The 57,671-nt window shown below is 66.9% G+C and carries 52 protein-coding genes (1 of these 52 only partly in view); 30 read left to right on the top strand and 22 right to left on the bottom strand.

Features of this window, described 5'->3' with window-relative positions; genetic code table 11:
- Positions 1-91: the 5' end (the start) of a superoxide dismutase gene (locus OG405_RS25370; RefSeq protein ID WP_327148924.1), read on the bottom strand. It extends 533 nt beyond the left edge of the window; 91 of the gene's 624 nt are visible here — the first part of the coding sequence; the start codon lies at positions 89-91; its stop codon lies off the left edge, out of view.
- Positions 92-394: 303 nt separating this feature from the next.
- Positions 395-1,033 (bottom strand): hypothetical protein, encoded by a 639-nt coding sequence (locus OG405_RS25365; RefSeq protein WP_327148923.1) that lies wholly within the window; start codon positions 1,031-1,033, stop codon positions 395-397.
- A 490-nt stretch (positions 1,034-1,523) separates the two neighbouring features.
- Here OG405_RS25365 and OG405_RS25360 point away from each other — a divergent pair, with 490 nt between their 5' ends.
- Genes OG405_RS25360 through OG405_RS25345 form a run of 4 tightly spaced genes read left to right on the top strand, consistent with a single transcriptional unit; the run spans position 1,524 to position 4,714 of the window.
- Positions 1,524-1,886 (top strand): rhodanese-like domain-containing protein, encoded by a 363-nt coding sequence (locus OG405_RS25360; protein WP_327148922.1) that lies wholly within the window; start codon positions 1,524-1,526, stop codon positions 1,884-1,886.
- Positions 1,887-1,904: 18 nt separating this feature from the next.
- A complete protein-coding gene (locus OG405_RS25355; RefSeq protein WP_327148921.1) occupies positions 1,905-2,960 on the top strand; it encodes a DUF4328 domain-containing protein in 1,056 nt (351 codons plus the stop codon).
- Positions 2,957-3,742: a glycerophosphodiester phosphodiesterase gene (locus OG405_RS25350; RefSeq protein WP_327148920.1), complete on the top strand. Its 786-nt coding sequence runs from the start codon at positions 2,957-2,959 to the stop codon at positions 3,740-3,742. The genes OG405_RS25355 and OG405_RS25350 overlap by 4 nt, the downstream gene beginning before the upstream one ends.
- A 51-nt stretch (positions 3,743-3,793) precedes the next feature.
- Entirely contained in the window at positions 3,794-4,714 is a 921-nt protein-coding gene (locus OG405_RS25345) for a DUF5926 family protein (protein ID WP_327148919.1), read from the top strand.
- A gap of 272 nt (positions 4,715-4,986) precedes the next feature.
- Here the strand turns inward: OG405_RS25345 and OG405_RS25340 are convergent, their stop codons facing one another.
- From OG405_RS25340 to OG405_RS25320, 5 genes are all read right to left on the bottom strand, one after another.
- Complete coding sequence (locus OG405_RS25340; RefSeq protein ID WP_327148918.1) at positions 4,987-5,538, bottom strand: ferritin; 552 nt, start codon at positions 5,536-5,538, stop codon at positions 4,987-4,989.
- Positions 5,539-5,630: 92 nt separating this feature from the next.
- Positions 5,631-6,185, bottom strand: coding sequence for a ferritin (locus OG405_RS25335; RefSeq protein WP_327148917.1), 555 nt, complete (start codon positions 6,183-6,185; stop codon positions 5,631-5,633).
- 407 nt (positions 6,186-6,592) lie between these two features.
- Complete coding sequence (locus OG405_RS25330) at positions 6,593-7,837, bottom strand: LCP family glycopolymer transferase (RefSeq protein ID WP_442790791.1); 1,245 nt, start codon at positions 7,835-7,837, stop codon at positions 6,593-6,595.
- Positions 7,838-8,071: 234 nt separating this feature from the next.
- Positions 8,072-8,848: a CPBP family intramembrane glutamic endopeptidase gene (locus OG405_RS25325; RefSeq protein WP_327148916.1), complete on the bottom strand. Its 777-nt coding sequence runs from the start codon at positions 8,846-8,848 to the stop codon at positions 8,072-8,074.
- 408 nt (positions 8,849-9,256) lie between these two features.
- Entirely contained in the window at positions 9,257-10,015 is a 759-nt protein-coding gene (locus OG405_RS25320) for a DUF2470 domain-containing protein (RefSeq protein ID WP_327148915.1), read from the bottom strand.
- A gap of 192 nt (positions 10,016-10,207) precedes the next feature.
- Here OG405_RS25320 and OG405_RS25315 point away from each other — a divergent pair, with 192 nt between their 5' ends.
- From OG405_RS25315 to OG405_RS25305, 3 genes are all read left to right on the top strand, one after another.
- Positions 10,208-10,621, top strand: coding sequence for a hypothetical protein (locus tag OG405_RS25315; protein WP_327148914.1), 414 nt, complete (start codon positions 10,208-10,210; stop codon positions 10,619-10,621).
- Between the two features lie 152 nt (positions 10,622-10,773).
- Positions 10,774-11,691 carry a prephenate dehydratase gene (gene pheA / locus OG405_RS25310; RefSeq protein ID WP_327148913.1) on the top strand — a complete coding sequence of 306 codons (918 nt, stop codon included), beginning with the start codon at positions 10,774-10,776 and terminating at the stop codon, positions 11,689-11,691.
- Positions 11,692-11,755: 64 nt separating this feature from the next.
- Positions 11,756-12,418 carry a histidine phosphatase family protein gene (locus OG405_RS25305; protein ID WP_327148912.1) on the top strand — a complete coding sequence of 221 codons (663 nt, stop codon included), beginning with the start codon at positions 11,756-11,758 and terminating at the stop codon, positions 12,416-12,418.
- A gap of 7 nt (positions 12,419-12,425) precedes the next feature.
- Here the strand turns inward: OG405_RS25305 and OG405_RS25300 are convergent, their stop codons facing one another.
- From OG405_RS25300 to OG405_RS25280, 5 genes are all read right to left on the bottom strand, one after another.
- Complete coding sequence (locus OG405_RS25300) at positions 12,426-13,256, bottom strand: ESX secretion-associated protein EspG (protein ID WP_327148911.1); 831 nt, start codon at positions 13,254-13,256, stop codon at positions 12,426-12,428.
- Positions 13,253-14,416, bottom strand: coding sequence for a PPE domain-containing protein (locus OG405_RS25295; RefSeq protein ID WP_327148910.1), 1,164 nt, complete (start codon positions 14,414-14,416; stop codon positions 13,253-13,255). Before OG405_RS25295 ends, OG405_RS25300 begins: the two co-directional genes overlap by 4 nt.
- Before the next feature lie 103 nt (positions 14,417-14,519).
- The gene (locus OG405_RS25290; RefSeq protein ID WP_327148909.1) at positions 14,520-14,852 is read right to left on the bottom strand and encodes a PE family protein; all 333 of its coding nucleotides are present in this window, start codon (positions 14,850-14,852) and stop codon (positions 14,520-14,522) included.
- Positions 14,853-15,025: 173 nt separating this feature from the next.
- Entirely contained in the window at positions 15,026-15,376 is a 351-nt protein-coding gene (locus OG405_RS25285; RefSeq protein WP_327148908.1) for a metallopeptidase family protein, read from the bottom strand.
- Between the two features lie 13 nt (positions 15,377-15,389).
- Positions 15,390-16,640 carry a septum formation family protein gene (locus tag OG405_RS25280; RefSeq protein WP_327148907.1) on the bottom strand — a complete coding sequence of 417 codons (1,251 nt, stop codon included), beginning with the start codon at positions 16,638-16,640 and terminating at the stop codon, positions 15,390-15,392.
- A 144-nt stretch (positions 16,641-16,784) separates the two neighbouring features.
- On the opposite strand from OG405_RS25280, the gene serS reads away from it, so the two are divergent.
- The 4 genes from serS to OG405_RS25260 all read left to right on the top strand — a co-directional run bounded on the left by serS (position 16,785) and on the right by OG405_RS25260 (position 22,506).
- Positions 16,785-18,047 (top strand): serine--tRNA ligase, encoded by a 1,263-nt coding sequence (gene serS, locus OG405_RS25275; protein ID WP_327148906.1) that lies wholly within the window; start codon positions 16,785-16,787, stop codon positions 18,045-18,047.
- A gap of 159 nt (positions 18,048-18,206) precedes the next feature.
- Positions 18,207-19,982 carry a putative bifunctional diguanylate cyclase/phosphodiesterase gene (locus tag OG405_RS25270; protein WP_327148905.1) on the top strand — a complete coding sequence of 592 codons (1,776 nt, stop codon included), beginning with the start codon at positions 18,207-18,209 and terminating at the stop codon, positions 19,980-19,982.
- Positions 19,983-20,138: 156 nt separating this feature from the next.
- Positions 20,139-21,461: an MFS transporter gene (locus OG405_RS25265; RefSeq protein WP_327148904.1), complete on the top strand. Its 1,323-nt coding sequence runs from the start codon at positions 20,139-20,141 to the stop codon at positions 21,459-21,461.
- Between the two features lie 73 nt (positions 21,462-21,534).
- On the top strand, positions 21,535-22,506 hold the full coding sequence (locus OG405_RS25260; protein WP_327148903.1) for a DMT family transporter: 972 nt from the start codon (positions 21,535-21,537) through the stop codon (positions 22,504-22,506).
- Between the two features lie 53 nt (positions 22,507-22,559).
- On the opposite strand, the gene OG405_RS25255 is transcribed toward OG405_RS25260, so the two are convergent.
- From OG405_RS25255 to OG405_RS25240, 4 genes are all read right to left on the bottom strand, one after another.
- Complete coding sequence (locus OG405_RS25255) at positions 22,560-24,839, bottom strand: heavy metal translocating P-type ATPase (protein WP_327148902.1); 2,280 nt, start codon at positions 24,837-24,839, stop codon at positions 22,560-22,562.
- Positions 24,840-24,861: 22 nt separating this feature from the next.
- A complete protein-coding gene (locus OG405_RS25250; RefSeq protein WP_327148901.1) occupies positions 24,862-25,788 on the bottom strand; it encodes a hypothetical protein in 927 nt (308 codons plus the stop codon).
- Positions 25,789-26,297: 509 nt separating this feature from the next.
- Positions 26,298-27,038: a lysophospholipid acyltransferase family protein gene (locus OG405_RS25245; protein WP_327148900.1), complete on the bottom strand. Its 741-nt coding sequence runs from the start codon at positions 27,036-27,038 to the stop codon at positions 26,298-26,300.
- A gap of 91 nt (positions 27,039-27,129) precedes the next feature.
- On the bottom strand, positions 27,130-27,900 hold the full coding sequence (locus tag OG405_RS25240) for a lysophospholipid acyltransferase family protein (RefSeq protein ID WP_327148899.1): 771 nt from the start codon (positions 27,898-27,900) through the stop codon (positions 27,130-27,132).
- A 140-nt stretch (positions 27,901-28,040) separates the two neighbouring features.
- Here OG405_RS25240 and OG405_RS25235 point away from each other — a divergent pair, with 140 nt between their 5' ends.
- The 8 genes from OG405_RS25235 to hemC all read left to right on the top strand — a co-directional run bounded on the left by OG405_RS25235 (position 28,041) and on the right by hemC (position 34,863).
- Positions 28,041-28,973, top strand: a complete 933-nt coding sequence (locus tag OG405_RS25235) for a hypothetical protein (protein ID WP_327148898.1) — start codon at positions 28,041-28,043, stop codon at positions 28,971-28,973.
- Positions 28,974-29,017: 44 nt separating this feature from the next.
- The gene (locus OG405_RS25230) at positions 29,018-30,595 is read left to right on the top strand and encodes a Rieske 2Fe-2S domain-containing protein (protein ID WP_327148897.1); all 1,578 of its coding nucleotides are present in this window, start codon (positions 29,018-29,020) and stop codon (positions 30,593-30,595) included.
- 312 nt (positions 30,596-30,907) lie between these two features.
- Positions 30,908-31,486, top strand: a complete 579-nt coding sequence (locus tag OG405_RS25225; protein WP_327148896.1) for a DUF3558 domain-containing protein — start codon at positions 30,908-30,910, stop codon at positions 31,484-31,486.
- 37 nt (positions 31,487-31,523) lie between these two features.
- Entirely contained in the window at positions 31,524-31,997 is a 474-nt protein-coding gene (locus tag OG405_RS25220; protein ID WP_327148895.1) for a hypothetical protein, read from the top strand.
- A gap of 439 nt (positions 31,998-32,436) precedes the next feature.
- Positions 32,437-33,243, top strand: coding sequence for a helix-turn-helix domain-containing protein (locus OG405_RS25215; RefSeq protein WP_327148894.1), 807 nt, complete (start codon positions 32,437-32,439; stop codon positions 33,241-33,243).
- Entirely contained in the window at positions 33,240-33,431 is a 192-nt protein-coding gene (locus OG405_RS25210) for a DUF397 domain-containing protein (protein ID WP_327148893.1), read from the top strand. The genes OG405_RS25215 and OG405_RS25210 overlap by 4 nt, the downstream gene beginning before the upstream one ends.
- Positions 33,432-33,611: 180 nt before the next feature.
- On the top strand, positions 33,612-33,866 hold the full coding sequence (locus tag OG405_RS25205) for a Txe/YoeB family addiction module toxin (protein WP_327148892.1): 255 nt from the start codon (positions 33,612-33,614) through the stop codon (positions 33,864-33,866).
- Positions 33,867-33,936: 70 nt separating this feature from the next.
- Entirely contained in the window at positions 33,937-34,863 is a 927-nt protein-coding gene (gene hemC, locus OG405_RS25200; protein WP_327148891.1) for a hydroxymethylbilane synthase, read from the top strand.
- Positions 34,864-35,203: 340 nt separating this feature from the next.
- On the opposite strand, the gene OG405_RS25195 is transcribed toward hemC, so the two are convergent.
- The 5 genes from OG405_RS25195 to OG405_RS25175 form a co-directional block, all read right to left on the bottom strand.
- Positions 35,204-35,902 (bottom strand): hypothetical protein, encoded by a 699-nt coding sequence (locus OG405_RS25195; RefSeq protein WP_327148890.1) that lies wholly within the window; start codon positions 35,900-35,902, stop codon positions 35,204-35,206.
- The gene (locus OG405_RS25190; RefSeq protein WP_327148889.1) at positions 35,899-37,575 is read right to left on the bottom strand and encodes an ABC transporter family substrate-binding protein; all 1,677 of its coding nucleotides are present in this window, start codon (positions 37,573-37,575) and stop codon (positions 35,899-35,901) included. The genes OG405_RS25195 and OG405_RS25190 overlap by 4 nt, the downstream gene beginning before the upstream one ends.
- A 43-nt stretch (positions 37,576-37,618) precedes the next feature.
- Entirely contained in the window at positions 37,619-39,526 is a 1,908-nt protein-coding gene (locus tag OG405_RS25185) for an ABC transporter ATP-binding protein (RefSeq protein ID WP_327148888.1), read from the bottom strand.
- Positions 39,523-40,488, bottom strand: a complete 966-nt coding sequence (locus OG405_RS25180; protein WP_327152514.1) for an ABC transporter permease — start codon at positions 40,486-40,488, stop codon at positions 39,523-39,525. The genes OG405_RS25185 and OG405_RS25180 overlap by 4 nt, the downstream gene beginning before the upstream one ends.
- A 94-nt stretch (positions 40,489-40,582) precedes the next feature.
- A complete protein-coding gene (locus tag OG405_RS25175) occupies positions 40,583-41,560 on the bottom strand; it encodes an ABC transporter permease (RefSeq protein WP_327148887.1) in 978 nt (325 codons plus the stop codon).
- Positions 41,561-41,702: 142 nt separating this feature from the next.
- On the opposite strand from OG405_RS25175, the gene OG405_RS25170 reads away from it, so the two are divergent.
- Positions 41,703-42,560 (top strand): HAD family hydrolase, encoded by an 858-nt coding sequence (locus OG405_RS25170; RefSeq protein WP_442790608.1) that lies wholly within the window; start codon positions 41,703-41,705, stop codon positions 42,558-42,560.
- An 81-nt stretch (positions 42,561-42,641) separates the two neighbouring features.
- Here OG405_RS25170 and OG405_RS25165 read toward each other — a convergent pair whose 3' ends face one another.
- Positions 42,642-44,684, bottom strand: a complete 2,043-nt coding sequence (locus OG405_RS25165) for an N-acetylmuramoyl-L-alanine amidase (RefSeq protein WP_327148886.1) — start codon at positions 44,682-44,684, stop codon at positions 42,642-42,644.
- Between the two features lie 409 nt (positions 44,685-45,093).
- On the opposite strand from OG405_RS25165, the gene OG405_RS25160 reads away from it, so the two are divergent.
- The 10 genes from OG405_RS25160 to OG405_RS25115 all read left to right on the top strand — a co-directional run bounded on the left by OG405_RS25160 (position 45,094) and on the right by OG405_RS25115 (position 57,642).
- Complete coding sequence (locus OG405_RS25160) at positions 45,094-46,560, top strand: SpoIID/LytB domain-containing protein (protein ID WP_327148885.1); 1,467 nt, start codon at positions 45,094-45,096, stop codon at positions 46,558-46,560.
- Positions 46,561-46,644: 84 nt separating this feature from the next.
- Positions 46,645-47,418, top strand: coding sequence for a MerR family transcriptional regulator (locus OG405_RS25155; RefSeq protein ID WP_327148884.1), 774 nt, complete (start codon positions 46,645-46,647; stop codon positions 47,416-47,418).
- A gap of 140 nt (positions 47,419-47,558) precedes the next feature.
- A complete protein-coding gene (locus OG405_RS25150) occupies positions 47,559-48,236 on the top strand; it encodes a hypothetical protein (protein WP_327148883.1) in 678 nt (225 codons plus the stop codon).
- Between the two features lie 178 nt (positions 48,237-48,414).
- A complete protein-coding gene (glf, locus tag OG405_RS25145; protein ID WP_327148882.1) occupies positions 48,415-49,644 on the top strand; it encodes a UDP-galactopyranose mutase in 1,230 nt (409 codons plus the stop codon).
- Positions 49,641-51,575, top strand: coding sequence for a glycosyltransferase (locus OG405_RS25140; protein WP_327148881.1), 1,935 nt, complete (start codon positions 49,641-49,643; stop codon positions 51,573-51,575). Before glf ends, OG405_RS25140 begins: the two co-directional genes overlap by 4 nt.
- 5 nt (positions 51,576-51,580) lie before the next feature.
- Positions 51,581-52,174: a phosphatase PAP2 family protein gene (locus OG405_RS25135; protein WP_327152512.1), complete on the top strand. Its 594-nt coding sequence runs from the start codon at positions 51,581-51,583 to the stop codon at positions 52,172-52,174.
- A complete protein-coding gene (locus tag OG405_RS25130; protein ID WP_327148880.1) occupies positions 52,167-53,093 on the top strand; it encodes a decaprenyl-phosphate phosphoribosyltransferase in 927 nt (308 codons plus the stop codon). Before OG405_RS25135 ends, OG405_RS25130 begins: the two co-directional genes overlap by 8 nt.
- A gap of 4 nt (positions 53,094-53,097) precedes the next feature.
- Entirely contained in the window at positions 53,098-55,029 is a 1,932-nt protein-coding gene (gene zomB / locus OG405_RS25125; protein ID WP_442790790.1) for a flagellar motor control protein ZomB, read from the top strand.
- A 171-nt stretch (positions 55,030-55,200) separates the two neighbouring features.
- Complete coding sequence (locus OG405_RS25120) at positions 55,201-56,289, top strand: alpha/beta hydrolase (RefSeq protein WP_327148878.1); 1,089 nt, start codon at positions 55,201-55,203, stop codon at positions 56,287-56,289.
- A gap of 303 nt (positions 56,290-56,592) precedes the next feature.
- Positions 56,593-57,642, top strand: a complete 1,050-nt coding sequence (locus OG405_RS25115) for an alpha/beta hydrolase (RefSeq protein ID WP_327148877.1) — start codon at positions 56,593-56,595, stop codon at positions 57,640-57,642.
- Positions 57,643-57,671: the final 29 nt, after the last annotated feature.

Below are 57,671 nucleotides of genomic sequence, written 5' to 3'. Positions count from 1 at the left end.
TCGAGTGGTGAATCTCGTTGATCTGCCCGGAGATATGCGGCTCCAGGGCGCTGTAGTCATAGTCCAGATCTGGCAGCGTGTACTCAGCCACGAATGTCCCTTCCTTGTCGGGTCGAGTGCGTCCTGTGCGGGATGCTCCCGACCATTCGTACACCCGATCGGTCCAACTCGTCCCGACGCCCCACCATTCCACATCGGGCAGAAACCGACCATCCGGGATCTCATCGGCGCTCGTCACGGGCGCCGGGGAGATCTGGCCCTGACCGGGACGACGTCCGATTTTCACAGCGCTGCCCGGCCGCTCGCCCCGCCAACTGTTATCCCGGCGCCGCCGCGGTGGTATCCGGCCGACACCTCGGCGCGGACACCACCGGATGCTTCCGCAGCGGAGCGCTTACAGCGGCGGCGCGATACCGGGGTGGGTGGTCCGGGGGTCGCCCTTGTCGTGCGCGTCCCACCAGCGTTCGGATCCGGAGACCAGATCCGGCAGCGGGATGGGCTCGCCTCCGGTGGTGTGTGCCGTGACCGTGTCGAACCAGACCCGGATATCGAGTTCCCGGGGATCGACGCCCTCCTCCTGGGAGAACTCCAGCACGTGCCGGGCGATCCGAGTGTCGATGGTGGTATCGAAACTGAGCAATTCGCTCCACAATGCCCAGCCACTGTCGTCCAGGTCGACGAATTCCCAGCCGTGCAGGCGGCTACCGCCGAAGCTCGCGACAGCGGCGGGTAGTCCCGGCAGGTCCAGCGGCAGGATCCGTGGTTCCAGATCGTCCCATCGCTGAATCCGCAACGATGCGGCAATCCGAGTGACTCCCTGGAAGGTCAGCCGCACCCGCCTACAACTGCTCCCCGCTTCGTGTTCGTTTTCTGCTGTGCCGGATATTTGCTCCGGCAGGCTCAGGACCTCGAGTTCGAGGTCTAGTCGTCCGGCCTCGGAATCGACTTCCAATCCTAGACACCCGGCCTCCGACAGAGCCTTGTCGAGGCCGGCCGCGTCCAATTCGTCGAGTAACCCCCTGGTCGATGTCATGGCGCCAGATTACCGAGGTCAGTGCCCAGATCAGGGGATTTTGCCGATTTTCGATTCCGGTGGAACCGATTCGGTGGGTGCCGCGTCCAACTCGATATCGGGTCACGCAACGGCGCGTGACCCGATCGAGTGGCCGGACGGCCGCTCCGGGATTTTTGGAGGGGAGTACCGGATCGGTCGTACGGTTATCCATTACCGCAGGTCAACCCGCTCGTGGGCGGATATCTGGGACAATGGTGCGCTGAATGATAGCTGATACCAGCGGGTTACGTAGTGGGTTATGCGTATAACTCATGAAACATCGCCGGAATCGTCAACGTATCGGGGAGGACTGTGTGTGTGGGTCGCGCCCGGCGAATCCGCCGCATCGTCCGGCGTGTCGGCGTCGGCGGCGCCGATCACATGGGGCCCGGGCCGGGATTTCGCGCGTGATCGCCCGCACCCGCGAGAGCCGGGCAGCCGCCGAGGTGGTTATGGCAGGATCAATGAGGTGACGAGCTCCGGAGTCCCGTCGGTACCGGTCGAGGCCGTACCCACCGAATTCGACCATCCGCCCGGGGAGGCGGCTACCACCGTCCTACTCGATGTGCGCGAAGACGACGAATGGCAGCTCGGCCACGCACCCGGCGCGGTGCACATTCCGCTCGCCGATGTGCCCGCCCGCTACGGCGAACTGGACCCGGACGCCGAGCTCTACGTGGTGTGCCGGCAGGGCGGCCGTTCGCTCGAGGCCGTGAAGTTCCTCGCGAACGTGGGTTATGAAGCGGTGAACGTGGTAGGCGGGATGGTGGCGTGGCAACAGACCGGCCGTCCACTGGCCGCCGACGGTGGCGAGCCCGCGAAGATCTACTGACGAAAAGCGAGGTGCGCGGTGAGTACGGTGGTGCAGCCATGTGCCCGCTGCGGTACGCGCTGGGCGGTGCAGGGTCCGCCGATGCACTGGTGCCCGCGGTGCCGCGGCGTACTGCTCTCGCCGGGGCCGATCGATGCCCCACCCGAACGCCGTAATTACCGCTGGGTCGCCCGCCGGCCCGGTCGGCTCGACCGATCCGCCCGCGGATCGGAGAACGGGCGCCGTGCCGCCGGGACGCCCCGATACTCGGAGATCCCGCGCTGGGGTCTGCGCGATCGGCCCGCTTCGGAACGCGAATCGGAGCGGCATCGGGCCCGTCCGCTGAGCACACTGACCCGCTGGACCCACTCCGCCCTCTTCGCTGCCGCGGTTCTCTTCGGGGTGGCCGCGCTCGCCGAAGCGGCTCGCTACCTGATCCTGTTGCGCAACCGCACCCACCTCATCGAACCACCGCTGTTGTGGTTCTCCGACGCGCTGGTGAACACCGCCGCGCTGTTCGCACTGATCATGGCGCTTGTTGCCGCTGTCGCCACGCTCGGCTGGCTGATCGAAGTACGACGGGTGGTCTTCGCGGCGGCGGGTCGCAGCGACCCCCGCTCGCCGCGCACGCTCGCGCTGGGCTGCTTGATCCCGATGGTCAACCTGATCTGGCCTGGGGTTTTCCTCACCGAGGTGGTGTCCGGCCGGACCGATCCGCGGGCCCGCGTGGCGGTTCGCAGCTGGTGGGCGGCCTGGGTGTTCGGCGGACTGGTCACCGGGGCGGCGCTGTACTGGCGGACAGCGGATTCGCTGCAGGCGAAGGCCGACGGTGTGCTCTTCACCGCATTCGCCGATGCGGTGGCGGCCGGTGTCGCGCTGCTGACCCTCTGGGTCGTGCGCACGATCGAGGGTCGGGACCTGCGCGGTCGTAGCCGGCTCGCGCGGCGCTGGGTGATCGCCGTCGATCCGGCGACACCGTTGATCGAACCGGTGCATCCCGGTCCGACCGCTACGGTGAGCACCGCGGCGGACGCCGACCGCGCCGATTCCCCCGACGGCGCCGATCGAGCACCACAGGAGGTTGTGGCCAAGTGAGCGAGGGCAGTGACCAGTCGGTTCAGAACAGCCGTGCGCCGTTCGTGGTCGCGCATCGGGGCGCTTCGGCGGCGCGTCCCGAACACACCCTGGCAGCGTACGAACTGGCCCTGGAAGAGGGCGCCGACGGGGTGGAATGCGATGTCCGCCTTACCCGGGACGGCCACCTGGTGTGTGTACACGACCGGACGGTGGATCGGACCTCGTCCGGCAGCGGCCTGGTCAGCGAGCTGACGCTGGCCGAGTTGAAGGATCTCGATTTCGGCGACGGCGCGCCGTCCGGGGTACTCACGCTGAGTGAGCTGATCGGCCTCGTACTCGATTGGCGCAGTCGCCCGACCAAACTGTTCATCGAAACCAAACATCCCGTCCGATACGGCTCGCTGGTAGAGAACAAGGTGCTGGCCGAATTGCAGCGCTTCGGGATCGCCACACCGGCCTCGGCGGCCCACTCCAGGGCGGTGGTGATGTCGTTCGCCGCCACCGCGGTCTGGCGGATCCGCCGCGCCGCACCCCTGTTGCCCACAGTGCTCCTGGGCGAATCATCGCGCTATCTGGGTGGTGGCGCGGCCACGACCGTCGGGGCGACAGCGGTCGGCCCCTCGGTGAAAACGCTGCGCGAACATCCCGATCTGGTCGACAAGGCTGCCGCGGCCGGCCGGGCGACCTATTGCTGGACGGTCGACGAACCCGACGATATGCAGTTGTGCGCGGATCTCGGCGTGAGCTGGGTGGCTACCAATCATCCGGGCCGTGCGAAAGCTGTGCTGGCCAACAGCTGAAATGTGTGGCCTGCGGCTGATCCGGTGCTTTGCCGTGTAGTTTGACCAGCCGTGGGTAAGAGCAAACGCAATAGTCCGAAACCCGGCGGCAACCGGGCTCAGCGTCTGGCCGAACGGCGGGCGGCGTTGCAGGAGGCCGAGCAGACAGTCGCCCGGCCCTTCCGGGGCCTGGCCGCCGAATGCGATCTGGTCGCGCTGCGCGAGTTCGTGCCGTCGGCCACCGCCGAGCTGAAGCTCGCCGAAGGTGTCGCCGCCGAGCGGACGGTGGTGCTGGCAACCGTGCTGCCCGGCGCGGTTTCCGCGCTGGTGCGGGCCGGGGATTCGCCCACCGGATATGTCGGTGTGCAGGTGCAGGCACCGAGTTCGGATCCGGCCGCGGATATCGCCGCGTCCGTCCTGTGGACCCAGTCGGCCGAGCCCGGCGATTCGCTGGCCGTCGCGCATGCCGCGCCCGGCAGCCCGACCCTGGCCGATGTGCTGGTGGCCGATGCCGCACTCGAGCTGACCGTGCATCAGGATTTCGATTGGTGGGTTCCCGAAGGAGTGCAGCCGGATCCACAGATCGCGGCCACCATCGAACAGGCGAAACAGGCCATCATGCCTTCGGATCGGCTGGACCTCGGGAAGGACGCGATCGGGGCCGCCTGGTGGGTCGATGCCGGAGACAAGGCGCATCTGCGCTGGGTTCGGCCCGAGTCGGAAGACGATCTGATGCTGGCGCTGGCGCGACTGCACGCCGCCGGCGGGCTGAATCTCGGCGAGGGTTCGCGTTTCGCCGGTTCGTTCCGCACCCACGGGCTCCTGGTTCCGGTGTTCGATCTCGACCCGGAACGGCATGTCAGCGAATGGCATTCTCCGGCAGCGGAGTTCGGGACCAGGTTGGCCGAGGCGCTGGCAGTGGATACCCCCCTGACCCCGGAGCAGCGGCGCTCCCGGGACGGCCTCCGGTCAAGGCAGGTCACCCTCCGCTGAATAAACCGGAATATTTTTAGAAAAACTCTTCTTTCCGGCGGCGATCTCGACTAGGTTTCAGAGGTCGCCGTTTCTGGAACCCCCCGGCGACACTCACGTCAGCCGACACAACGACCCGGCGCCGGCTGACGTACGGAGCATCGGCCGCCCGACCTCGGCGCAGTGGGCCGGGCCGGCCGATGCTCCAATCAATCATCACCCGGGACCGACGTCACCCCGCCCGGTTCCGTGCTCACGGAACTCATCGGCGGACGGACGCGGCCTGTTACCGATCAGACATGGCCTCCGGCAGCCGACGGCGCGCCCGAAACCTTCGACGGGTCATCGCTCATCTCACGGGCGATGAACTCTTCGAGATCGAACAGGTTCGAGCCCGCCCGGTCGGCGACAGTGAGCAGAGTGTTCATCTTCGCGACTTCCTCCACCTGCTCCTTGAGGAACCACTGCATGAACTGCTCACCCAGGTAGTCGCCCTCCTCGCGAGCGGTGCTGGCCAGCTGGACGATCTGGTCGGTGACCGTCTTCTCCTGATCGAACGCCATAGAGATCGGCTCCCGGGCGTTCTCGAAATGCGACTTAGCCGCATCGATACCGGAAAGATCGACGCTGATGTCCCGATCCAGGAAGTACTGGACGATCATCATCGCGTGATTGCGTTCCTCCACGGCCTGCGCGTAGAAGCGCTTGGCCAGCTGCGGAAGGTCGGCATTGTCGTACCACACCGCGATGGCGATGTACTGGTGCTCGGCATTGAACTCGTGCCGAATTTGATCGTGCAGCAATCCGTGGAATTTGCTGCGGGGACTCTCCGGATGATTGGACATGCCTTGACATTAACGCCGAAAAGTGACGCTGTCATGCAAGTGCAGCCTTAATCAGGTTAGTGTTGCCTTATTGAATTGAGGATAGTGTTGCCTTATTGATTACGGCCCGCTCCAGCCATTTTCGGGACGGAGTAGTTCGCCGCAGGCACCGCCGAACGCAGTTCCCGCGCCACGAACTCCTCGACGTCGAAAAGGTTCCCGGCCGACCGATCCGTCACCGCCAGGAGCGTAGACATACCGGCCACATCCTGCTGCTGGCATTCGAGCAGCCAGCTCATGAATTGCTCCCCCAAGAAATCGGGCCATTCCCGCGCCAACCGTGCCAGCTCGGTCACCTGGTCGGTGAGCGTCTCCTCCCTGGCCAGCAGGAAAGCTATTGCCGCACGCGGAGATTCGAAGGTCTGCCGAACCTCCCCCAAACCCCCGATGGTGATTTCCAGATCCCGGTCGATCAGATACTGCACAATTCGCAGCGCATGCCCCCGATGCTGTTCGGAACGCAGATAACAATGACCGGACAATTGCGGTAACCGTTGAATATCGAAGTACACCGCAGCCGCCAGATACTGCTGCGAAGCGGTGAGCCCGTGCCGCACCTGCGCGCGCAGCTGGACGATGAAGGGCTGGGCCAGTTCGCTGTCGTGCATGTGATCGACGTTACTGTGTCTATTTGCCCCGCCTGCGGCGGGGCGGTCGGGGCCCTATTAACCCCGGTTCTTCACTCCTACGCTCAGTCGCTGCGCTCCTTCGCTTCGTCGCTCCAGAACCGGGGCGGGCCCCGACTGTGTTTGTTTGCCCCGCCTGCGGCGGGGCGGTCGGGGCCCTCGTGACCCCGGTTCTTCACTCCGGCGCTCAGTCGCTGCGCTCCATCGCTCTGTCGCTCCAGAACCGGGGCGGGCCCCGACCACGAAGGTGGACCATCCGAGGTAGGGGTGGGGTGCTGATTTTGAACGCGGGAGACTGGCCGGATTACACGGGCACCTCGGCGAGCCGAGCCCGCGTCCTCACCGCGGCGAGTGAGCCGGCGCCCGCTCTCGTGACCGGGCGCCGGCGCTCATTCCCCGGCGAGGCCTGCGGGAATCGGGTCGCCGTTGGCCAAGGCCTCGAAAAAGCTGTCGGCGTCGGGGTCGGCCCACAGCAGCACATTGCCACTGTCGGTGTCGGTGAAACCGCCGACCGGGACCGTGGTGGCCAGAGTGTCGCCGCGTAAAGCCCAGGCGAGACGGGCCAGGTCCCAGATGTGGTCTCCCTTGTCGACAGTCAGGGAGCCGGCGGTACCGCTGAGCATGGGCCACAGGGCGAACGGGTTGGCGAGCGTGGTCGGGCTGGTCGCTTTCTCGAGCAAGGCCGACAGGAACAGGCGCTGGTTGTTCATCCGGTCGATATCGGCCAGGGCGGTGGCACGGCTGCGCACGAAACCCAAGGCTTGGGGGCCGCTCAATTCCTGGCAGCCGGCCGGCAGGTCGATACCGGCCAACGGGTCGTTGATGGCCTGCGGTACGCATACATCGATGCCGCCGAGTGCGTCCACGACGCTCGCGAAACCGGCGAACCCGATCTCACCGTAATGGTCGATCCGCAGTCCGGTCGCGGTCTCGACCGTCTGAGTGAGCAGCGGGGCACCACCGAAGGCGAAGGCGGCGTTCAATTTGTCCTTGCCGTAGCCCGGGATATCGACGTAGGAATCACGCGGCAGACTCACCAGGGTGGTACGGCCCGATGGTGGGATGTGCACCAGGATGATTGTGTCGGTGCGCGGGTCGCCGACCTCGCCACCGGTGGCCAGACCGCTGGTCTGCTCCTCGGAGAGTCCGGCCCGGCTATCCGATCCGACCAGCAGCCAGTTGGTGCCGGCGGTACCGCCGACCCTGTCTTCGTAGTCGGAGAGCGCATCGATCCGGGTGAGTGAACCGTCGAGTTCGACGACCCCGTAAACCAGCAGGATCACCAGCGCCGACAGGACGGCCACGAACCAGCGGCCGATATGACGTTTGCGGCGGGGGCGACGGGGTCGGGGAGCCGCGGCCCGACGCCCCGGCGGGTTCCCTGTCGGCGGTGGCCGGCGGCGACCGTCGTGATAGGGGACGGGACGCTGTGTGGGTGCGTACTCGCCTTCGCGGTGCGGCGCCGGACGTCGCGGGGGTGCGTGCGTGGGCGGAACCGGTTTGCCGCCCCGGCCCGGCACGGGCGGCCGGGCCGGGGGAGCGTTCCGGCCCTGCGGTGGCTGCGACCAAGCCCGCGGTGGCTCGTAGCGCTCGGTGGGACGGGCGGGCTGCCCGGGACCGGGGTTACGGCGCATGACCTGCGGGGGTTCGGCCGGTGGCCGGCCACCCTGTGGCGGCGGTGGTGGGGGACGGCGTGCGCCGGACCGTCCGGGCCCCCCGTTCTGCGGCGGCACCCGGCGCATACGTGGGTCGTCGCCGTTCATCATCATCAGACTCTACTTATCGATCGGGGCCTGCTTTGTTATCACCGGGTCGCGTTCGCTCGACCGCAGGTGAGCGAACGCCACCGGTATAGGTGGCTTACCCCGCTACGGCAGCCAGGACACCCGGCCGTGCAGCAACCCATATCCGAGGTAGGCCACGATATCGATCACAGCGTGCGCGACGATCAGCGGCCACAACCGCCCGGTACGCTGCCAGTACCGGCCGAACACCAGCCCCATCACCACATTGCCGAGCCCGCCGCCGAGCCCCTGATACAGGTGATAGCTCCCGCGCAACAGGGCAGATGCGGCCAGCGCGGAATTGTCCGACCAGCCCAGTGCGCGCAACCGCGTCAGCAGATAAGCCACCACCACGATCTCCTCGGCCGCCGAATTCGCGCAGGCCGACAGCACCAGGGCGGGAATACGCCACCAGTGGTCACTGAGCGCGTCCGGCACGATTGTCACGTTCACGCCGAGCGCCTGAGCGAGGAGATACAACGCGAGTCCCGGCAGCCCGATCACCGCAGCGAGAGCCAGGGCGTGCAACCCGTCGGGCCGGAAGCGGGCGCGGGCCAGCCCGATCGCACGCGAACCGATACCGCTGCGCCACAGCAGATACAGCGCCAGACCCGCCCACGCCGCCAGCCGCAACACCCCGAGCAGCTGGAAGAGTAGATCGATGAACGACTGGGTAGCACGCGAAGAGTTCAGCGCGACAGTCTGCTCACCGACCCCACCGGGCGCCAGAGCGCTCTCCAGCAACGACAGTGCCGCGTTCATGCCGCTGAGACCGAAGGTCACGCAGAGGACGACCAAGATTTCGAGCCGAATCCCGCGCTGCTCCCGGATCCGGTCCTCGACCGAGCTGCTCTCATGCATGCTGTGTATATTGCCCCGCCTTCGGCGGGGCGGGTCGGGGCCCTATTAACCCCGGTTCTTCACTCCTGCGCTCAGTCGCTGCGCTCCATCGCTTCGTCGCTCCAGAACCGGGGCGGGCCCCGACTGTGTTGTTTGCCCCGCCTTCGGCGGGGCGGTCGGGGCCCTCGTGACCCCGGTTCTTCACTCCGGCGCTCAGTCGCTGCGCTCCATCGCTCTGTCGCTCCAGAACCGGGGCGGGCCCGACTGTGTTGTTTGCCCCGCCTTCGGCGTCGCGTCGGGCCCTTGAGACCCGGTTCTTCACTCCGGCGCTCCAGACCGGGGCGGGTCCCGACAACGGAGGGTGACTGTGCGGAGTGGGCGGGGAAGTGCGGGTCGATCGGTGTGGGCAGGTCGATGACCAACCGCAGCTCAGCCGCGGCGTAGGCCGTTGAGGAACGGGCACCCGGCCAGAGTGCGGACCGCGCGTCCCAAGGCCTCGACGTCTTCGGCCGGGGTCGCGAAGGGGAGCCGGAAGTCGTGGTCGCCGTCTATGCCCTCGATGCGCAGGGTGAGGCCGTAGCGGTCGATGGCCAGGGGGTGGATGCGGCCGTGGCGCAGTTTCGCCGGTAGGTGCCGGGCGAGCTGGGCAACGACATCGGCGTGGTCGGCGTCGAGGTGCTGTAGCCACGCCGATTCCATATCGCAGAAGGGGTCGGGTGTGGCCAGTCGCAGTTCGTCGACACAGACCGATTCGGCGCCGGAGGAATCGGCCACGACGGCCGAGTTCAGGACCAGGCGCAGCAGGGTGGTGGTGTGGCCGATATCGAGGAGGCTGGGGTGCGGATGTTCCGCTGCGACGGCGGTGACCAGGGTGCGCTGGGCGCGGGCGGGGACGCCGCGGACCCAACCGCGTAACCAGACCAGGGAGCGGACGGGTTCGCGTAGGGGGAGTGGGGCGTGGTCGGTGAGTTCGAGGACGGCGGGGGCGCCCGCGATCGCCGTGCCGGCCGCGTACACCGCCGCGCTGTCGTTCGGTACCGCGATCAACACATCCCCGCACTGGCGCAGGAAGTGCACCGACACCGGGCTGGGGTCGGCGCCGGGAACGGCGAGCACCGCCTGTTCGGCGTGCGCGCAGGCGCTGCGGACTCGTTCGGCGGTGGACGGGGCGGGGGCGGTCGGCGCCATCGGTACCTCCATTGCGGGCGTGCCCGACTTCACAAAGCGTTAATTAGGTTAACCTAAGCTAAGTTAAAGTCGAGTGCGGCGCAAGAGCATCGACACCGGCCCTCGCCGAATCGGATCCGCCACCGTGCTCGTCGCGAGGCGGCGGTCGCGGGCGTGAGCCGGCCGGAATCGGTCTGCGCTTACGATCGAGCAGTGGTAGCTGGTGAATCGCAGCCGGTACTTGTCGAGCTGACCGTGCCGAAGCGCGTAACCGAACATGGACTGGTCGACGGCCTGGTGGTGCCGACCGGAACATTCACCGGTAAACGCATTGTCGACCCGGCTCTTTCCGACGAGCGCGTCGCCGATCTGCTGGCCGCGGCCGCACACAGCCCGGACGGTTTCACCGCCCGCTGCGATACCGTCGACCGCGCGCTCTCGGTCGTCGCCGGTACTGCGGCGGCACTGTGCGGAGAGGATATTCGCGCTGCCTTGAGCAAACCGGATACCGAATTCCTGAACGGACTCTCCGGCGGCGCGATCGACGCGGTCCGTGCGGTGCTGCTCGGGATCGAAAGCGATGACCCCGCTGAACTGGAAAGGGCGCTGCGCGCGGCGTTGGGCTGATCGGCGAGCGGCGGACGGGTCCACCGGCCCGGCCGCGGCGATAGCCGAGGATCGCGTCGGCAGCCCGACCGAGGGGCGGCGCAACGGTCCGCCCGGATCGCCCGGATCCGGTGACCGACGGGCCCGGTGTGCGCACCAGTAGTCTCGTAGACGTGCCGCGTATCGCCTATTTCGGTCCGTCCGGAACTTTCACCGAGATGGCCCTCGCCGAATTCGAGACCTCGGGGTCCTTCGACGGGCCGGTCGAGCGGATCGCCGCGCCCAGCCAATCTGCTGCCTTGGAGCTGGTCCGGGCGGGCGAGGTGGTCGCGGCAGTGGTGCCGATCGAGAGTTCGGTAGAGGGCTCGATCTCGTCGACCCTGGATTCGCTGGCGCTCGGCCCGAGATTGCAGATCATCGCCGAGGTCGAACTGGAGGTGAGCTTCACCATTGTCGCGCGGCCGGGCACGCTGATCGAGGCTGTGGGGACACTCGCGGCCTATCCGGTCGCGCTCGCGCAGGTCCGGCAGTGGGTGCAGCACACCTGGGGCGAGGTCGCGCTGCACACCTCGAACTCCAATGCCGCTGCCGCCGATGACGTAGCGGCCGGACTGGCCGATGCCGGGGTCTCCACCACACTCGCCGGGGACCGGCTCGGACTGATCGCGCTCGCCACCGGGGTGGCCGACCATGATCAGGCGATCACTCGGTTCGTCCTGGTCACCGCCCCACGGGTAGCGCCCGCCCCGACCGGATCCGACCGGACCTCGATCGTGCTCGAGGAACTACCGAATATGCCCGGTTCGCTGATGCGCGCTTTCGCCGAATTCGCGACCCGCGGTATCGATCTGACTCGGATCGAATCACGGCCGACCCGTACCGGTATGGGCACCTACCGCTTCTATCTGGATTGCGTCGGCCATATCGAAGACGCTGCGGTGGCCGAGGCGCTCAAGGCGCTCCACCGCACCGCGCGGATCCGGTTCCTCGGATCCTGGCCCGCTACCTCGGCGACCGGCACCCCGCCGCCCTCGGACGAGGATGCCGCGCTCTGGTTGACACAGCTACGCAAGGGGGTGGCCGACCTGTGATGCGATACCTCCGCCTTCGCCGCGGTCTCCGCGCACCGCATGTACCAGCTTCGAAGGAGGTGCCATGATGGCGAAGTTGATCCTGGTGCGACACGGTGAAACCGAAGGAAATGTCGCCAAGATCCTGGATACGAAACTCCCCGGCCTCCCGCTGACCGAACGCGGCGCGGCCCAGGCCAAGGCTTTCGGTTCGGCCCTGCTCACCCCGCCGCGCGCCCTGTTCCACTCTCGGGCACTGCGTGCAAGGCAGACGGCCGGCTATATCGAGGCCGCTACCGGAGTAGTCGCCTCGCCGCGTGACGGCGTGCACGAAGTGCAACTCGGTGATCTGGACGGCCTCGGTAGCCAGGAAGCCCACGACCGTTTCCAAGCGATCTACCGCTCATGGCACGAGGGTCGGCTCGACGAGCGAGTCGACGGCGGGGAATCGGCCCGCGATGTGCTGGACCGCTTCATCCCGGCTGTCACCGCGCTGCGGACCGAGTTCCTGGACGGTGGCGCCGACGGGGATGTCCTGGTGGTCACCCACGGTGCCGCCATGCGGTTGGTCGGTAGGTTCCTGGCCGGGGTGGCGCCCCCGTTCAGCACCAACAATCACCTGGACAACACCGAGACGATCGAGCTCGTCCCCCTGCCCGGTGGCGGCTGGGAATGTGCCCGCTGGGGCCATTTCACCCCGCCGTTCGGTGTGCAGGCCGAGGCCGGCGCCGACGATCCGATGGGCTGACTCGCGGTCAGGCGAGTTTCGGGTTCCGAGGGAATGCGGCGCGTTCGGGCAGCGACTGGATCAGGTCCTGCAGCGCGAGTCGCAGCCGGGCGGTGGTTCCGCTGCTGAACGAGGTCCATTTGGTGCCGTCGTCGGCCCGGCTGGCCGTCGCGATGAAGCGGCCCGCGCGAGTACCGAATACGGCGATATGGTTTTCCGCGATATCGCGGCTCGCGTCGCCGTACACCACCCCGGCGATCTCCGCGTGTGACTCGCAGTGCGCCATCGCCGAAGCGATCGCCTGCGCATCTCTCGGGGGATTGCCGACCTCGGCGAGCCGAGCCGCGGTGGCCGCCGGATCATTCGCGTCGTCGAAGATCGGGACCAACCGTTCGGTGGGTGCGTTCATCCCGGTGAGTTCCAGAGCCTCGGCCGGGCCGAGCGCCATGATGACCGGACCGGGCAGGTCGTCGCCGGCCTCGTCTATCACATAGGACTCCGGCCCCCGGAGAGCGACGGCCACGAGGTCGTCGCCCTTCGCCAGGCACATCCGGCTCACCTGCCCCGCGACGATCAGTCGCAGCGCCACCACCCAATGCGGCCGGTACAGGCCACGCAGGCGATCCTCGAGCTCGGGATGAATTCGTTCACCCTCCAGCAGATCCCGGTCGGCGAGCGACCGGGCGGCTGCCTCCATCGCGGCGTCGTGGTCGACCTGGTTGTCGTAACGACCCCGCGCGTCGAGCACCACGGGTACCTCATCGATGTCCAGTGCCTCCAGGAGGTACTGCATTTCGTCGAGGGACAGCGTGACCGCCGCGAGTGTCGACGGCCCGCGCCCTGCACCGAGCACTGTCACTTGTCCGCTCGTGGCGGTTCGCCGCCGATCACACCGTCGGCGATGTAGCGACCGTCGGCGAAATGGTCACCGCGCAGGAATTCGGCACCGTCGTGTTCCTGGTCGTCCTCGCCGGTGGTGCCGCGCGAGTTACCCAGCAGCGGGCTGGAGGGCGAGCCGGTGCCGGCCGGGCGAACCGGTGCGGCTTCGCCGCGTGTCATCGCGACTGTCTCGGCCGCCGGCGCGGTGCCGTTCGCCGGAGCGCCCCAGCCCTCGGGTACTTTCAGCCCGCCGTTGTTCAGGCCGAGCGCCGAACCGCTGGGCGAACCGCCTGTCCGGGTCGTCGCCGCGGTGGTGGCGGCGACGGCACCGGTCACCATGGGCGCCAGCGATGCCACGCCGGCCGGTGCCGGAGCGGCGGAACTGGTGGCCGCGACAAGGGCGTTCGCCCCGAGGTTTCCGACCGTGGTCACACCGGTGCTCGCCACCGAACCGGCCACATTCGCCGCCTGCGTTGCGGCGCTGGCCAATCCGGGGTTCTGCGCCAGCGCGCTTCCGGCCGCGGCCAGCATCTTCACCGGATCGCCGTTCGCTTCCTTCATGGCGTCGTCCGCGGAGGAGGAATCGACCCGGCCGGCGCCGTTGGCGATCGGTGGCGGCGTGAAGAACTCGCCGGGGGTGAGCACGGTGGCCGTGATGGCCGCCTCGTAGGTCTCCATGGTGAGCGCGGCCCGCAGATCCATTGCGGCCTTGGCGGCTTCGGCGATCTCGGAGGTGCCGTTCAGGACACCGCCGGTGGAATGCGCTGCCGCGCGGGCAGTGTTCACCGCCACGATCTCGGGGAGGCTCGGCATGGCGATCGAGGCGACGGTGTAGGCGGTGGCCTGCGAGGCGGCCTTGGTGCCGAGGGCGGCGGCCATGGTGCTCTGCTGCTCGGCCCAGCCGGTGAATCCGATCAGCCGTGCCAGGGCGCCGATACCGTTGACGCTCTGCATACCGACGCCGAGCTCGGCCATCACCCGGACGACGGTGGCCGTGGCATCCACCCATGCGCCGGTGAGACCACCCCAGGCACCGGCGGCCGCGCTCATCGGAATGGCGTGCGAGCCCGCGTTCAGCGCAATCGAATTCCCTTCGGCGAGTCTGGGCAGCCAGAACACCCCGGTGATACCTGCGGTCATGCTTGTTTCTCCCCTTGTGAACTATCGATGGTGAATCGGCGCTCTCGCCGCGTATGCGTGGTCACCGTGCTCTGCTCCTCGGCACCGGTATTCGCGGCGACCGCTAGACGGCGATCGACCCGAACGGCGCACCGGTGAGCGCCAGGACACCCGCCGAGGCCGCATCCTGAACCAGGTACTGGGCCAGCTGGGTGCGCAGGATCGCGGCGGTGTGGTGCAGTTCGAGGACGGCCTGGGCGAGCGAGGTCTGATGGGTGGCGGCGGCCTTGTTCATATGCATCGCTCCGTGCACAGAAGCCTCATCGGCGCCGGACGGCACCACATAGGTGGTGGGCACGGCGAGCGCGGCCACTCCCGACAGCCGGTCGGCAAGCAGATCCAGCTCCACCGCAGCGGCAAGGATGAGCTCCGGTGTGACGTCGACATTGCCAATCATGTCCTCGACTCCTTCTTGTGGCGGCTCTTGGGCGGAACCACGAGAATTCCCCCTACGAGTAGATCGGACGCGATACCCCCGCTGACGGTTCCATCGAATCCAGAACTTCTTCCGGTAGGCCCAGCCCCTGCCCTTGCATCCCCTGCCGGTTTGTTGCGTGGACCAGACTGAGCTTAACCCCATCCCAGCTGATGGAGACGCTCTTCGTCAATCCCGAAATAGTGTGCGATTTCGTGGATCACGGTGATCCGCACTTCTTCGACCACCTCTGTCTCGTCGGCGCACACTTCCAGCAGGGTGTCCCGGTAGACGGTGATGGTGTCGGGGAGCGAGCCGCCGTAGTGGCTGTCGCGTTCGGTCAGCGCGATCCCGTGGTAGAGCCCCAGCAGATGTGGTTCGTCGGGATTACGCGGTTCGATCAGGATCACCACATTGTCGATGGCGCGGGTCAGCTCGGCCGGGATCTGGTCCAGCGCATCACCGACCAGCTCCTCGAATCGAGCCTCGGACATGTGAACCGGCATCGAGGTGTCCCGGTTACCGGGGGGCGGGCCGAGGTTCCGGCTGCGGGGGCAGCGGGGCGGCGCCGGGGAGCGGTTTGGGGGTGGAGCGCCCGGAGTTCGGTGGCGGCACCGGTTCCTGGCCGTTGATGAGCAATTTGCCCCGCGCCGGACCCACGATCGGCGCGAATCCCTCTTGGTCGGCGCCCTTTCCGATCATGCAGTCGAGTTTGCGGCTACCGGCCAGCCAACTGCGTACATCGATGAAATCGAAGAACACCGTGAGCGTCTTGTCCCGCAGCACATGCGGGCCGCCCAGAAAGTCGTTGGTGAGCCGGGCGCACTCCGCCTCCATGAACCGGTCCTGGTTCTCCTTGGCCGGTGGGCCACCGGGGAAGTGCTGCGACAGGTCGACGGTGGCCGCGATCTCGACCGCGTGCTCCTGGGCGCAGTCGATCGGATCGGTCGGCAGGTTCTGGCTGATACCGAGGCAGACCCCCGATTCGTAGACCTTGGACTGGTCGCCGTCGGCCACCCGGCCCGTGGTGGCGACCGGGTTACCGCTGAGCCCCGGAACCTGCAGCCCGCAGCGCAGGATCCGATCGCCGGAATTGAACCAGCCGTCGTTGCTCGGGTACATCAGCCCGACGGCGTAGCGGCCGCGCGGATCCAGCTTCCCGTTCAGATACCGCTCGGCGGCGGGCACACAGTGTTCCTCGCGGAGTTCGGTGAGCCGCAGGGAATCGGGCCACGGTGCGTCGGGACCGAATTCGGATCCGGGGTAGTGGTCGAGATCGATGGTCTCGGTGACCTCGAAGAGGTGGTCGTCGGCGCAATCGAGTTCGACCAGATCGGAATGGTCCGGTCTGGTCCAGGTGAGACAGTCACCCGTGCCGACCGACGCGAACACCTTGTCGGCCTTGGCCACCGAACCACTCGGGCCGCGGGCCTGCAGATTGGAATCGTTGTCGAAGCCGCTCACCAGCATGGTGCCCAGAGCCGCGACCACCGCGCCCACAGCCACCGCGAATAGCCCCCAACGCAACCTGGGTGCCGGGATCCGCCGCGGTTTGCCACCGGTGCGGCGGGATGTGCCCGGGGAGCGGGTTCGGTTACGGCGCTGCTCGGCCGCCGAACCCCGGCCCGGGGTATCGGGCGATGCCGGACCGTCGGACCGCGGACGCGCGGAATCGGTCCTGCGACCGCGACCCGGCCGGGCGGCACGAGAGCGCAACGATTGGGCGCCGCGGGGGCCGCGCCGGTTGGTGGGCTCAGTTTCGGAGGACATCGCGGTCCATCATGGCAGCGCAGCACCCGAACGTGCCACGAACCCGGCCGATCGGTATGGCGGGTGTGTTGCGGAAGCCGTTCGGGCCGGGCGGGGCGATACTCGGTTGAGTTGGAAATTCCGCGACCATTACGCTGATCAGCCATGATCGACCTCCGCCTCCTGCGCGATGATCCCGAGCTGGTCCGCGCCTCGCAGCGAGCCCGGGGCGAGAACCCGGCCCTCGTCGACGCGCTGCTCACGGCCGACAGCGCGCGCCGATCCGCGATCGCGACCGCCGATAAATTGCGTGCCGAGCACAAGGCCATGGGCAAGCAGGTCGGTAAGGCGAGCAAGGAAGATCGCCCCGCCCTGCTGGCGCAGGCCCAGGAGATGTCGGTCCGGGTCAAGGAAGCCGAGGCCGCGCAGAACACCGCCGAGGCCGAACTGCAGGAGGCGCACCGGGCGATCTCCAATGTCGTCCAGGACGGTGCGCCCGCGGGCGGGGAGGACGATTTCGTCCTGCTGGAGACCGTCGGCGAGATCCCCGAGTTCGATTTCACGCCGCGTGATCACCTGGATCTGGGCGAGTCGCTCGGGTTGATGGATATGGAGCGCGGCGCGAAGGTCTCCGGTTCGCGGTTCTACTTCCTCACCGGTTACGGCGCGCTGTTGCAGCTGGGCCTGCTGCAACTGGCGGCGCAGCGGGCGGTGGCCAACGGGTTCACGATGATGATCCCGCCGGTGCTGGTCCGGCCCGAGATCATGGCGGGGACCGGTTTCCTGGGACAGCACTCGGCCGAGGTGTATCACTTGGAGGAGGATGACCTGTACCTGGTCGGCACCTCCGAGGTGCCGCTCGCCGGCTATCACGCGGACGAGATCCTCGACCTCGGTGCGGGCGCCAAGCGTTACGCGGGGTGGTCGTCGTGTTTCCGGCGCGAGGCCGGCAGCTACGGCAAGGACACCCGCGGGATCATCCGGGTGCACCAGTTCGACAAGGTCGAAATGTTCGTCTACACCCGTCCCGAGGATGCCGACGCCGAGCATCAGCGGTTGCTTGCCTGGGAGCGGGAGATGCTCGCGGCCCTCGATGTGCCCTATCGGGTCATCGATGTCGCGGCCGGTGATCTGGGCAGTTCGGCCGCCCGGAAATTCGACTGCGAGGCGTGGGTCCCCAGCCAGGGCACCTACCGTGAGCTCAGCTCGACCTCGAACTGCACGACCTTCCAGGCCCGCCGGCTATCGGTCCGCTATCGAGACGAGAACGGCAAACCGCAAACCGCCGCCACGCTCAACGGCACGCTCGCCACTACGCGGTGGCTGGTCGCGCTGCTGGAGAACCATCAGCAAGCCGATGGTTCGGTCCGGGTTCCCGCAGCTCTGGTGCCGTTTGTCGGCACCGAGCTACTGACTTCGGCCGGCTGATGAGGTTCACCGGTGAGAAATCGGGGTACTCGATATCCCCGGTTGGGTCGCCGGTGAGCTGATCAGTTGTTTAGGCTGTTCATCGTGCGAGGAAGCGGGTCTCGCGGCGATACCCGAACGCGGGTACGGGCCGCGTCTGGTGTGGCGACCGCCATGGTCATGTCCCGGACCACCGGGGCGTTCTACGTCATGGGCGGTGTACTCGGTCTACTGGTGACCGCGGTCGCACCCACCCAGGTGCTGCACTCCGGCGACGAGGGCAACCGGATGCTGGTCGGTTCGGCCGCCGCGGTTGCTCTCTTGCTGGGGATAAGCCTGCTCGGGTGGGGTCCCCGGATGCCGCACTGGCTGCACCACGTATACGTCGTGCTGGCGACCCTCCTGGTGACCGTTGCCGTGCACTCCTTTCCGAACACCGTCGCGGCGATAACCCTCACCTCGTTCTACGTCTTCGTGGCATGCGATGCCGCGCTGTTCTTCGCCTGGACACAGGCGGCGGCCCATATCGCGCTGTGTATGGCACTGTGCCTGTGGGTGCTGCCGACCCGCGCCGGGTTGCCGTGGTGGGCCGGTGTCATTCCGGCGGGTATCACCTTCGGTGTCGGGGTGGTGGTGGGCATCCTCACCCGGATGGCGTCGGAGGCCGATATCGATACCCTCACCGGGCTGCTGAACCGCCGGGGTTTCGATCGTGCGCTCAACAACGCCCTCGAACAGGCCGACCGCTCCGGGCAGGCGCTGGCCCTGGTGCTGGTCGATCTGGACCGATTCCAGAAGGTCAACGATCATCTCGGCCACCGTGCCGGGGACGCGGTGCTCCAGCGGGTCGCCGATACCTGGGTCGCCCTGCTGGGGCCCGAGCAGCGCCTGGCTCGCTACGGAGGTGACGTGTTCGCGGCGCTGCTGCCCAACACCACCGAACAGGCCGCGATCCTGCTCACCGAGGAGCTCCGTGCCGCGGTCAGCACCGGTTGTTCGGCGGGTGTCACTTCGTGGCAGCCGGGCGAATCGGCATCGCTGCTGGTCAGCCGGGCCGATGTGGGTCTGTACCGGGCCAAGCAGGCGGGGCGTAACCGGACGGTGCTGGAGTCGGGTCACCGTACGCCGCTGGCCGTGGAACTGCGTGAAGCCATCGACAGCGGCAGCCTGGACGTGCACTACCAGCCGATCGTCAGCCTCGGCGACGGCGGTGAGAAGGCCGTCGGTGTGGAGGCGCTGCTGCGCTGGTCGTCCAGCGCGCAGCCCGATGTCACCACCGAGGGACTGATCCGGGTCGCCGAGGAATACGACCTCATCGCCGACCTGGACGAATTGGTGTTGCGGCGGGCGTGCGCGGATGCCGCGCAATTGCAGGACACCTTCGCCGCGCTCGAGCTGACCCTGAACGTGAATGTCAGCGGTCTGGAACTGGCGGAATCCGGGTACGCGGATAAGGTGGCCGGGATTCTGGAGAGTACCGGCTGGCCTGCCGATCAGCTGGTGCTCGAGGTGACCGAGACCGAACTGGCCGCCGAATCGGATACCGCCATCGCGAATCTGCATACCCTGCGTGACCGCGGCGTGCGGATCGCCATCGACGATTTCGGTACCGGGTACTCCTCGCTCAGCAGGTTGGCCACCCTGCCCAGCGACATCATCAAGGTCGATCAGTCGTTCGTGGCCGCGATCCGTTCCGATTCGCCCGCGCCGCCGCTGCTCGGGGTGATCGCCGCTCTCAGCAAATCATTGGATCTGCAGGTCATCGCCGAGGGTGTGGAAACCGAACATCAGGCAGCCGTGCTGACCGAACTGGGTTTTGCGCTGGCCCAGGGCTACCACTACAGCGATTCGCATCCGGTGGCCGATCTGATCGGCGATATGAACAGCCTCGGTGGGCTCAGCACCCGTGCGCTGGGCGACGCTCCCGCCGACGAGAACGGCTGGGTACCGCTGTGAGCCGCTGGGCCTGCGGCCTGCACCGATAATCGCTTGACCTGCGGTCGCGCGTCGCGGATGCTGATCGCTATGCGACTGGTCTTCTACCACTGTTGAGTAGGGTCCACGGGTTCCGGCCGGGGGACAGGACTACGCGCGCTCGCCCTGCGAGCGACCTTGTTCGCTGCCACCGGAGACCTGGTTCCCTACTACGCGTTGTACGCACTTCTCTTCGCCGACCACGGCTTCGGGCCGGGGCAGATCTCGCTGCTGCTCGCGTTCTGGTCGGTGACCGCCTTCCTGTTCGAGGTCCCCTCGGGCGCGTGGGCCGATACCGTGTCCCGCCGCGGGCTGCTGATCCTGAACGGCCTGCTGATGGCGTCCGGTTTCGTTGTGTGGACCGTGGCGCCGTCCTATGTGGGATTCGCGCTCGGGTTCGTGCTGTGGGGTGTGGCGAGCTCCTTGCGTTCGGGGACCTTCGAGGCTCTGGTCTACGACGAGCTCGCTGCCCGCGGTGAGTCCCGGGCCTATGCCCGGGTGATCGGGTATACCCGATCGGCGAGCGAGTCGAGTGCGGTGATCGCGATCCTGGCTGCTACCCCGCTGTATCTGTGGGGCGGTTACGAGCTGGTGGGCTGGGTCAGTGTGGGGTGCGCCGTGGTGCACACCGCCCTGGCGGCGAGTCTGCCCGCGGCGCCGAAATCCGTTTCGGCCGCCGAAGTGGGCGAGTTCGAGGAGACGGATGCGGGTTCCGTGCCCCCTGCTGCCGCGACCCCGGCGGTGATCACGCCGAGTCCGCGACCGGCGACCACCGGGCCGGCCGCCGCGGCCGACGAGCCGGCCGGGGGCGATCAGGGAACGCTGCGGCGCTATCTGCGGATGCTGCGCACCGGTGTCGCCGAGGCCGTGCGGGTCCGGCTGGTCCGCCAGGGCGTGGTGCTCGGTGCACTGCTCTACGGGATCACCGCGTTCGACGAATACTTCAGCCTGCTCGCCGGGGAAGCCGGTGCGGCCACCTCGTTCGTACCGGTCCTGGTGGGCGTGACCGTGCTCGGTTCACTGTCCGGCTCGCTGCTGGCCGGTCGTACCGAGTCGGTCCGAGCGCGCACCCTGGCCCGGGCGCTGGCGGTGGCCGGTGTGCTGTTCGGTGTGGGCGCGTTCGTGGCCGGTCTAGCGGTGCGTTGGCCGGGCGCGGTCTATGTGTGCACCGGTCTGGGGTTCGTGGCGATCGCCGCCGCCTACGGGGTGGTGTACAACGCGTCGATCGTGGCCGAGGCCCGGCTCCAGGACGCCATCAGCGGTCCGGCGCGGGCCACGGTGATGTCGGTGTCGGGTCTGCTGGAGGAACTGGTATCGCTGGTCGTCTTCGGGTTCGTCGCGCTGGCCACGCTCTGGTTGTCGGTCTCCACCACGGTCGCGCTGCTCGGGATCGCCATCGTCGCGCTGGCCGGGTTGACCCCGTTCTGGCTGCCGCCGCGACCGGAACCGGAGCAGGAGTAGGGAACACTCGCGGCGGCACGGACTTCGAGCTTCGGCCGACCGGGAGAAGCGCCTCCATCGGTAGGGTTCGGGCATGGTTGCGCGGCGTTCGGGTCTGGGTTTCGGGCTGTTGATCGGAGCCGGGGTCGCTGTCCAGGGCCGCATCAACGGTGAGCTGGGTGTGCGCCTGGCGGACGGTATCGCCGCGGCGGTGGTGAGTTTCGGTAGCGGCTTCCTGGTGCTGGCGGTGGCGGTGCTGTTCAGTTCCCGGCTCCGCGCGGGCCTGCGGGAAGTCCGCGGATCGCTCGCCGCGGGTGAACTCCGGCCATGGCAGATGCTCGGCGGGCTGTTCGGTGCCCTGTTCGTGGCGAGCCAATCGTTGACCGTGGCCGCGCTGGGAGTCACCGCGTTCACCGTCGCGGCGGTTTCCGGCCAGCTGCTGAGCAGTCTGCTCGTGGACCGTCTCGGAGTCGGACCGGCCGGCCGCACTCCGGTCACCGCGGCGCGGCTCGGTGGGGCGGTGCTGGCGGTCGCCGCGGTACTGCTGGCCGGGTCGGGTGGCGCGGGGCCGGTATCGCTACGGACTTCTTCCTGGTTGGCGGATGTCCCGGGACCGGTGCTGCTGGCACTGCCCGCGGCGGCCGGGATCGGGCTCGCCTGGCAGCAGGCGTGGAACGGCCGGATCGGTGCGACCGGTAGCCCGTTCGCGGCCACGGTGATCAACTTCGCGGTCGGGCTGGTGGGGTTGCTGGTCGTGCAAGCGCTGGTGGTGGTTCGGGTCGGGCTGCCGGCCGAACTTCCGCGCGAACCGTGGCTGTATCTCGGTGGTGCGATCGGCGTGCTGTTCATCGCCGCCGGGGTGCTGGTGGTGCGGTGGGTGGGGGTCCTGCTGATGGGGTTGAGCACGGTGGCGGGTCAGCTGATGTGTTCGCTGGTCCTGGACTGGGCGCTGCCCACCGGCGCGGAACTGTCCGCGGTGAAACTGCTCGGTTGTGTGCTGACCCTGACCGCAGTCGTGGTCGCCGCCCGGGCCCCCGCTCCGAGCAAACAGGGACAGGTCGATTGAACTATCGCGCCGGGCTCCGGATATCCGGAGCCCGGCGCGATCCCGGTATGCGATCAGTGCGTCGGACGGAAGCTCCGCAGCCGCAGACTGTTGCTGACCACGAATACCGAGGAGAACGCCATGGCGGCGCCGGCCAGCATCGGATTGAGCAGACCTGCCATTGCCAGGGGGATCATCGCGACGTTGTATCCGAAGGCCCAGAAGAGGTTGCCCTTGATCGTTCCGAGGGTGCGGCGGGCGAGCCGGATGGCATCGGGCGCGGCTGTGAGATCGCCCCGGACCAGGGTGAGATCGGCGGCCTCGATGGCGATATCGGTACCGGTGCCGATGGCCAGACCCAGATCGGCGCGCGCGAGCGCGGCGGCATCGTTCACGCCGTCACCGACCATGGCGACGCGTTTGCCCTCCCGCTGGAGGCGTTCGATCACCGCGACCTTGTCCTGCGGCAGCACCTCCGCGATCACCTCGTCGATCCCGACCTGCTCGGCGATGGCAGCCGCCGCTGTGGCGTTGTCGCCGGTGAGCATGATCGGAGTCAGGCCCAGGGCACGCAGCCGGGAGATCGCTTCGGCGGAGGTCGGTTTCACCGTATCGGCGACCACCAGCACCCCGCGGGCGCGGCCGTCCCAGCCGACCGCCACCGCGGTGCGGCCCAGGCTCTCGGCCGCGCCCATCGCCTCCCTCAGCGATTCGTCCAGGTGCAGCGCGTAATCGGCGAGGAGCCCGGGGCGACCGACGATCACCGCGTGGCCGTCCACGACACCTTCCACGCCGAGTCCGGCACTGTTGCGGAAGCTCTCGACCGATGACAGGCCGGTGGTCCGCTCCCGGGCGCCTTCGGCGATGGCCCGGGCGATCGGGTGCTCCGAGGAGTCCTCCAGCGAACCGGCCAGCCGTAGCACCTCGTCGGTGTTCTCGCCGGCCGCGGCCACCACGTCGAGCAGGGACATCCGACCGGTGGTCACGGTGCCGGTCTTGTCCAGCACGACCGTATCCACCTGCCGGGTGGATTCCAGCACCTCCGGCCCCTTGATGAGGATGCCGAGCTGGGCGCCGCGCCCGGTGCCGACCATCAGCGCGGTCGGAGTTGCCAGACCCAGCGCGCACGGGCACGCGATGATGAGAACGGCCACCGCTGCTGTGAACGCGGCTGCCACCGAACCGCCGGTGCCGAGCCAGAATCCGAGGGTAGCGACCGCGAGCGCGATGACGATCGGCACGAAAACCCCGGAGATCCGGTCGGCCAGCCGCTGGGCCTGCGCCTTCCCGGTCTGCGCGTCCTCGACCAGTTTCGCCATCTGCGCGAGCTGGGTATCCGAGCCGACCCGGGTGGCGCGCACGGTGATCCGGCCGCCGACGTTCACCGTGGCGCCGGTGACCGCATCGTCGAGCCCGACCTCCATCGGGACGGATTCACCGGTCAGCATCGAGACGTCGACCGCCGACGCGCCGTCCACGACCACGCCGTCCGTCGCGATCTTCTCACCCGGCCGCACCACGAAGCGATCGCCGACGGACAGCTCGTCGACCGGTATCCGTTGTTCGGTCCACTCGTCCTGCCCGGTCCGCCGCAGTACCGAGACCTCTTTGGCACCGAGTTCGAGCAGCGCCCGCAGGGCAGCGCCCGCCCGCCGCTTGGACCGTGCCTCGAAATACCGGCCGGCCAGGATGAAGGTGGTGACTCCCGCCGCGGCCTCCAGATAGATGCTGCCGGCGCCGTCCATCCGGGTGATCGTGAACTCGAAGGGATGCGTCATGCCGGGAGTACCGGCGGTACCCCAGAACAGTGCGTAGATCGACCAGCCGAACGCGGCCAGGGTGCCCAGCGAGACCAAGGTATCCATGGTGGCGGTGGCGTGGCGCAGATTCGTCCAGGCCGCCCGGTGGAACGGAAGCGCCCCCCACACCACCACCGGTGCGGCGAGGGTCAGCGACAGCCACTGCCAGTTGGTGAACTGCGAGGCGGGGACCATCGCAATGGCGATCACCGGCACGGTCAGCACCAGCGAGACCAGCAGCCGGGTGCGCAGCAGGTCGGCGGGGTCGGCCGGTTCGGTGGTGTCGGGTGCCGTGGCGGGCGGCTTCGGCAAGCTCGCGGTGTAACCGGTCTGCTCGACCACGGCGACCAGATCAGCCGGAGCGAGGGTGTCCGGATAGTGCACCCGGGCCTTCTCGGTGGCGTAGTTGACTGTCGCGGTCACACCGTCGAGCCGATTGAGTTTCTTCTCGATGCGATTGGCGCAGGACGCGCAGGTCATTCCGCCGATCGCCAGCTCGACCTGTGCGGTCGCGGTATCGGCTCGCGCGGCATCCGCCGCAGTCTGTGTGCTCATCGTTGGCTCCGTCGGCCTGGGGTCAGTGCCCATGGCCGTGTCCGGTGGGTTCGGGGGCGATCTGTGTGCCGGCCGGTTCGCCGACGGTCTCCGTGACGGGCACGGTGAACTCGGCTCGGTGCACGGCCCCGCCGTGCCGGAACTCGAAGTACAGCCGGTAGTCGCCCGTACTCGGCGCCGTCACCGCGAAGGTTACGCCCGGGCCGGCCGCAGTGCTCCCGTCATCCGGGTGACCGGCCGGATGGACGTGCAGATAGCCGAGATCGGCGGCACGCAACGCCACGAGATGACCGTACGCCCCCAGGTAGGGCTGCAGATCCGTGACCGGCTTCCCGTCGCGCGTCACCGTGAATGTCACGTCGGTGGCGCGTGCGGGGGCGACCCCGCCTTTCATATCCACGGTGTAGCCGTCCACCGTGACGGTGGTGTTCGGGGCCGGTATCGGTCGCGGGGTGTACTGCCCGGCGACCCGCAGGTCGGCGCCGAGGGTGAACGGTTGCCCGTCGGCGGTGACGAAATCGGCGAAGACCCGGTGGTCACCGGCTCGGGTGAGATCGACCGGCGTACTCCAGGTGCCGTCCGGCCCGAGCGTCGGGTGCAGATGCTGGTATCCGGCGGTATCGCGGCGCACCAGGATCAGATGCAGGTCCTTCTCGTGGTTCGGGGTGTAATGCGTCACCGCGCGGCCGCTGCTGTCCTCGATTCGAAACCGCAGAGTGCCCTGGCGGGTGGCGTCGGTGATCGGGTCGGCCAGGACCAGCGTATATCCGCCCTCACTGCTGGTCAGTCCGCCCGGGCCGCCGGTTTTCGCGGCAGGCTCGCCGTCCGTGGCGTCATGGGTATCCGGTTCGCTGCCGGTGGTTCCGACGAGGGCGCCGACGCCCAGCGTGACCCCGAACAGCGCGACGAGGCCGAGTGCGAACCCCGTGAACTTGGTCGGCGTATTCATTCGATGCTCCGTTTCCGTGGAGGCTCCGGCGGCTTCTCCGTCCGCCGCTCCTGTCGGTTACGGTACCCCCCTAGGGTATTTTGTCAACAGGGTGGCCGGGAGAAGATCCGGATCCGAGCAGAGCCAATCCGAGCCCACAACCCCGGCCGGACGCCAGGCCGGACGTGTACGCCCACCGAACCGGATTCCTCCGTGCGAGCAACCCCTCATACCGACCGAGCCCCCGATTCCCGACGCAACCCAGTGAGTCGAGTCTTACGAGACACCCAAAGGGTTGAGGCCGTCTCACCGTTCAGGCCTCGAAAGCGCATGCGCCGCAGGCGCGAGTCTCGAGGCCTGAACGGCGAGACTTCAGGGCCTCAACCCCCGCGCGCGCCAGCGCGCCGAAAACACAGCACCTTCACGAACAAGCCCACACTTCGCACCCTGGTGCCCTCGGCCGCCCGGGTCGACACGGTGCAGCTGCCGTCAGATGTGAGCCGCTGCCCCCGGCCCGTGTCGACGCCTTTTCAGGGCCGCTCGACCCGCCGCCGCGCGTACTCCTCGGCTTCCAGCACCGCGGCCTGTTCGAGCGTGGGCGCACTACCACCCAACCGAGCCGGGACCCAGGGCTGACCGGCGTCCATCGGGTAGTCCGCCTGCGCACCCGCTAGGAGTTGGCTCATGCGTTCACGCAGCGCGGTCGTTACTTCGTCGGCCGAGCCGGTGGCCTCCAGCGGCTCACCGATGTGGATATGAACCGGGAAATTGTGGCGGCCCAATTGCTTCGGGAAACCCTTGGTCCAGATGCGATGGGCACCCCAGATGGCGAGTGGCACGATCGGGGTCCCCGACTCCAGCGCCATCCGGGCCGCACCCGATTTGAATTCCTTCAGTTCGAAGCTGCGGCTGATGGTGGCCTCCGGGTAGACCACGACCAGTTCGCCCGCGCGTAGGGATTCGACGGCCCGGCCGAACGATTCCGCGCCCGCGGTCCGGTCGACCCCGATCGCCTTGCAGTGTTTCATCAGGAAACCCACGATGCCGTGGTCGAGTTCGGCTTTCATCATGTACCGCACGTTGCGGCCGGACCGGCGTCCCACGACACCGACTTCCATGAAATCGAGGTAGGAGGTGTGGTTCACCGCCAGGACCGCGCCGCCGGTGCGCGGGATGTTTTCCTGGCCGCGAATATCGATGCGCACGCCCTGTGCGAAGAACACCGTGTGCACCAGCCCGGCCAGGACATCGAAAACCGGTTCCCGCGCCATCGCAACTCCTGCTCACTACCTGCGGATATACCGCTCTTCGGTAACCTGCTCCGCCTGCGGTGGAGATGCGCTACACGCTGGTGGATATGCGCTACGCGTCGGTGTCGTCCCGGCCGGCGAGCTCGGCCCTTTTGCGGGCGGCTCGCTCCGCGGCCTCGGCGGCGTCCATCGCATCGGCTTCTTCCAGGGTAGGCGCACTGCCGCCGAGCCGGGCCGGAACCCAGTAGGCGCCGGGTTCGTGTGTGTAGCTCTGTTGGAGTCCGTGCAGCAGTTCCTGCATGGTCGTCTTCAGTTCGGCGGTGAGCTCGGCCGCAGGCTCATAGGGCCGGATCGGTTTTCCGACGGCGATGGAGATCGGGGTATCGGTGCGGCCCAGCCGTTTCGGATGGCCTTTCGTCCATACCCGTTGCGCACCCCAGATGGTGATCGGGATGATCGGTACGCCTGCCTCGATCGCCATCCGGGCGGCACCCGATTTCAGGTCCTTGATCTCGAAGCTGCGGCTGATGGTGGCCTCGGGGTAGACGCCGACCAGTTCGCCGCGCTGCAGATATTCCACGGCGGCCTGGTAAGAATCGGCACCGGCGGTCCGGTCCACCGGAATATGTTTGAGGGCTCGCATGATCGGCCCGGATATCTTGTTGTCGAAGACATCGCTCTTGGCCATGAACCGGATATACCGTTTGGGGGTGCGAACCGGCAGCCCCGCATAGGTGAAGTCCATGTATCCGGTGTGGTTGACCGCCAGCACGGCGCCACCGGAAGCGGGAATGTTCTCGTCGCCGGTGACGGTGAACTTCAGGCCCTCGAGGAAGAAGACGGTCCGGGCCAGCCCGATGATCGTCCGGTAGACGGGTTCCACAAGTCCGCTAGCGTAGTCGCTGCCATGATGACCGGCAGCGTCCGGCCCGCTCCGCGCGCCTCCGGCCCGCAGGATCCCGGGCCTGCGCGGTTCGGTCGGATATCGGTGTCTCGACCGAACTCGTATGTACCGCAGGAAAGGTGATCGTCGAAGTGGAACGCGCCCGCTCCGTACCGTTGTTCCGAACCGGCCTTGACACCGGGCGACGCGCTCGGGTTCGTGCTCTCGCCGTGGGGCTCGCCGTCTCCGGAGCGCTGCTGGGCACCGGATGTGATTCGGTGTCCGGGATCCCGGGCGACGATCCGGGTAGCACGCCGGCACAGACAGTCGAGGACAGCGTGATGAGTGGGGAGCGGGCCACGCCCGCGGGCGCGCCGCCGTCTGCCCCCGCACTGCCGCCGGTCCCCGCCGACGCGCCGCCTGTCGGCGCGGTGCCGGGAGTTCCCGTTGCCACTCCCGCGCTCCAGCGGTTCGCCGCGGATCTGCGTTCCGGGGATATGACGGTGCTGCAGAGCAGCTGCTGGACCATCCCGCCGCTCACTGTACAAACCATGTACGCCGATCCCGACGCGGTATTGAGTGCGCTGGCCCAGCCGGGCGCGGCGGCGGACGGCACGCTGACCTGGACCGACGGCGTCACCACGGTGACCGCCGATGAGCACGGCGTGGCAGCCGGGTATGCCTGCGGACGGGTGTGGGCCGCAGGGGCGGAACAGGTCTACGACGCCGCCGACGCCCGACACACCGTGCGTCGCTACCTGGCCCGCTCCATCGGAGCGCCGCTGGACCCCGCCGACGAAGAGGACCTGCACCCGCTCGTATGCGCGGCGAGCCCGGCGACCTGGGATCCGCAGGCCAGCGGCGCGCCGGTGGCCGCGCCGCTGGCGCAGAACCCCGGTACCCTCAACGGGATCACCGGGTTCACCGATCAACAGATCAGTTCACAGCCGCTGACGACCGGATATATGGCGGTGGCGGTGCCGGTGACGAATGCGTCGGGGATCACCGCGAACCGGACATTTCTACTCGAACAGGGTGATGACGGCTACTGCATCGGGGATATCTCGTCCTGACGCACTACCCTGGAGGGCCGTAAACGGTCAGGAGGAGCGAGCTCGTGCAGATCACCAGCGTCGGACATGCGGGATTTCATATCGGGACCGCAGCAGGTTCGATCCTATGCGATCCCTGGATGAACCCCGCGTACTTCGGATCCTGGTTCCCTTTCCCGGACAACACCCAGCTCGACTGGGAGGAACTGGGTAACTGCGATTTCCTGTACGTATCGCATCTGCACCGCGATCATTTCGACGCCGCGCATCTGGCCGAGTACGTCAACAAGGACGCCACCGTTCTGCTGCCCGACTATCCGGTTCCGGATCTGCGTCGTGAGCTGGAGAAACTCGGGTTCCACAAGTTTTTCGAGACCGAGGATTCGGTCAAGCACAAGATCAACGGATCCATGGGGAACGGCGGCGGCGATCCGGACGCCGAACTGGAGATCATGATCGTCGCGCTGCGCGCTCCCGCGGACGGCCCGATCGGTGATTCCGGGCTGATCGTTTCCGACGGTGAAACCACCTGTTTCAATATGAACGACGCGCGGCCGGTCGATATGGATGTGCTGCACGACGCATTCGGCAAGATCGATATCCATCTGCTGCAGTACTCGGGCGCGATCTGGTATCCGATGGTCTACGACATCCCGGCTCGTACGAAATCGAATTTCGGTAAACAGAAGCGGCAGCGCGGAATGGACCGGGCCCGCAGTTATATCGAACAGGTCGGCGCCACCTGGGTGGTCCCGTCCGCCGGTCCGCCGGTTTTCCTCGACGACGACCTGCGCTATCTGAACGACGACCATGGTGACGAGGGCAATATCTTCCCCGACCAGATGGTCTTCCTCGAGCAGATGCGTGAGCACGGTCACGACCGTGGCTTGCTGATGGTGCCGGGTTCGACGGCCGTTGTGCACGGTGACGAGCTCGAGCTCTCCCACCCCTACGATCCGGCGACGATCTGGAGCGATAAGGCCGCCTATATCGAGAAGATGGCCCAGCGGCTGGCGCCGGTGCTGGTCGCGGAGAAGAAGTCCTGGGCTCAGGCCGAGGGTGAACCGCTGCTCGAACCGCTGCGGAGCCTGTTCGAGCCGATCATGGCCCAGAGCGATCTGATCTGCGACGGGATCGGTTACCCGGTGGGCCTGGTCATCGGCGACGAAACCGTCGTCCTGGACTTCCCGAAGCGCGCCGTCCGTGCTCCGTTGGAGGGTGAGGGCAAGTACCGCTACGGGTTCCGGATCGCGCCGGAACTAGTACGCACGGTGCTCCGGGACCAGGAGCCGGACTGGGTCAATACGATCTTCCTGTCCACCCGGTTCCAGGCCTGGCGCATCGGTGGGTACAACGAGTACCTGTACACCTTCTTCAAATGCCTCACCGACGAACGGATCGCCTACGCCGACGGCTGGTTCTCCGAGGCACACGACGATTCGGCGTCGGTGGAGGTGGCCGGCTGGGAGATCCAGCGGCGCTGCCCGCACCTGAAGGCCGACCTGTCGAAATTCGGTGTGGTGGACGGCAACACGCTGACCTGCAATCTGCACGGTTGGCAGTGGGATCTGGAGTCGGGGCGCTGCAAGACCTCGAAGGGACACGAGCTCCGCTCCAGCCGGGTAGCCGCCCCGGCGGAGTAGCGCGGTGGCGGCGCGGGCGATCGACATCCGGCCCAGAATCAGCGACGACCTACCGGGTTGCGTGGCGGCCCTGCGTCGATATCCTCTCGACGGGACGCGTGACCAGGCCCACCACGACAAAACCCCGGCCGCGGCCGGATCCAGGTGGCCGCGGGGCACCGCGTCGTCGTACCGAATTCGCCTTCGGCGGACGGGCAACGACCGACGGTGTGGCAGGCAACGGTTGCGGCCCGGTCCGGCGCGTGGGTAGCGTCGTAGGTAATCGGTCCGCAGGGGGTGGAGACGCCGATCCCTTCCCTATCGGATCAATGGATGCCATCGGCGGTGGAGGACAGTTCGGTGGTATCGGTGAATCGGGTCCGATGGGGTGTACTCGCCTGTGGTGCGGTGCTGGCGTTGACCGGGTGTGAGTCCACCCCCGAAGGGTCGGCGGAGCCGGCCACACCGAGTGCGGCGGCGGAGGTGCCGGCCGGGTTCGACCCGTGTACCGATATCCCGCGAGACGTCTTGGAGTCGGAGGGTTTGGCCGGTTATTCGCGGCCGACCAGATCGGATATCTCCGGCGGGAAATGGAGGGGTTGCATGTTCGTGAAGACCGACGGTTACGCGGTCGACATTCAGACCGCGACCATCACCGTCGATATGGTGCGCGACAAGGGGTTTCCCGGGACGGTCGAGTTCACGATCGGTGACCGGCGGGCGATCACTTCACAGCGGCAGAAGACGGATACCGCGGCAGCCTGCAGCGTCACTGTCGAGATGAAGGGCGGCAGTCTGGAATTCGGGCTGTCCAACCCAGCATCCCGGCAGAAGACTGGGCATCTCGATTCCTGTGAACTGGCCCGCACGCTGGCTGGAAAGGTTGTGCCGGCGATTCCCGCTGGTGCTTGAACCGGTCCCGGAATGTACCAGTGCTCCAGGAGATGGCATGAGTGATGAGCCGGCGCCGCGACCGATGACCAACATGCTCGCCGCGGCGACCGATGGCCAGGTGGCAGTACAGATGACACCGGAAGATTTCATCTATCTCGATCGCGATTGCGATTACTTCAAGAACGCTATCCAGGATATTCAGCGTGTCGCGGAGGAAATCTCGGAACAGGATTACTGGGGCCTCGGTGAAGCCAACGACGAACTGTACTCGGCTCGGGCGATGGTGGGCCGCTACAAGGTGAAGGCCAAAGGCGCCCCTGACGGTAACGGGGTTTACGAGATCATGGAGCAGCACTACCGGATCGTCGAAGATATCCAGAACACATTCCGGATCATGCGGGATCAGATGATGCAGGCCGATAGCGACTGGGCCGCCGAGTTCACTGCCAAGAGCGAAACCCTGCCGCAGCGCCCACCTGTGGGTCCGGTCCTCGGTCCGTACCTGTTGCCCAACGGCGGCACACGCTGAGGTTCCTGCTCACCGGCGCTGAACGAAGTAGATGACCGGTCCGCAGTGATGGGTGGACCGTTCGACGCTGTTCGCGCGGGGTATTCAACGAAATGATTTGCATTGCAACACCTCTGAGTAGAACTGGGGTACTGTTGTCGCGCCCGGACCCGGTGGAGAGCTAGGGGTACCGGATGGGGAAGCGGGGGCTGGCGGCGGCAGCTTCTCCGTACCGGGCGCACACCAAGCACAGCATCGAGTCGTGGCGCCGTGCCAGGTGCGATCGAGAAATCATCCGAATCACCACGGTGTTTTTCATCCTGGGCTGTCGGCACAGTTCATGGATGAGGATGCCCGGTCCCCTTCGAACGGAGCTAGGCGAATGTCGGAGTGTGCTGGATCCACTCTTCCCCGGCGCCAACTCGGTAAACACCTGCGCAATGGGCGGGAGGCCTTGGGCTTGACGCTGGCCGATGTGGGTGCGTTGATGCAGTGGAGCATCAGTACCGTCCAACGGCTGGAGGTCGGCAAGACCGATCGTATCCGGGTGGCGGATGTGGAGGCGCTGTGCCGGATCTACGAGTTCAGTGCGGAATTCACCGACGTACTGAAGGGCCTGGCCCGTCAGGCGGCCGGACAGAGCTGGTGGCACGAGTACGGCGATCTCATCCCCGAACACTTCGATGTGTTTGTAGATCTGGAGTCGAGTGCTGGGCGGATCACCACGTATGAGCCCGAGATCGTGCCTGGAATCGTGCAGACACCGGCGTACGCAGGCGTCCTGATCCGTTCGGTGTATCCCGACGACTCGCCGGAAGAACATGAACGTCGGGTGCGGCTGCGTATTCGGCGGCAGGTGAAGGTCACGCGCAAAGCCCGGCCGGTCGTGGTCAGTATGGTGCTCCGAGAATCGGTTCTCCACGGCAAGGTGGGTGATCACCGGGTGGTGGCCGCTCAACTGCGCCGCCTCGCTGACCTCGCCGGCCTGCCGAATGTGTCGATCAATATTCTGCCGTTCTCTGCTGGTTTCCCGTTGGGGGCAGCTACGGGGCCATTCGTTCTTCTGGAACCGAAGGATCAAGAAGCGCGGCAAGCCAAGGAGCCTGCAGTGGTCTACGTCGAGAACTTCACGGGCGACCTGTTTTTGGAGAAGGAGTCTGCGGTCCAACGGTATGCTGAGGCCTATCGGATTCTCCTCGATGCAGCGCTCAGCGCAACTGAGAGCAAGGACCTGCTGAGGCGGGTTGCGAAAGGATACGCACCATGACCGTTGATCTGTCGAACGCGGACTGGTTCAAGAGCAGCCGCAGCGGGGGCGACAAGAACTGTGTCGAGGTTGCGTTCCTGACCGATGGTGCGGTCGGTATTCGTGATTCCAAGAATCCCGCCGGTCCGGCCCTTGTGGTCGATCCGGTGGCGTGGGATTCCTTCCTCGCTTCCGTCGCTCGGGCCTGAGTATCGACCACCCGCCCGGCCGTGGCCTGAGGAGGTCACCGACGAGTACAACTCTCTTCGCGAAACTCACTACTTGATGCGTTCCCCTGCCAACGCTGCACGTCTCGCCCAGGGCATCGCCCAACTCGAAACCGGTGATTCGGTCGAGGTGAACATGGAGAAGCTCGCCGAAGAGCTCGGATGAAAGTCACCTTCGCGAAGGTCGCGTTCGAGGACCTCGGTCACTGGATCTCCACCGATCGTAAAATGCCATTGCGGATCATGCGTCTGATCGACGATATCGACCGTGACCCGTTTGCAGGGCTGGGCAAGCCCGAGCCGTTGAAAGGCGATAAGTTCGGGTACTGGTCCCGCCGGATCAACGACGAACACCGCCTGGTCTATGCCATCTCCGGAGACAACATCCTGGTCGCTGCGGCCCGCTACCACTACTGACTCGGACAGAATCGAATCACCCACCACACCGCACCCGCGGGGTGGATTTCGGCGGCGGTAGAGTCGCGCCATGGCTTCGCGCATCATCCGGATCGCTACCCGCTCCAGCCCGATGGCAGTGGCTCAAGCTGAGCAGGTGGCCGCCGATATCGCCCGATCAGGGGTGGAAACCGAGCTGGTGAAAGTGACCTCCGCGGGGGACCGCTGGATGGGCGACCTCGCGAAACTCGGCGGTAAGGGGGCATTCGTCAAAGAAATCGATGACGCCCTGCTCAACGATGAGGCCGACCTGGCCGTGCACTGCTTGAAGGATATTCCCGGCGATATCCCGATCCCGGAAGGTATCGCCTTCGCCGGTTTCCCGAAGCGCGACGATGTGCGCGACGCGATCATCACCAAAGACGGCCGACCTCTCGCCGAACAGCCGCCGGGGACCGTGGTGGGGACCAGTTCGGTGCGGCGGGCCGCGCAGCTGCGCCTGCACTATCCAGAGTTGGTGATGAAACCGCTGCGCGGGAACATGAACACCCGGCTGCAGCGGCTGGAGGACGGGTACTGCGATGTGTTGATCGCCGCGGTCGCCGGAATGCATCGCATCAATCGGGTGGACCGGATCACCGAAATTCTGCCGCTCGAGGTCATGTGTCCGCCGATCGGCGCGGGTGTGCTCACCCTCGCCTGCCGCGCGGAGGACGACGAGGTCCGGGAACTCGCGGGCCGGCTCGACCATGCCGAAACCCGCCGAGTTGTCGATGCCGAACGCGCGATGCTGCACGCCCTGCAAGGCCACTGCAATTCACCGATCGCCGGAATCTGCGTGATCGAACCCACCGGCCGACTGTCGCTGCACGGCAAGGTTTTCGACCTCGAAGGCACTCGGTGGTTGGATTCGCAGCAGTGGGGTGTGCCGGAAGACCCGCAAGCCTTGGGTTTCTTCGTCGGCGCCGACCTGTTGCGCCAGGGTGCCCGCGCGATCATCGACTCGATACCGCACTGAAAGCTGCCGGAGATCCGGCGGTAGCAACGCGAAGGACGGCCCTCCCCGCCTGTCGCCCGATCCTGCACCGCGTCGTCACCCGCGTTCGTCATCCCGTCACCCCGGTCAGCACGGACTCTGGAACGGGAAGCACGGCTCCGGCGGAGCAGCCGGCTTCGCGGGCCCGACCGTCGAGGGCACCGCGGGTTCGGCCGCCGCGTCACGGCGCTGCCGATACGGCGGGCGCAGGTCGGGCGGGTAGATCTGGTATTCGGGCACGAATGTCCTCACCGGACATCGTTGCGCATTCGACGGGCGAGTCGGACGGCACGTGGGTCCGGATTCGCGGCCGAACAGCAGGTCAGCTCGGATCCGATCCCCGGACGGCACTCAGCCAGATCGCGGTGACGGCCGCCGCGCTCATCGCGGCGACGAACGCTCCCGACCCGCCGTCCATCACGTACACCCACAGCAGCCCCGCGAACGGTGCCGCGACCGAGGATTGGGCGTCCAGCAGCATTCGGCGGCCGACCTTCGTCGCGGTAGCCGCCCGGGTTCCGGCTCCGGGATCCACCCGGGTCGGGTTGTCGACCAGCCGTCCGGGTGGTTCGGCCGTCCTGGCGCGGCCGGCCGGGAGTACGCGGAACTCGGGGGCCGGTGCGTCCGGCTGTTCGGGTCCCGGCCGCTGCCGCAGCACGATCTGCCGTGAATCGAACAGGGCGGTTCCGCCGCTGAACCCGATCAGCTCCGGCATGAAGTACACGGGGAGCCAGCGTCGGTCACCGCCCCCGTGCAGCTCCAGCCAGGAACGGCTGAGCAACTGGTGTTCCTGCCGGACCCGCCGCACCGCCACCGCCTGCGCCCGGCCGGCCGGGTACGCCGGCCTCCCCAGCGCCACCGTGAACCGGTATCCGCTGTAGCCGATGATCCCGAGCCCGACCACCGCCAGCGCGCTGAGCTGGTCCGGATCGGCGAACGGCGCCCACGCGGTGAGTACCGCGAGGGCGCCGATGGTCACGCACAGCGGATAGGCCAGGGGGTGGCCTATCCGGGAGCTCACTTCAGGAAACCGATTTTCGTGTAGTCCAGCGAGGCCAGCCCCGCGGCACCGTAGTTCGCGAGATTGTCCCGGACGCCGACATTGCCGGCCGACTGCACCAGCGGGATCGAATGGCCCTCGGCCCAGATCGCCTGGTCCACTTCGTTTGCCAGTTCGATGGCCTTCTGGGGGTCCAGTTCGGTGAGCGTCTTCTCGATGAGATCGTTCAGTTCCGGCGACCCGATGCGGCCGTAATTGCCCTGCAGATTGTCGGGGTAGTAGCCCCAGATCTGCGGGATGCTGCTCAGCGGGAACGCGTCACCGACCCACACCCACTGGCCGACATCGAAGTTACCGGGCTGGATGTTGTCGGTGAAGAATCCGGCGCCGGGTTTGGTCTCGATGACGAGTTCGATGCCGACCTGCCGCAGGTTCTGCTGGATGATCTGCGCGACCTGCACCCAGGTCTTGTCGTTGTACATGAGATCGCGGATCACCAGTTTCCGGCCGTCCTTCTCCCTGACGTCCCCGTTCAGCTTCCAGCCCAGTCCGTCGAGTTCCTGCTTCGCGGCCTCGGGATCGAACGGCAGGCTGTTGTTCTGATAGCCCTTCTGGCCCTGGATGAAGATGTGATTGTTCAGCGGCTGGGGGTCGGTCACCAGGCCGTTCTGCATCGCCTTGGCGATACCGGCGCGGTCGATCGCCTTGATGATGGCGACGCGCAGTTTCGGATCCTCCAGCAGAGAGCCCGGGGCGCCGTTGAAGGTCAGGTGAGACCAGCTGTTACCGGGGGCGCGCCGGATGGCCACACCGGGAGTATTGCGGGCGGTCTGCATATCGTCGCGGGTCGCCAGACCGACGGCGTCGATCTCATTGTTGGCCAGCGCCGGAACCATGGCCTCGCTGGACAGCACACTGAACGTGATGGTGTCCAGCTTCGGGGTGGCGCCCCACCATTTCGGATTGCGGCCCAGAGTGATCCGGCCCTGACCGCGGTCGGTGGACTGGATGATGAACGGCCCCGAGGTCTTCCCGGGTCCGTTGCGCCAGCCCTCGTTGAAAGCCTCCGGTGTCGCGGTCACCTCTTTGGGGACCAGCATGAAGTTGCCGGAGAACTGCCCGGCCCAGTCCGCGTAGTGGCTTTTGAAGGTGATGATGGCCTGGCGGTCGTCGACGCCGCGTTCGACCTTCTCGATCCGATCGAATCCGTTGGTGTTCCCGATCAGGAAACGCGGATCCTTACCGCTGAGCGCGTTGGCCTGCGACGAGATGTCCTCCCAGGTGATGGGAGAACCGTCGGACCATACCGCCTTGGGGTTGATGGTGTAGACGACCCGCTGGGGCTCGGTACCGGTGAGTTCGACGCTGGTGAAGAAGTCGGTGTTCACCGCGATGCTGCCGGCGGCGTCGGTGCTGAACGCGCGCGGCATCATCGGGCGCATCATGCCCGCGGCTTCGTTGTCGCTGTCGATCTGCATCGGGTTCCACTGCTCCGGGAACGATGTCGCGGCCAGCCGCAGATTCCCGCCGTCGCGCAGCTCGCCGACCTCGCGCGGGTTGATGTCGTTGACCGTGCCCAGTTCGGCGACCGCGCCCTCGGGTGCCCCCGCGTCGTTCGCGCCGCAACCGGCCGCGAGCAGCGCGACGGCGCACAGCGGCACCGCCAGCCGTACTCCCAGTGATCGAATCCTCATGGCCGATACATCCTTCCTGCCGGTGGAACCCCGAACACGTCTGTCAACCCTCTACCACGGGTACGGGCACGGCATCGATCAGTGATCGTGTGTATTCGTGTCCCGGATCGCCGAAGATCTGTTCCGCCGGTCCCGCTTCGACGATCTTGCCCCGGTACATCACCGCGATATCGTGGGCCAGATTGCGCACCACGGACAGGTCGTGGGAGACGAACAGATAGGACAGCCCCCGTTCGGCCTGCAGGTCGCGCAGCAGATTCAGGACACCCGCCTGGATGGAGACATCCAGCGACGACACCGGCTCGTCGAGCACCAGCAGTTCCGGGTCCAGCGCCAGTGCCCGGGCGATGCAGATGCGCTGCTTCTGGCCGCCGGAGAAATCACCCGGATAGCGGTCGGCGTGTTCCGGGCGTAAGCCCACCTGCCGAAGCAGGTCCGGGACCCGCTGGTCGATCTCGGATCTGGGCCGCTTCGCGATGCGCATGGGCTGGGAGACGATATCGGATACCGGCAGCCGCGGGTCCAGCGAGGCTGTGGGGTCCTGGAAGACGATCTGTAGTTTGCGGCGCAGATCGCGGCGCTGCGCCGCGCTGAGCGTGGCCGTATCGCGGCCCATGATCTCGATCGTTCCGGACTGCGGTTTCACCATGTCCATGATCTGGGTGAGCGTGGTGGATTTACCCGACCCGGATTCGCCGACCAGGGCCAGGGTACGACCGGCTCGGACCTCGAAACTGATCCCGTCCACCGCGCGCACCTCGCCCTTGCGCCGGCGCAGGATCACCCCGGAGGTGATGGCGAAGGTTTTGACCAGGTCGGTCACCTTCAGTACCGGCTGCTCGTCGCTCACCGGCGTCGCCTCCGGTTCCCCGATCTCCTGCCGGTAGGCATCGAAGAGTTCCGCGGAGCCGACCTCACCGGTGCGCAGACACGCGGCATCGTGGCCGGGTACCGTTTCCGCCAACGGCGGTTCCGTGACTCGGCAGTCCTCGATCGCGACCGGGCAGCGCGGCGCGAACGAACATCCCGGCGGCAGGGCGTGCATCGCCGGCGGCGCGCCGACGATGGGGATGAGCGGGGTCCGCGCCGGTCCGTCCATCCGCGGGATAGAACCCAGCAGTCCCACGGTGTAGGGCATCCGCGGACTCCGGAAAACCTGTGCCGTACTGGCGGTTTCCACGATTCTTCCCGCATACATGACGGCCACGCGATCGGCGAGGGTGGCCGCGATACCCATATCGTGGGTGATCATGACGACGCCCGCGCCGGTGATATCGCGCGCCTCGCGCAGCAGATTCAGGATCTGCTTCTGCACCGTCACATCGAGGGCCGTGGTGGGTTCGTCGCAGATGATGAGCGCCGGATCGTTGGCGATCGCCATGGCGATGACCACGCGCTGGCGCATACCGCCGGAGAATTCGTGCGGAAATGCCTTGGCGCGCAGTTCCGGATCGGGGATCCCGACCAGATCCAGCAGTTCGACCGCGCGTTTCGCCGCTTGCGCCTTGGTCAGATTCCCGTGCGCGAGCAGCGCCTCGGCGACCTGATCGCCCACCCGGTACACCGGGGTGAGAGCCGAGAGCGGATCTTGGAACACCATGCTCACCGCGCTGCCGCGCAGTTTCGACAGTTCCCTGTCGCCGAGACCCAGCAGTTCCCGGCCGCGCAACCGGATCGAACCGGTGACCCGCGCCTGATCCGGTAGCAGCCCCATGACTGCCAGCGAGGACACCGATTTGCCGGAGCCCGATTCGCCGACGATCGCCAGGACCTCGCCGTCGGCGACGGTGTAATCCATGCCGCGAACAGCGTCGACGCGTCCTTCCTCGCTGGGGAAGGAGACGTGCAGATCCGATACTTCCAGCAGGGGCGCGCGGCCCTGGCCCGGGCTCGCCGCGCCGGGTTCGGCCCGGCCGGCTGCCGAGGGCACGCTGGTGTTCTCTCCGGTCATGCCAGCACTTCCTCCGACTGCTTCGCCGCCCGCGCGGCCTTGCGTGCTTTGCGCGACGGCCGGGACCGGGCGCGTTTCGCGCCGGGATCGAATGCGTCGCGCAGACCGTCACCGACCAGGTTCGCGCAGAGCACGGTGATGATCAGCAGACCGCCGGCGAAGAGGAACAGCCAGGGATAGGTCATCGCGGAACTGGTGCCGCTCGCGATCAGTGATCCCAGTGAGACATCCGGCGGCTGTACACCGAATCCGAGGAAGCTGAGCCCGGTTTCGGCCATGATCGAGGCGCCGACGGTGAGTGTGGTGTCGATGATCAGGATCGAGGCGATATTCGGCACAATATGGGTGAGGATGATCGTATGAGTGGGGGCGCCCATGTACCGGGCGGCCCGGACGAATTCGCGTTCGCGCAGGCTCATCGTCAATCCGCGCACGATCCGCGCGCTGATCATCCACCCGAAAACGCTGAGCAGGACGATCAGCAGCACAATCGAGCCACTGCCTTTGGTGCGCGGCGCGAACAGGGCCACGATGATGAAACTCGGGACCACCAGCAACAGATCGACCACCCACATGATGGTCCGGTCGGTCCAGCCGCCGAGCAGTCCGGCCACCGCACCGGTGAGGGCGGCGATCGTTGTGGAGAACAGCGCCACGCACAAACCGATGGTCAGCGATTTCTGTAGGCCGCGCAGCGTTTGCGCGAGTACGTCCTGACCGATCTCGGTGGTGCCGAACGGATGCTGGGGGCTGGGCGGTTCGAGCAGCGCGGTGTAGTCGAGTTCCTGGTAGTCGTAGGTCAGGAAGGACGGCAGGACGAAACTGGCCAGGAACATCAGGATCAGTACAGCCGTCCCGGCCAGTGCGGGTTTGTTGCGCAGGAAGCGGCGCAGGATCAGTTTGCGCCGACCGGACGCGGCCGGTTCAGGTGCGCCCTGGACCAGGATCTCGGTTTCGTTGATGCTCACGCCGCGCCCCCGGTGGATTCGCGGAGACCTCGGTGGTTACGCATACTGCCTCTTCCCGGCGTGCCCGTTCATGCTGTGCCTGCTGCGGTCATGCCACCCGGACCCGTGGGTCGAGAATCGCGTAGACGATATCGGAGAGCAGACCCGATACCAGGACCACCAGACCGGCGAACGCGGTGACGGTGGCGACCACGTAGATGTCCTGAGCGTTGATCGAATCGACCAGCCATTCGCCGACCCCGTGCCAGCCGAAGATCTTCTCGGTGAACGTGGCACCGGTGATCAGTCCACCGAGGCTGTAGGCGAACAGGGTGGCCATCGGGATGAGCGCGGTTCGCAGACCGTGTTTGTACAGCGCCCGGTTGCGGGTGAGCCCTTTGGCTCGGGCGGTCCGGATGAAATCGCTCTGCAGCACGTCGAGCATCGCATTGCGCTGGTAGCGGCTGTATCCGGCCATACCGCCCAGCGCGAGGGTGAGGGTGGGCAGGACCAGATGTTGCAGACGGTCGACGAGCTGCGCGCCGAAGCCTTCGATACTGCTCGCCGAGGTCTCCCCGGTATAGAGGAAGATCTGCTGACCGGTCGCCGAGTTGATCTCGAGCGCACCGAATTTCAGCAGCGTGGCCAGTAGGAACACCGGGGTGGACAAGACCAGCAGCGATACGACGGTCGTGAAATAGTCACTGAATCTGTACTGGCGGATGGCCCCGGCCGCGCCGATCAGCACGCCCAGCACGGTGCCGATGATCGAACCGAGGATGAGCAATCGCAAACTGACCGCGACCCGCCTGCCCAATTCCTCGCTCACCGGCTGCCCGCCGAGGGTTTCGCCGAAATCGCCGTGCGCCACACCCGTTATCCAGGTGACGTAGCGCTGCGGAATCGGCTCGTCGAGATGGAGTTCCTCGGCCTTGGCATCGATCACCGACTGCGGCGGTCGCGGATTGCGCTGTTCCAGGCTGTCCAGCGGCCGGAAGGTCAGCGAAGCGAGGCTGAAGGTGAGAAAGGACGCCAAGAGCAGCAGCACGACGTAATTGAGCGTCCGTCGCAGCAGAAAGCCGGCCATCGTTCCCCTCGATATCAGGTGTGGTCCCTGATCATAGGGAGCGATCCGACCGCATGCGCGACGGACGGCCCGCTGCGTGTTCGGCCCGCGAACGGGTACGCCCGCCGGGGCGGGCGCGAGGCGACCCAGCAGAATAGAACGGGTGAGCGCAACGCGGCAGACCCGACCGGACCTGGTGGCCTCCGATGTGGACGGCACCCTGATCGATCCAGCGGAGCGGGTCTCGGCGCGTACCCGGGCAGTGGTGCGGGCGCTGGTCGCCGACGGCGTGCCGTTCTTGCTGGCCACCGGGCGTCCGCCGCGCTGGATCGCCCCGATCGTGGCAGACCTGGGATTCGCGCCGCTGTGCGTATGCGGAAACGGCGCCGTACTCTACGACGCCGAGCACGACAAGGTGCTGGGAACCTCCACTCTCGATGTCGAAACGCTCGCCTGGGTCGCCGATATCGCGGAGAAGGTACTCCCCGGATGCGGGCTGGCCGCCGAACGGATCGGCGCCAGCGCTCACGATGCGGTGACCCCACAATTCGTCAGCTCACCCCAGTACGAGCACGCCTGGCTGAATCCCGACGACACCGCGGTGGCTCGCGACGAGGTCATCGACAGTCCGGCGATCAAGATGCTGATCCGGCTCCCGGGCGCGCGCAGCGGCGATATGGCGGTCACGCTGGCCGCCCATATCGGCGACCGCGCGGATATCACCTACTCCACCGAACACGGTCTCATAGAGATCTCCGCGCCCGGCGTCAGCAAGGCGTCGGGGCTGCGGATCCTCGGGGCGCGCCTCGGTGTCGAACCCGCCGATATGGTCACGTTCGGCGATATGCCCAACGACATCCCGATGCTGCGCATGGCCGGCCTGGGGGTCGCGATGGGCCACGCTCACCCGGACGCGCTCGCAGCCGCCGATGAGATCACCGGGACGAACAGCGAGGACGGCGTCGCGCAGGTGCTGGAACGCTGGTGGCCGGGGGAGGGTCGCGCGCCGGGAACGCGATAGGGCGGCAGCGGAACGAGCCCCGTGACAGACGACCGCGCCGAACCGTGCGGGCACGATTCGGCGCGGCGTCGAGTTCGCGGGTCAGGCGGCCGGCGGTACCGCGGGTTCGGGCGGAGGAGCCGGACCGGGCTCCGCGGCGGGCTCCGGCGCGTACTGCGGTACCGGAGACTGCTCTTCGGCCGGACCCGCGGGTGCGGGCAGTACCGCGGCCTGTGGTGCCGGACCCGGGCCCGGAATCGCGTGCGGCGGGGTCCCCGACTGCGTGCCGTCGCCCTGCAACTGCTGCTGGTAGGTCTCGTTGTAGGTCTTCCAGAGGGTATTCACGATATCGGCGGCCTGGTTCAGGATCAGTGAACCGTTCTGGAAATCGGTGCGCAGTCCCTCGGGCACCGAATAGGCGTCGGTGAGCGGTAAACCGAGCGCGCCCGTGTCGGCGCCGAGTTCCAGGAACCGGTCCAGGACCTTGCCCACGACCTCGTGCACCTGCCCGTCGGGTGTGGTATAGACGTATCCGTTCACGAATTTCGCGTACTGCTGCCCCTGGGCCGCGGGCAACGGCTCCGAGGCCGCTTGTCCGAGTGGGCCGTCCGGACCGCCCTTGGAAACCCAGTATTTGGCGATCACATTATCGTTCACCATGGTCAGCAGCTTGGCGGTGAGATCGGCCAGCGCGGCCAGATCCGAGCGGGACGCCTGACTGCGCGGAGTCGACGAACGGGTCGCTCCCGCCGCGCCGGCGGCGATCGTGCGGATCCGGTCCATCTGCGAGTACGCGGCGTCACCCGGGCAACTGGTGTTGCCGACGTCGCGGTGCGCGAAGACCACCGGCAGGTGCACTTCCTCGCCCTGCGCGTACGGGGTGAACTCGGTGCCCTCCGAATACATGGTGGTCTGGCCCTTGGGGTCGAGCCCCGCGATCCGGGAGCGCCAGCCGATGAATTTGCCGACTGCCTCGACCGAGGCGTCGGTGGGCTGTTCGACCTGGTAGTCACCCATGATCGCGACGCCGGAGGTGTTCTCGTTGAACCCGCCCGCGTGCGCGCCCTGCACGGTCTTGTCCAGCCCGCCGTAGCGGCCCTCGAACAGCTGCCCGTACTTGTCTACCAGCGCGTTGTATCCCATATCGCACCAGCCGAGGGTCTGCGAATGGTAGGCGTAGATGGCACGGACGATCCCGGCCGATTCGGATTTGCTGTAGTCGTTGCGTCCGGCGGTGTGGTGCACCGTGATTCCGCCCAGGCCGTCGTCGTAGGTGGGCTCCTGGCAGCGGATCGATTCGTCGGCGCCCCACTGGTCGCGGGTGATGACCGGTGGTCCGCCACCGGGCAGGGCGGCGGCGATGTCCTGGAGTTGGTCGTCGACCGCGCCGCGCCCGGGATCGATGAGGACGGCGGTGAGTTCGGGCGGCTGCTGCGGCCCACCCGCCGCGGCGGGGGTCGGTTCGAGCGGATTGCCCTGGTGATGTTGCGGTTTGCGGGTGACCAGCACCTGGACCGAGGTGGTGTTGCCGACATAGATCGGGTCGGTGCCGGTGGGGCCACCGGCCACCACCCCGTCGGCGCCGTCGATCGGATTGGCCTCGTACCACTGACCCCAGCCGCCGGCGGGCTGCTGGGCCCGGATCATCACGGTGGTGTTCGCCAGATCGGGAGCGGTCAGCGCGACCATGCTGAAGGGTTGGTCCCGGGTCAGCTCTTTGACCTGCGCGCCGACCGCGTCCATGAATTCGGGCGGGATAACGCCGGGGGTGAGCGCGGGAGTGTCGGCGGACGGGTTGCCACCCTCGGTCACGAAGCCCAGACCGGGCTGTCGTCCGGGCAGGCGGCGGCCCGGGTCGGTAGGTGTGGTCGTACCGTTCGGAGTCAGCCCGGGCAGGCCCAGCGCGTGCAGATCGGCCAGGCGCAGGTCCGGCAGGTCGAGGCCGGTGAGTTCACCGAGCGGCAGCACGATATCGGGCGCGGCCTTCAACGCGAGTTCGGTGAGCCGGGGTGGTACGGCCGTGAGTTGGACCTGATCGGCGGATTTGCCGAGGTCGGAGATGGTGGGCATGAGGATCGGGCCCGCTACCGCTACTAGCGCGACAACCGGCAGTACACAGGAACGCTTCGGTTTGCGGTAGGGCACGAGCGTCTCCAATCAGGGTTGCAACCAGTGATCGGTGAGCAAGTCATGCTTGCGAACTTCAGTCCCACGGACCACACTAGCCACATTCGTCACAAATCTAAACCTGAGGTTGAGGCTTTCCTGTTCGCTCGAATGTAGCTCCCGGAACGTGGCCGGTCGAAACGACATGCCGACGTCGTACCGAGTCGAAAACGTCCGGGCTGACGATGGGAGTGCTCGTATGTCATATCGAAACCGCATGACTCGCCTGAAATCCTCAGGGCTTCTGAGGAACCCACTGGTAATCCCTGGTATGCCGCAATCAATGAGAGGCCGGCGAATTCGTCCAGGCCCATTACTCATCTGCGGTGCGACCGCATTGGCCATCGGCGGAGCGATGCTCGTGCCGACGGCCGACGAGGTATACCGAATGCTTGCCGAGGCGGGACCGGGGCACGGCCGGGGCCTGAGCCAGCACGGCGCGCTGCGCAACGCCGACAACGGGCAGAACAGCGACCAGATCCTCGCCCACTACTACCCGGGCGCCGAAATCGGCACTATCGGACCGGCCTCGGTATCGGTCCGGCTGCAGGAGCAGGACAACGCTGACCTGGTCGTCACCTCCGATGCCGGAATGCGACTCGCCGGGCAGCTGTTGCAGTCCGGTGCGGCAGTCCGGCTCACCCCGTCGCCCGACGGCGGCGCGCACGCGGTGGTCACGCAGGGCTGTGACGGGCCCGTGCTCTGGGAGAACCCCATCCAGGACCCGTGGGTGTATCCGATCGACCCCGCCCCCGGCCGCCCGGCGGCGGAACACCTGACGCTGTGCGGAGGCGGCGCCTATCGCGGGTCGGTGGGCGTGGCCGCCGAGAACGGCGAAACCCGCACGGTGAACCGGGTGGATATCCAGGACTATCTGCTCGGGGTGGTCCCGGCGGAGATGCCGCCCGACTGGGCGCCCGCCGCCCTGGAGGCACAGGCCGTCGCCGCTCGCTCCTATGCGCTGGCCGAAGCGCGCTGGCCCTTCGCGCAAACCTGCGATACCACCGACTGCCAGGTCTACAGCGGAACCGCCCAGGAGGACCCGCGCACCACCGCCGCGGTCGAGACCACCGCGGGCCGGGTGCTGCTGCGTGACGGGCGGATCCTGCGCGCCGAGTACTCCGCCGCGCCCGACGGCGGCTCGCCCGCCGATATCCAGACTTTCGAGGTGGGCCCGACACCCGCCGAACTCACCGTGACCACACCGATGCCGCTCCCGCCACCGGTGAACCCCGATGTGGCTACCGGACTTCCGGACGGCACCCCCGGCCCTTGGAACGAGGTCTCCCCGGAGGGCACGAAATCGGGTGCCCCGGCACCGCGCACACCGGAAGGTTCGCTCCCGGTCTCCCCAGGTGGAACGTTGCCGTCCTTCCCCGGGGTCGCGCCCGGTGCCGTCCCCTCGCCGATCGAGACCGCCTACGCCGAGATGGGCGGCGCGCACGGTGCTCTCGGCCTGCCCGTCACCCCGGAGCTGCCGCTGCCCGAGGACGCGGGCAAGTACCGGCTGTTCGAGAACGGTGTCATCGTCCACACTGCGGAGCTGGGCGCCCAGGTGGTGGACTTCAACACCCTGATGCAGCTGGTACCGAGCCTCACCGACGGAGCCGGGAGCGCGGAGGCCGAGGGTACGGCTCCCGGCGAAACCGAATCGGGCAGTTCCGGGCTCGGGACGGACAACTCCGGGGCGACCACGTCGCCGGGCCGCATGCCTGCCGGTCGCGTTGTGCCGGGGAACGCGCCGGACGCCGGCACCCGGCCGGCCGGGTCGGCACCGTACGACGGTGATCGGCCCGTGCCCGTACCCGGTGCGCAGCGGATACCGACGAGGATGGAGACGACCGAGGTGTTCTAGCGGCGGCGCCGGGACGGCTTGACCTTTACGTTGCGTCAACTTGCACGCTGGTGGCACCGACGCGAAACGGAAGAGGTGAAGGTCGTGGGCGCGGGGTCTCGCAACGACGAATGGTCCATCCAGGATCTGGCGAAGGCGGCCGGAACCACCAGCCGCGCGCTGCGCCACTACGGGCAGCTGGGGCTCTTGTCGCCCAGCCGGATCGGTGTGAACGGCTACCGCTACTACGACGAGCGCTCATTGGTCCGCCTGCAGCGGATCCTGGTGTTGCGCGAGCTCGGCGTGGGCCTACCGGTGATCGGGGAGATCCTGGCCGGCGAGCGCGACGCGATCACCGCTCTACGCGCACAACTGGACCTGCTGCGGAAGGAACAGGACCGGATCAACCGCCGGATCGTTTCGGTACACACCACATTGGACAAGTTGGAAAGAGGTGAGCGACTCGTGGCGGCGGAAGTCTTCGAGGAATTCGACCACACGCAGTACAAGGACGAGGTGACCGAACGCTGGGGCAAGGAGGCCTACGAGAGCGGTGACCGCTGGTGGCGTTCGCTGAGCGCCGCGGAGAAACAGGCGTTCCAGCAGACCCAGCTCGATATCGCCGCGGCCTTCGGGCGGGCACGCAAGGCCGGTTCGGCACCGGAAAGTCCGGCTGTCCAGGAGATCACCGCGCGCCATTACGAATGGATGACCGGTGGTCGGCCGGGTCGCCGGCCCGGTGCGGAGGAGTTCACGAACCTGGGTGAAATGTATGTCGCCGACCAGCGTTTCGCAGCCAACTACGACGTGCACGGCGAAGGTACGGCGGAGCTGATCCGGGACGCGATGCGTATCTACGCGGAGAACAATCTCGAATAGCGGAGCTCGGCGTCCGGACGCCCGCACACGAATATGTGTGCGGGCGTCCGCGTTTCACTTTTCGGGGAGAATTCAGCGCACCGGCGACGGTCGACGACGCGCGGTAGAGTCCCCGGCAACCGTGACAAGGGGGAGGTCCCGTGAGTTATCCGTATGGTCAGCCGCCGCAACAACCCGGATATCCGGCGCAGTATCCACCGCCCGGCCCGGCCTATCCGGCCCCGGCTCCGGGCTATCCGCCACCGGGCTACCCGCCCGTCGGAGGGTACGGATACGTGCCGCCCGCACCCGGCGGTGGTACCGGGATCACCGCCGGGATCCTGGCCCTGCTGGGCGGGGTGATCAGCTCCGTATCGGCGGTATCGTTGCTCTTCTTCGCCTCCAGCGCGGGCAACTCGCTGACCAACGGCGCCGCCCTGGCGACGGGTGCCCGCCGGCGCACCACCAGTAGTAGTTCCAGCAGCGGCGGTCCGGATATCGATATCGATCTCGACGTGAACGGCTTCGTCCTGGCGATGGGCATCGTCCAAGCCGTATTGGCTCTGCTCCTGCTGATCGGTGGTTTCCTGCTGCTGCGGCGTAGCAACGCGGGACGCACCATGGTCATCCTCGGTTGTAGCGCCGCCGCGCTGTTGACGATTGTGTCCGTGCTCGGCCAGAGCTCGGGCGGTCTGATCGTCGGCAGCCTCTTGGGGCTGGTCTTCCCGATCCTCACTCTGGTTCTCGCCGCGGTGGGCGCTACCAAGCGGTGGATCGACGCCGGTCAGCAGCCTGTCCCGGTCGGCGCCTACGGCGTCGCTCCCTACGGGTACCGCTGATCCCGGGTCCACCCCGAGCTGTTCTCGCTCTCGTCGGGGCCGGTTGCCCGCCGGCCCCGACGAGCTGTTTCGGCGGTGAACGGCCGTGGACACTCATTGCGACCGCTCCACCAGGTGTTACCCCCCGCCCCCCGACTCCGACTGGCGCCGGGAAACGCTTCCGATACGCTGGGCTCCCGTGACCGCCGCATCGTCTCCGGGTAACTCAGATAACACCGAACAGTTCGACTTGATCGTTGTCGGCTCCGGCTTCTTCGGGCTGACCATCGCCGAGCGCAGCGCGAAATTACTGGGCAAGAGAGTCCTCGTGCTGGATCGCCGCCCGCATCTCGGCGGTAATGCCTATTCCGAACCCGAACCGGAAACCGGTATCGAGATCCACAAATATGGCGCGCATCTGTTCCACACCTCGAACGAGCGGGTCTGGGACTATGTCACGCAGTTCACCGAGTTCACCGGCTATCAGCATCGTGTTTTCGCCCTCCACAAAGGCCAGGCGTACCAGTTCCCGATGGGGCTGGGCCTGGTGTCGCAATTCTTCGGCCGGTATTTCACCCCGGACGAGGCGCGCGCGCTGATCGCCGAGCAGTCCGCCGAGATCGAGACCTCCGACGCGCAGAACCTCGAGGAAAAGGCCATCTCGCTGATCGGCCGCCCCCTGTACGAGGCATTCGTCCGCGACTACACCGCCAAGCAGTGGCAGACCGACCCCAAGGAACTGCCCGCCGGCAATATCACCCGGCTGCCGGTCCGCTACACCTTCGACAACCGCTACTTCAACGACACCTACGAGGGCCTGCCAAAAGAGGGGTACACGAAGTGGCTGGAGAACATGGCCGCCAGTGACCTGATCGAGGTCCGGGTGGACACCGACTGGTTCGATGTCCGTGACGAACTGCGCGCGCAGAACCCGGACGCACCGGTCGTGTACACCGGTCCGCTGGACCGCTACTTCGACTACGCCGAGGGAGAACTGGGCTGGCGCACCATCGACTTCGAGACCGAGGTGCTGCCAACCGGCGATTACCAGGGCACCTCGGTGGTGAACTACAACGACGCCGATCCGCCCTACACCCGGATCATCGAGCCGCGTCACTTCCATCCGGAACGGGACTACCCGACGGACAAGACGGTGATCATGCGCGAATACTCGCGTTTCGCCAAGACCGGCGACGAACCGTACTATCCGATCAACACCCCTGAGGACCGCGCCAAACTGACCGCGTATCGCGAGCTGGCCAAGCAGGAGACCGCCGCGTCCAAGGTTCTGTTCGGCGGCCGCCTCGGGACCTACCAGTACCTGGACATGCACATGGCCATCGCGAGCGCGCTGAACATGTTCGACAATGTGCTGCGCCCGCACCTGGAGACGGGGGCGACGCTGGCCGAGGAGAACAACGACGTATGACCTCTGCATCACTGGCGCCCAGTGCGGTGGCCACCCGAGCGAAATCGCTTCTGCAGCGGGTGATCCTGCCCCGGCCGGGTGAGCCGCTGGATGTGCGCACCTTGTACCTGGAGGAGTCGCCGACCAACGCGCGGCGCGCACACGCCACCACCCGGACCTCGCTGTCGGTCGGCGCGGAATCCGAGGTGTCGTTCTGCACCTATTTCAACGCGCTGCCGGCCAGCTACTGGCGGCGCTGGAGCATGCTCGACTCGGTGGTGCTGCGGCTGGAGCTGGCCGGGCACGGCCGGGTCGATCTATATCGCTCCAAGGCCGACGGTTCCCGTATCCACGTCCAGGGCCGGGAGTTCGCGGTCGCCTCCGGCGCGGAGACGGTCTCGGTCGAGATGGAGGCCGATTTCGGCCCGTTCGAAGACGGCGGCTGGCTCTGGTTCGATATCACCACCGATACCGCCGTGACGCTGGTGTCCGGTGGCTGGTACGCGCCGATCGAGGCGCCCGGTGCGGGCCGGATCGCGGTCGGTATGCCGACCTTCAACCGCCCCACCGACGCGGTCACCACGCTGAAGGCGTTGGGTGCCGACCCGCTGGTGCTGGCACAGATCGATGCGGTGATCATTCCCGACCAGGGCACCCGCAAAGTCGTCGACGAACCCGGGTTCGACGAGGCCGCTGCCGTCCTGGGCGATCGACTCGCGATTCACGATCAGCCGAATCTCGGCGGGTCGGGGGGATACAGCCGGGTGATGTACGAGGCGCTGAAAACCACCAGCGCCGAATTCATCGTCTACATGGACGACGATATCGAGGTCGAACCGGATTCGATCCTGCGCGCGCTGGCGTTCGCCCGCTTCGCGAAATCGCCGGTGCTGGTGGGCGGTCAGATGCTCAACCTGCAGGAGCGTTCGCATCTGCATGTGATGGGTGAGGTCGTCGACCGCAACATCTTCATGTGGTCGGCCGCGCCGAATGTCGAATACGACCACGATTTCGCCAAATACCCGCTGCGCGACCGGGACAATTCCAAACTGCTGCACCGGCGTATCGATGTGGATTTCAACGGCTGGTGGACCTGCGTGATCCCGCGGCAGGTGGCCGAGGAACTCGGGCAGCCGCTGCCGCTGTTCCTGAAATGGGACGACGCCGAATACGGGCTGCGCGCCCGCGAGGCCGGATATCCGACGGTCACCCTGCCCGGCGCCGCGGTCTGGCATATGGCGTGGAGCGATAAAGACGACGCGATCGATTGGCAGGCGTATTTCCACCTGCGTAACCGCTTGGTCGTCGCCGCCCTGCACCAGCCCGGCACCGGCCGGGCAATGGTCGTGAACACGGTCAAGGCGACTCTCAAGCATCTGCTCTGCCTGGAGTACTCGACCGTCGCCATCCAGAATCTGGCGATCCGTGATTTCCTGGCCGGCCCGCAGCGCCTGTTCGAACTGTTGCCCAGCGCGCTCGGCGCGGTACACGAACTGCGCAAACAATATCCGGACGCGGTGATCCTGCCCTCGTCCACCGAACTTCCGCTGGCCAGCGGGATGGGGGTCGGTGCGGTGGGCGAGCCCGCCAACCCGATCGCCAAGATCGTGCGGCTCGGCAAGGGCCTGTTGCACAACCTGCGTCCGGCCCATGAGGAACATCACGACCGGCCGCAATTGAACGTGCCCACCCTGGACGCGCGCTGGTATCTGCTCTCGCAGGTCGACGGGGTCACCGTCACCACCGCCGACGGTCGCGGCGTGGTGTATCGCAAACGCGATCCGCGACAGGCCTACGGCCTGCTCCGCGAGGCGCTGCGGTTGCGCAAGGAACTCGCGGCGCGACTTCCGGAGATGCGACATCGCTACCGGAGCGCGCATGCCGAACTCACCGGCACCGCGGCGTGGGAGAAGGTTTTCGGGATCGACAGCGGCGAGGAGACCCAGCGGTGAACGCGATGAACCCGAGCCTGCAGGATTCGGGTGCCGATCGGGCTCCGGCCGAGGTCAAGATCCTCGAAGCGGTTCAGGGCGCCATCGCCACCCCACCGGTGATCTCGGCCGCGCGCGGGATGTCGCATTTCGGCGAGCACGCACTCGGCTGGGTCGGTATCGCCGCGGTCGGTGCGTTGGTCGACAAACCCCGGCGCCGGCAGTGGGCCGGGGTCGCCGTCGGCGCCGTGGGGGCGCACGCGGCGTCCATCGTGATCAAGCGGATTGTCCGCCGGCCGCGTCCACACGCACCATCGGTGCAGGTCAACGTATCGACACCGAGCAAGCTCAGCTTTCCTTCCTCGCACGCGACCTCGACAACCGCGGCGGCGGTGCTACTCGGAAAATTGACCGGGCTACCCTTGCCTGCGGTGCTCGTACCGCCGATGTTGCTGTCCAGAGTCGTGCTCGGGGTGCATTACCCCTCCGATGTGCTCGCCGGTTCCGCGCTCGGTGCCGCGTCCGCCGCCGCCCTGCTCGCCGCCGAAAAGAGACTCGACAGTGACCGCACAAGACGAAAAGGCCGCACCGGACGAAAAGGCACTGCCAGCCATGAGTGAAGAGCCCACCGGCGCTGATCTGGCCGATGCCGAAGTGAAGGGGCCCCCGAAAACTCTGGTCGGTGGCCTGATCAAGGCAGCTCGTCCGCGCCAGTGGGTGAAGAACGTCCTGGTGCTGGCCGCCCCGATGGCCGCGGGTTCGGTGACCGATCTCGATGTGCTCGGCAATGTCGCCATCGCCTTCGTGGTGTTCTGCATGGCCGCGTCCGGCATCTACCTGACCAACGACGCGATGGATGTCGAGGCCGATCGGGCCCATCCGACCAAGCGGTTCCGTCCCATCGCCGCCGGTGTGGTCCCGGTGAACCTTGCCTTTGTGCTGTCGGCGGTGCTGCTGCTCGCGTCGCTGGGGCTGTCGTTCCTGGCGTCCTGGCAGCTGGCGGTGACGATGGCGATCTACATCGGAATCCAGCTGGCGTACTGCTTTGGGCTCAAACACCAGGTGGTCCTGGACATCTGCATCGTGTCCTCGGGCTTTCTGCTACGTGCGATCGCCGGTGGTGTGGCCGCCGGGATCCCGCTGTCGCAGTGGTTCCTGCTGATCATGGCGTTCGGTTCGCTGTTCATGGCGGCCGGTAAGCGGTACGCGGAACTACAACTGGTGCTGTCCACCGGTGCGAAGATCCGTAAATCGTTGGAGTACTACACCCCTACTTACCTACGGTTCATCTGGAGCCTTGCCGCGACGGCGGTGGTGGTTTTCTACGGTCTCTGGGCCTTCGAACAGGGTGCCGCCAAGGACACCGAGTGGTTCGCCCTGTCGATGATCCCGTTCACCATCGCGATTCTGCGCTATGCCGTGGATGTCGACGGTGGCGAGGCCGGGGAACCGGAGGAGATCGCGTTCGGCGATCGCGTCCTGCAGTTGCTCGCCATTGCCTGGATCGGAGCGGTAGGTGTCGCTGTCTATCTCTTCTGACGAGATTGCGGTAGCGGAAACTGAACAGCCCGACGAGCGCGCTGCCACCGAGCAGCCCCGCCCGTCCGGTCGTTCCACCAGGATTTCGCGGGGGGTTTTCGCCGGCGGGATCGTGGTGACGGTCGCCCTGTTCGCCTTCGGCGGCTGGGAGCGGCGCTGGATCGCCGATGACGGACTCATCGTGTTGCGTACCGTACGCAACCTGCTGGCCGGAAACGGTCCGGTCTTCAACCCGGGGGAACGGGTGGAGACCAACACCAGTACGGCATGGACCTATGTCGTCTGGTTCTTCAGCTGGCTCACCCAGGGCCGGTTGGAGTATGTGGTGCTGGGTGTCGCGTTGACGCTGTCGCTGTTGGCACTGCTGTTCGCCATGCTCGGCACCGGCAAACTCTGGGGCCCGGCCTCGTCCACGTTGTTGTTCCCGGCCGGGGCGCTGGCCTATATCGCGGTGCCACCGGCCCGCGACTACGTGACCTCGGGCCTGGAGAACTGCCTGGTCATCTGTTGGATCGCCCTGCTGTGGCTGCTGCTGGTGCGCTGGAGCAAGACCGAGGAGCCGAAGGTGCCCGGGTTGCTGGGCCTGGCCTTCCTGGCCGGTCTGGCGCCGTTGATCCGGCCCGAGATGGCGGTGGTCGGCGGACTCGCGCTGCTGCTGCTCTTCTTCGCGCCGATGCCCGGGTCGCGGCTGCGGCCGTGGCTGCTGCGGGGGCTGATGGTGGCGGTGGCCGGCGCTGTCCCGCTGCTCTATCAGGTGTGGCGGATGGGCTACTACGGCCTGCCCTACCCGAACACCGCGGTCGCCAAGGACGCGGGCGGCGCGAAATGGGGCCAGGGTTTCACCTACCTCTGGGATCTGGCCGGCCCCTACTACCTGTACGTACCGCTGGCCGTCCTGCTGGTCGCGGGTCTGGTGGCCGCGCGATCGCATCACGCGCGGCCCGATGTGGGCACTTCGGCGGACGCCGAGGCCGGTCGCTTCCGCCGGTTCCAGGAACGTTTGCATTCGCCGTGGGCGGTGGTCGCGCTGGTGCTGGGCGCCGCGGTGATCCTGACGATCTACGCGCTGCGGGTCGGCGGCGATTTCATGCACGGGCGGATGCTGCTGCCGCAGCTGTTCCTTTTCCTGCTGCCGGTCGCGGTGATCCCGCTGCGGCTGCCCGAAGGTGGCCTGCGGGCGCTGACCCGCCGTGACGCTCCCGCTTTCGCGATCCTGGTCGCCGCGCTGATCGGGACGATGGCCTGGGCCCTGCTGGCTTCGGGTACCACGGCCATCAAAACCGGGACCGAGATCAATAAGTCCGGCATCGTGGACGAACGGATCTACTACGTCCTCAACACCGGTCACGACCACCCCATCCGCGCCGAGGACTATCTCGACTACGCCCGGATGCGTCCCATGGTGGAGGCGATCGACAACACGCCCGACGGCGGGCTGCTGCTCAATTCGCCGTCGTTCATGATGTGGTACATCGCCCCGCCGCCGCTGCCCATCCCGCCGGAGGGGGTCGGGCACACCGTCTACTTCCTCAACTTGGGTATGACCAGCATGAACGTGCCGCTCGATGTTCGAGTCATCGATCCCATGGGTCTGGCGTTCCCGCTGGCCGCACATACCGAGCGGCTCACCGACGGTCGGATCGGGCACGACAAGAGCCTCTACCCGGACTGGGTGGTCGTGGAGACCGGCATGGTGGACATCAAGCCCTGGCTGCCCTGGTACATGGACGAGGAGTGGGTCGAACAGGCCAGGGTCGCGATGTCGTGCCCGGACACCCATGCGCTGATGCTCTCCTACAAGGGACCGCTGACGCTGGAGCGGTTCAAGCACAATCTGCTGCACGCTTTCGATTTCGCCTCGTACCGTATCGACCGGGTCCCCGAGTATGAGATTCAACGCTGTGGTCTTGTCGATCCGATCCCGCCGGTGCGCTGAACTGCGCTTTCTCCGACGGTAGTTGGGTTGTGTACCACGTCTTTCGCATTCCTGGTGGGCGTGTGGTCTGCGGTCGGGTTATGGTGCTGGCGTCCGGCCCCGACTCGACCGGGCCGGGAGACCGGTAGTCGTACTGCGCGACCGTAGGTCGCACGACGGAGGGCGGGAACAATGCGAGGGGTTATCGGCCGGGATGTCCGGACCGAACGTCCGGCACGGCGGCTGGGCGATCGGCTGAAGCGCACGGTGCTGCTGTCCCTGGCAGCTCTGCTTCCGGTCGGTGCTTCCGTGGCCGGGCCCGCGGCGCCGGCCTCGGCGCAGTTCGATCCCAACGCTATGGATTTCTGGGTCGATTCGGAGATGGGGCCGATCAAGTCCCGGGTGTTCCGTGCCGCCGACGGCAACACCGGCCGGGTCGTGTACGCGCTGGACGGGATGCGCGCCCGCGACGATCTGAGCGGTTGGGAGATCGATACCGATGTCGCCCGGGAACTGACCAAATGGAATATCAACGTGGTCATGCCGGTCGGCGGCCGGTCCAGTTTCTACGCGGACTGGAACGCGCCGAGCGATTTCTTCGGACTGGGCAGTTCCGGTAGCGCGAGTGGCGCCACCGGATCGGCCGCCGATTCGGGGTCGGGTCTGGCGTCGGGTTCGGCGGCCGGGGTCGGCCGGACCACCACCTATAAATGGGAAACCTTCCTCACCCGTGAACTGCGCTGGGCGCTGCGCGACCGGCTCGGTTTCAACCCGAACGGCAACGGCGTGTTCGGATTGTCGATGGGCGGCAGTGCCGCGCTGGCTCTGGCGGCCTACCACCCCGACCAGTTCCGTTACGCCGGCTCCTATTCCGGATATCTGAACGTGTCCGCCCCCGGCATGCGGGAGGCGCTGCGGGTGGCGATGCTCGACGCCGGCGGCTTCAATATCGACGCCATGGCGCCGCCGTGGAGCCCGCAGTGGTTGCGGATGGATCCGTTCGTGTTCGCGCCGATGCTGCGCAACCACAACACCCGGCTGTGGGTCTCGGCGGGCAGCGGTATCCCGGCCGCTACCGACGGCCTGGATTTCAACACCGTCAACGCCATGGGTCTGGAAGCGCTGGCGCTGGCCAACACCCGGGCGTTCCAGGTGCGGATGGCGTCGCTGGGGGCGAGCAATGCCACGTACGACTTCCCGGCGGTCGGTGTGCACAACTGGCGCTATTGGGCGACCGAGGTGTATCGGATGATCCCCGATATGTCGGCGAACATCGGCTGATCGTCTCGGAGCCGCCGACCCGATCGGGCAAAACAAACCGGTCGGCCTCGTTGCGGAATCGTTGCCGGAGCGGGCTACCGACCCGCTTCGGCAACTTTTGTGCATATAGCGTGTCTACATAACTGTGACCTGCCACACTATCCGGCAACAGGGACGTACAGTTGGCCGATTGATCCACCAGGAACATGTATCCAGATAACGGCTTCCGGTTTCTCCGGGCGCCGTGGTCTATGTATCCGAGATGGGGCCGGTAACGTAGCTCGTAATTTGCTCTCCGGCTGTCCAGGCGAAAGGTCTAGTCGAATGCGAAGTGCGCGCAGGCCCGGATCGGTGCGAACCCGCCGCTGGGCACAGCGGTGGGCGATGGGGGTGGCCGTAGCCCTGCTGGCCCCCCTGGCGGTGGCGATATCGGATGTGGCCCCCCGGGTCGAAGCGGCCCCCAATCCGGCGGGATTCGACTTCTGGGTCGATTCACCGGAAATGGGCCCGATCAGGTCGCGGGTCTTCCGCGCCAAGGACGGCAACACCAACCGGGTGGTCTATGCCCTCGACGGTATGCGCGCCCCCGAAACCCACAGCGGATGGGAGAACGACACCAATATCGCCAATGCGCTGACCGACTGGAATATCAACGTCGTCATGCCGATCGGCGGTATGTCCAGCTTCTACGCCGACTGGAACGCCCCCAGCTCCTTCTTCGGCCTCCCCCCGACGGGTTCCTCTTCCGGATCCGGCGCCCTCAACACAATTTCCGAGGGCCCCGGCAAGAGCTACCGGTACGCCTGGGAGACCTTCATCAATCAGCATCTGCGCTGGGCCCTGAACAGCCGGCTCGGATTCAACCCGAACCGCAACGGTGTCTTCGGCCTGTCGATGGGCGGCAGCGGGGCGCTCACCCTGGCCGCCTACCACCCCGACCAGTTCAGCTTCGCCGGGTCCTACTCCGGCTACCTCAACATCTCCGCACCCGGTATGCGCGAGGCCATCCGGGTCGCCATGATCGATGCCGGCGGCTACAACGTGGATTCCATGGCCCCGCCGTGGGGCCCGCAGTGGCTGCGGATGGACCCGTTCGTATTCGCGCCGCTGCTGCGTGACCACAACACCAGGCTGTGGATATCCGCCGGAAGCGCCCTGCCCGGCCCCGCCGACGGGTTCAACGGCAACACGATCAACGGAATGGGCCTGGAAGCGCTGGCGCTGGCGAACACCCGTTCGTTCCAGGTTCGGATGATGACGCTCGGCGCGAACAATGTCACCTACTCGTTCCCGGCAACAGGTATTCACTCATGGACGTACTGGGAGGCCGAGGTGTATCGGATGCTCCCGGATTTGTCGGCGAATATCGGATAACGGCAGTTCGGGGTCCCGTTTTCCGGGGC

The sequence above is a fragment of the Nocardia sp. NBC_01329 genome (assembly GCF_035956715.1).
Lineage (GTDB): Bacteria > Actinomycetota > Actinomycetes > Mycobacteriales > Mycobacteriaceae > Nocardia.
This window is presented reverse-complemented; position numbering and strand designations above follow the sequence as displayed.

Bases quoted from the DNA above. Each gene is read 5' to 3' on its own strand.
- OG405_RS25285 (WP_327148908.1), bottom strand. From the start codon at position 15,376: ATGCCGGTTCACATGTCCGAGGCTCGATTCGAGGAGCTGGTCGGTGAT.
- OG405_RS25205 (WP_327148892.1), top strand. From the start codon at position 33,612: ATGAAAGTCACCTTCGCGAAGGTCGCGTTCGAGGACCTCGGTCACTGG.
- OG405_RS25210 (WP_327148893.1), top strand. From the start codon at position 33,240: ATGACCGTTGATCTGTCGAACGCGGACTGGTTCAAGAGCAGCCGCAGC.
- OG405_RS25260 (WP_327148903.1), top strand. From the start codon at position 21,535: ATGGTTGCGCGGCGTTCGGGTCTGGGTTTCGGGCTGTTGATCGGAGCC.
- OG405_RS25335 (WP_327148917.1), bottom strand. From the start codon at position 6,185: ATGCACGACAGCGAACTGGCCCAGCCCTTCATCGTCCAGCTGCGCGCG.
- OG405_RS25325 (WP_327148916.1), bottom strand. From the start codon at position 8,848: ATGCATGAGAGCAGCTCGGTCGAGGACCGGATCCGGGAGCAGCGCGGG.
- serS (WP_327148906.1), top strand. From the start codon at position 16,785: ATGATCGACCTCCGCCTCCTGCGCGATGATCCCGAGCTGGTCCGCGCC.
- OG405_RS25340 (WP_327148918.1), bottom strand. From the start codon at position 5,538: ATGTCCAATCATCCGGAGAGTCCCCGCAGCAAATTCCACGGATTGCTG.
- OG405_RS25225 (WP_327148896.1), top strand. From the start codon at position 30,908: ATGCCATCGGCGGTGGAGGACAGTTCGGTGGTATCGGTGAATCGGGTC.
- OG405_RS25245 (WP_327148900.1), bottom strand. From the start codon at position 27,038: ATGGCGCGGGAACCGGTTTTCGATGTCCTGGCCGGGCTGGTGCACACG.
- OG405_RS25305 (WP_327148912.1), top strand. From the start codon at position 11,756: ATGATGGCGAAGTTGATCCTGGTGCGACACGGTGAAACCGAAGGAAAT.
- OG405_RS25330 (WP_442790791.1), bottom strand. From the start codon at position 7,837: ATGCGCCGTAACCCCGGTCCCGGGCAGCCCGCCCGTCCCACCGAGCGC.
- OG405_RS25250 (WP_327148901.1), bottom strand. From the start codon at position 25,788: ATGAATACGCCGACCAAGTTCACGGGGTTCGCACTCGGCCTCGTCGCG.
- OG405_RS25290 (WP_327148909.1), bottom strand. From the start codon at position 14,852: ATGATTGGCAATGTCGACGTCACACCGGAGCTCATCCTTGCCGCTGCG.
- OG405_RS25255 (WP_327148902.1), bottom strand. From the start codon at position 24,839: ATGAGCACACAGACTGCGGCGGATGCCGCGCGAGCCGATACCGCGACC.
- OG405_RS25190 (WP_327148889.1), bottom strand. From the start codon at position 37,575: ATGAGGATTCGATCACTGGGAGTACGGCTGGCGGTGCCGCTGTGCGCC.
- OG405_RS25130 (WP_327148880.1), top strand. From the start codon at position 52,167: ATGAGTGAAGAGCCCACCGGCGCTGATCTGGCCGATGCCGAAGTGAAG.
- OG405_RS25365 (WP_327148923.1), bottom strand. From the start codon at position 1,033: ATGACATCGACCAGGGGGTTACTCGACGAATTGGACGCGGCCGGCCTC.
- OG405_RS25135 (WP_327152512.1), top strand. From the start codon at position 51,581: ATGAACCCGAGCCTGCAGGATTCGGGTGCCGATCGGGCTCCGGCCGAG.
- OG405_RS25115 (WP_327148877.1), top strand. From the start codon at position 56,593: ATGCGAAGTGCGCGCAGGCCCGGATCGGTGCGAACCCGCCGCTGGGCA.
- OG405_RS25280 (WP_327148907.1), bottom strand. From the start codon at position 16,640: ATGTCCTCCGAAACTGAGCCCACCAACCGGCGCGGCCCCCGCGGCGCC.
- OG405_RS25175 (WP_327148887.1), bottom strand. From the start codon at position 41,560: ATGGCCGGCTTTCTGCTGCGACGGACGCTCAATTACGTCGTGCTGCTG.
- OG405_RS25185 (WP_327148888.1), bottom strand. From the start codon at position 39,526: ATGACCGGAGAGAACACCAGCGTGCCCTCGGCAGCCGGCCGGGCCGAA.
- hemC (WP_327148891.1), top strand. From the start codon at position 33,937: ATGGCTTCGCGCATCATCCGGATCGCTACCCGCTCCAGCCCGATGGCA.
- OG405_RS25220 (WP_327148895.1), top strand. From the start codon at position 31,524: ATGAGTGATGAGCCGGCGCCGCGACCGATGACCAACATGCTCGCCGCG.
- OG405_RS25320 (WP_327148915.1), bottom strand. From the start codon at position 10,015: ATGGCGCCGACCGCCCCCGCCCCGTCCACCGCCGAACGAGTCCGCAGC.
- OG405_RS25295 (WP_327148910.1), bottom strand. From the start codon at position 14,416: ATGACCGCAGGTATCACCGGGGTGTTCTGGCTGCCCAGACTCGCCGAA.
- OG405_RS25120 (WP_327148878.1), top strand. From the start codon at position 55,201: ATGCGAGGGGTTATCGGCCGGGATGTCCGGACCGAACGTCCGGCACGG.
- OG405_RS25160 (WP_327148885.1), top strand. From the start codon at position 45,094: ATGCTTGCCGAGGCGGGACCGGGGCACGGCCGGGGCCTGAGCCAGCAC.
- OG405_RS25140 (WP_327148881.1), top strand. From the start codon at position 49,641: ATGACCTCTGCATCACTGGCGCCCAGTGCGGTGGCCACCCGAGCGAAA.
- OG405_RS25270 (WP_327148905.1), top strand. From the start codon at position 18,207: ATGTCCCGGACCACCGGGGCGTTCTACGTCATGGGCGGTGTACTCGGT.